The sequence below is a fragment of the Pseudomonas sp. genome (assembly GCF_030698175.1).
Taxonomy (GTDB): domain Bacteria; phylum Pseudomonadota; class Gammaproteobacteria; order Pseudomonadales; family Pseudomonadaceae; genus Aquipseudomonas.
Map to the genome: position 1 here is coordinate 57,672 of NZ_JAUYNT010000026.1, position 55,959 is coordinate 113,630.

Genomic DNA, 55,959 nt, shown 5'->3' on the forward strand with positions numbered 1-55,959 from the left:
TCAACTCAGCGTCCTCGACGAAAGCGGCCAGACCGCGCGGCTGGAGTTTAGTCTGGTGGAGTGATGGCTAAGCCCTGGCGCTGTTGCGGCGCTCTAGTCTGGCCGCTAACGCTTGCCTTGGTGGTTGTCGCTGGTTTAGTGACGCCATTTGGGAGCATTTAGGTCTATACCTTTGCATAGCGGTTACAGCGTGCGCTGAGCAATGGCATGCGGATTGTCTCGGCATCTCATGGGTTATATTCTGACTTTGCTGTCAGTTTATTTAACGGTTCGCTAAAGCTCTGCATGTTGCTGGCCGATAGCCCGTTACCGGGATAGCCGCAGCGCGCTTTGCGACCCAACAATAAATATAAGAGGCCTTTCATGAACTTCTGGCAACGCAGTATTCAGTGGCAGTTGATCATCAGCATGGGTGCGGCGATTTTAGTCAGCGTGCTGGTGGTGATTGGCATCTACTCACGGGTGGCTAATCAGCAGGCGGAGCAGTATCTGCTGGGTGAGGCGTTGCCGGCGCGGGTTGAGGCGGTGCGCAATGACCTGGAGCGGGTGCTGACCGAGCCGCTCACTGCGGCCAGTGCGCTGGCGGGCAACAGCTTGGTGGTGGACTGGCTGGCCGGTGGTGAAGACCCGGCGCAGCAGCCGGGCTTTGTCCGTTATCTAAGTGGGGTGCAGGCGCAGAACAAGGCGCTGACCACCTTTATCGTGCCGCTGGAATCGGGCCATTATTTTACCGCCAAGGGACTCGATCGCACCCTGACGCGCGGTCCTGAGACTGCCTGGTTTTATGATTTTGTCGACGGCGGCAAGCAACGCTCGCTGGATATTGATATCGACGCGACCACCGGCGTGCCGACCTTGTTTATCAATCAACGCATCGAGTCGGCGGGCAAAGTTTTAGGTGTAGGCGGCATCGGTTTGGGCGTTAGTGCGATGTCCGATCTGATCCGTGACAGTCGTTTTGGCAAGGCCGGTATGGTCTATCTGGTCAGCGCCGATGGTCAGGTGAAGATTCATCCGCAGGCGCAGTTCAGCAATAAAAGTGATCTGACCCAGCTGCTCGGTCGCGAGGCGGCTCAGCAGTTGATGCGCAATGACGGCAAGGTGTTGCATTTTGAGCGCCAGGGCGAAGCCTATTTGGCCATGGCCATGCCGCTGAAAACCCTCGGCTGGCTGTTGGTGGCCGAGGTGCCTGAGGCGGAAATTTATGCCGAGGCGCGGCAGGCCTTATTGACCACCGCGCTGATCAGCCTGGCGGTAGCGTTGTGCTGTTTGGGTTTGGTGGTGCTGTTGGCGCGTGGTCTGGTACGGCCGCTGCGGCGAGTGACTGCGGCGCTGGTGGAAATCGGTGGCGGCGGTGGCGATCTGACGCGCCGGCTGGACGAATCGCGGGCCGATGAACTGGGCGATTTGGCCCGTGGCTTTAACCGCTTTCTGGAAAGCCTGCGCGGCATGATCGGCGGGGTGCTGACCACCAGTGAGCAACTGCGCAACTCGGTCACTCAGGTGGCGAAAGTGGTGGAAAACACCGCCGGGCGCGCCGGCCAGCAGCAGGAAATGACCGACATGGTGGCCACCGCCGTGCACGAGATGGGTCTCACCGTGCAGGAGATCGCACGTAACGCCAACGATGCCGCCGGGGCCTCGCAGCGGGCGCTGGATGAAGCCCAGCAGGCGCGCACCGTGGTCAGCCAGTCGATCGAGAATGTCGAGCGGATGTCCGGCGACATCGGCCATGCCGCCGGTGCGGTGACCGAGTTGGCCGAACAAGTGGCCTCGATTGATCAGGTGTTGGCGGTGATCCGCGGTATTTCTGAGCAGACCAATTTGCTCGCCCTGAACGCAGCCATCGAAGCGGCGCGGGCCGGTGAGTTGGGCCGTGGTTTTGCCGTGGTGGCCGATGAGGTGCGTACCCTGGCCAGTCGCACGCAGTCATCGACCGGCGAAATCCAGCAGATGATTTTGCGTCTCAAGCAGGGCGCCGGTACCGCCGTGACCTCGATGCAGGCCAGTCAATCGGCAACCAGTGCCGGGGTTGAGTCGAGCCAGCGCACGGGCGGCTCACTGGGAGCCATCACCGATCAGGTCGAGCGCATCAGCGACATGAATCACCAGATCGCCACTGCCACCGAGGAGCAATCTTCGGTAACCGAAGAGATCAATCGCAACGTTCAGGGCATCGCTGACTTGGCCCACGCCACCGCCGATGAAGTGCATCGCGGTCGGCAAGATTGCCAGACCCTGCGGAGCTTGGCCGAAGACCTAACTCGGCAGATGGGCAGCTTTCGGCTGTGACGGCCGCCCGATCAGCGTCGGGCGTTTGATAGCAGTAAGCGTGCTGCGCGGCTTAACGCCGGGTAGCACGGGAGGGGTTACTCAAGCGTGAGCAGACGGATCGCGACATCGGCGGCATGCCGTTCGATCATCAGCGGAGTCAGGTTGTTTTTGTAGTCGAGCAGGCGGCCATAGATAAACTGCCAGCGAACCTGAATTTGCTTGAGCTTGGCTTGGTCGTCGGCGTCAGTCAGCAGGCTCTGCAGTGTCAGCAAATCGGTGTTGACGCTCTTGGCCAGTTGGTCGATATCCTGGGCGATATAGAGATGCTGTTGCTCGGTCGGGGTTTCGATGTCGCCGATATAGGCGCGGGCCACGTAGCGGGTCGCCAGCGACTGGACTTCACCGGGCAGTTTGAGCAACAGCTTATCGGCGGCATTCAGCTTGCTGCCGTGGGTCTGTTGAAGGGCGCCGGCAACATCTTGCAGGGCCATCCACAGCGCATATTGCGCCTTGCTGTATTCGAAATTGGCTTCCCAGGGTAAATCAGCTTCGCTCGGCGCGTAGGCCAGGGTTTGTCGTACCTGGCTGTCGAAATTGGCCAAGAGCGGTTGGGTCGCAGCCATGGCTTGTTGCGCCAGCGGCGACAAGGGCAACTGCTGCAGATCGCTCAGGTGCTGATTAAGCGCCTTGAGATCGCTATCCACCTGGCTGGCCTGCTCTTGGGTGCGGCCCTCACCGCGATGCATAAACAGGTCGGTACCGGCGCGGAATAAGGCCACCTCGCTCTGCTGCAAGTGTTGCAGGGAGATATCGATGGCTGCCGAGCTCTGGCTGCTGAATAGGCCAAGCGCTAGCGCTGACAGTGTCGCCCTGATCTTGCTCTGCATACCGATACCCTGTTTACCAATGGAAGGACTTGAGTGTAATTGGTCTAGTCCAATGCTGGCCAGCAACCAAAGATGGGGGTTATGCGCGCAGCGGCCGCATTTAAGCCTGCTGCTTCAGGTGCTCGTCGCCACGCGCGGGCTGGGGCGGTTCAGGGGGCTAGGCTGGTGCTGTAACCGGTACTCAATTGCTCTATCACCCCCTCGCGTTCAAGCTCGACCAGCGCGGCATTGAGGCTGCGGATAAAGTCGGCCTTGTAGCCGAATTTGCCTTGGTCGCGGTTGGTGAAACCGAGGTAGCCGTGTTCAATCGAGAGGGTCGGGCCTTCGACCAGCACTGCGCTCGCATGCGGCTTGATCTCACCGCTGCGTAGTAATTGCTGCCAGGTCCAGAGCGCGGACAAGCGGTCGTTGACGTAGGCGTCGATCCGCCCAAGGCTGAATTTGAGCAGGTTGCTGCGGTTGTCTTTGCCTGACTCCAGGCTGAGTTGGCCGTGCTCAAGCATCTGCTGAAACAGTGGGTTATGGATGACGCTAAAACCGGCATTCTGGCCGATGCGCAGCCCGGCGTAGGCTGCGGGGAAGTCTGCCAGGGCGCGGCCACCGGTGGTCGTTGGATTGACAAAAATAACCACTTTTTCTTCCAGAATAGCTCTGGAGTAATCCATCCAGGGGCGCTCTTGCTGTCGCAGATAAGGCGGGTAGAGGGCGAAGGCCGAGCCACGCTCCAACAGCAATAAACCACGTTTCCAAGGCACGGGGCGGATGCTGACCTGATACGCCGGCATGCGGGCGAAGGCGGCGCGCAGAATATCGCTGTAGAGGCCCAGAGCCTGGCCGTTTTCGCCGTAGCTGTAAGGCGGATAACCCTCGTCGCAAAGAATGCTCACGGGTATCGGTGTTGCCGCGAAACCGACCGCTGCCCAGTACAGGCAAAACCCCAAACCGATGTTTAGCAATTTGCGCATAGGGTGTCCTTGGCGCCTGGCGTGCCGCACGCGACGGCGGCCAGACGGTTCGCGGTTGGTGGTTCTCTAGACCTTGAAGCGTCCGAGCAAACGGTCTTGGTTGCCGACCTGGTCCGCCATCAACGCGCATTGCTCGACTTGGTTCTCGGCGCCGGTGGCGACCTCATGACTGATGTCACGGATATTGGTGGTGTTGCGGTTGATCTCTTCGGTAGTCGCGCTTTGCTCTTCGGCGGCGGTGGCAATTTGCAGGTTCATATCGTTGATGCGGGTGATGGCATCGCGAATGCGTCCGAGCATCTCGTTGGCGGCACTGGCTTCTTCGGCGGTTTGCGCGGCGGTATTGCTGCTTTGCTGGATGCGTGCTTCGGCCTGCTTTACCCCTGTCTGTAACTGGTCGATCATTTCGCGAATTTCACGGGTGGATTGCTGGGTTCGTGAGGCGAGGGAGCGCACTTCGTCGGCGACCACGGCGAAGCCTCGGCCGGTCTCGCCGGCACGGGCGGCTTCGATTGCGGCGTTGAGGGCCAGCAGATTGGTCTGCTCGGCAATACTGGTGATCACCGACAGAATCGACTCGATGTTGTGGCTGAGCTTGGCCAGTTCGTTGATGGCGTGGCTGGTGTCGTTCATCTCACTGGCCAGACGCTTGATCGCCTCGGTTGAGCGTGACACCACGGCCACGCCATTCTCGGTTTCTTGGTTCGCGGCAATTGCCGCCTGCGCCGCCGCCTGGGCGTTACGTGCAACTTCCTCGGCGGTCGAGGCCATTTCCTGCATGGCGGTGGCCAGCTGATCCAGCTCTTGCAACTGCTCTTGCAAGCGGTTGGATGCCTGATTGGCTTCATTGGAGGTGCTGGTGGAACTGGCGCGGACCAGCTGTGAGCTGCTCTTGACGTCGCTGATCAGGGTTTGCAGGTTCTGCAGGAAACGATTGAATTCTTGGGAAACGGCGGCAATTTCATCATTGCCATCGGCCGGCAAGCGGCGGGTCAGGTCGCCTTCGCCCTGATTGATCTCGTGCAGTGAATCGTTCAACAGCGCCAGCGGTTTGAGCAAGCGATTCATCAGCACCCCAAGGACCAGCAGGCTGAGCAACACGCCAACGACAGTGCCGATCACCGCGCGCCAGCTCAAGGCATTGGCCTCGGCCATCACCAAGTTCTCATCCAGCACCACGCCGATATACCAGTCCATGCCCTTGAGGTTGCTTAGCGGGGTGAAGGACACCAGCAGGTTCTTGCCGTCGGCCTGCACTGGCGTCAAGGTTTTATCCAGGGCCGGGCTCTTGCCATCGAAGAGTTCGCTGTAGGCTTTGCTGTTCAGCTTAGCGTCGGGGTGGGAAATAATGCTGCCGTTGCGGCTGAGCAAGAAGGCGTAACCGGCGCCGTTGAAGTCCAGGGTGTTGACTGCCTCGGCGACTGTCTGCAGGGGAATGTCGCCGCCCAGCACACCTTGAAAAACGCCGCCGTTGGTGAGCTTGGTCACTGCCGAAATGAGGATTTCGCCGGTGGTGGAATCCACGTAGGGGTCGGTCAGAACTGCCCGCGTTGAGGCTTTGCCGGTGCCGTACCACGGCCGCTGGCGACCATCCCAATCCGGTTTTGGTTGCCAGTTAGGATCATTTTTGATCGGCTTGCCATCGGCTTCCAGGCTGCCAAATACCAGAATGAATTCGTCCTTGAGGATCGCTCGTTGAAACAAGCGCTGGATGTCTTCTGGGTTGAATTGGCTGTCGATGCTTTGCCCGAGCATATCGATCAGCTTGAGCTTGGCGTTCAGCCAGTTTTCGATCTGCCGGGCCAGCGCGTTACTGGACTCGGAAATGCTGGCTTCCGCCTGGTTACGTAGAGTGTCGCGCACCTGACTGACCTGCGCGAGGGAGAGCAGGCTGGTGGTGATAAACAGTACGGCGGCGGCGGCGAGGCCGACTTTGTGGCTGATCTTCATGGGGGCTGGACTCCTGGCGTGGGCATATCTGCGCAAGCTGGCGACAACCACAGTCCCTGTTCTGGCCGTCCGGTTTTAACTCTGAATAGCCCATGCCAAGCCTGCGGCCGGCATGGCCGAGCGGTGTTTAGCGCGTCGACTTGAGCCGAAAGCGACCGGTCATGCTGAGTAATTGCACGACGATGTGCGCCAGCGAATGGCTGCTTTTATCGATATGGCTGACCGCTTGCTGGGTGGTCACGGCGACGTCGTGGATGGCCACCAGGTTGCGGTTGATCTCATGAGCGACGGCGGTTTGTTCTTCTGTGGCGCTGGCGATTTGGGTGTTCATTGCCATGATGGTGTCTACCGCGTGGCGGATATTGTGCAGCGCCTGATCCGCCTGGTTGGCCTCGGTGACCGTTTGCCGGGCTTTGTTTTGACCGTTGTGCATGGCTTGCACGGCATCGTGAGAGCCGCGCTGCAGGCGCAGGATCATGCTGTCGATTTCGGCGGTCGACTCTTGGGTGCGCTTGGCCAGGTTGCGCACCTCGTCGGCCACTACCGCAAAACCGCGGCCTTGGTCGCCGGCACGCGCCGCTTCGATGGCGGCGTTCAGGGCCAGCAAGTTGGTTTGCTCGGCAATGCTGCGGATCACTTCGAGCACGCCGCCAATGGAGTTGCTGGCACTTTCGACCTCGTTGATCAGCAGGGCGGTGTTCTCCAGCTCGCTCGACAAACTCGAGACTGCCTGCAATGTGTGGCTGACGATTTGCTCGCCGTTTTCGGCTTCGTGGTCGGCGCTTTGCGCCGCTTGGGCGGCGCTGGCGGCATTGCGTGCGACCTCCTGAATGGTTTCGGCCATCTCAGTGGTGGCCGTGGCGACTTGGTCGGTTTCGTGTTGCTGGCGCTCAACGTCCTTATGGGTTTGCTGGGTTACCGCGCTCATTTCCTCGCTCTGGGTGGCGATCTGTGCGGTCAGTCCTTGCAGTGCCTCGATCACCGCGCTGAAGCGTTGCAACATGCCGTTGTAGGCGGTAGCCACTTCGCTGATTTCATTGCGTCCGAGAATCTCGACCTCGGCGCTGAGGTCGGCGTCTTGATCGGCGCGACGCAGCGCTTTAAGCAGGATGTCCATCGGCCGGCTGATGCTGCCCGCCACCCACCAACCGCCGAGCAGGCTGGCGGCAGCAAACAACAGCACCACGCTAATCATCAGGTTGCGCACCGTGTGAAATACCGCCGAGGCCTCATCGCGAAGAACTTTGCTTTCGTCTAGCTGCAGTTGAATCAGCTCGCCAATGCTGGTGCTGATCGGATCGATGCTGGTGTACAGCGGGCCGTTGAAGGCCGACATTTTGCCCTTGAGATCGCTGTCGGCGCCTTGCAGAAAACTGGTCAGGCGCTGCAAGTCTTGGTTGGCGGGGATGAAGTTTAGCCGCGCTTGTTCAGCCAGTTGGCTTTCGCGCTCGGTTAGCTTGGTGGCCATATAGGCTTTCCAATATTTATCGATCTCGTCTTGGGCGGTCTTGATGTTTTGCAGCGCTTGATCGCGGGTGAAAAGGCCCTTATCGGCCTTGTTCACCGCATCGATGATATTTACTGCGTAGTAGTCGCTGATCATCTTGAGTTGCTGCAAGGGCACCACGCGGTCGTTATACAAACTGCCAACGCCAGCGTCGATGCGGCTAAAACCGCTGATGGCTAGCAGCAATACACCGAGCAGTGCGAGCAGCGGAATAACGATCAAAATAAATAACCGATGAGCCACTTTCAGGTTGTGCATGTTCATTACTCCCGCCAGCCACGCAAAGATTAAGCTTTATAAGCAGTGTGGTCGGAGTGAGCGGTGGGCTAAGACTATTTCGCGATAAGCGATGGCTGCTGAGGATCTATCGGCACCGCGTGTCGAGATGGGCTTTAGCTCGCCAGCATTGTGGCGCTGGAAAAACACCGCGCGCCTCCCGAAGACATTGGCCGGTAAGCTGTTAGCAATCCTCCTTCTCGAAGGGCCTGAAGGCAGTCATTGCGCGAAGCGCCTTAACGCGATGCAGGCGCTAATGCCAGTCTTGTTGTGTAAACAACTCCACCAGCCAGTCGACGAACACCCGCACGCGGCGTGACAGTTGCCGCTGCGCAGGGTAGAGCGCGGTCAAGGGCAATGAGGGCGGGGGACAGTTCGCCAGCACCTCGACCAAGCTACCAGCTTTGAGTTGCGCGGCAACATGGTAGTAGGGCACCTGGATCAGTCCGAGCCCGGCCTCGCAGGCGGCCACATAGGCATCGGCGTTATTCACGGCGAGCGGACCGTGCAGGCTGTGGCGGAGCAGTTCGCCGCCGGATTGAAACTCCAAATCAAAGCGCCGCCCAGTCAGGGCCGAGAAGTAATTCACCGCCTGATGGCTGTGCAACTGGCTCAGGTCTGTCGGTACGCCATGGGCCTGCAAATAGGCCGGGCTGGCGCAGGTTAGTTGCCGCAGTTGCACCAGTGGCCGCGCCACCAGGCTGCTGTCATGCAGCTCGCCGGCGCGCAGCACACAATCGATGCCTTCACGAATCAACTCTACCGGCCGATCGCTGACGCCGACCTCCAGCTCGATGCGTGGATAACGGGCGCAAAACTGCGGTAAGGCCGGCACCACTATCAGTCGCGCTAATGAACTGGGCAGGTCGACGCGCAGCTTGCCTTGCGGGTTCTGGCGCCCCTCGCGAAAGCACGCCTCGGCGTCCTCTAGATCGGCCAACAGTTGCACGCAGCGTTGATAGTAGGCCGCCCCGTCGAGGGTGGTTTGCACGTGGCGAGTGGTGCGCTGCAGCAGTTGCACGCCCAGCTGGGCTTCGAGCTGTTTGATCAGGATGGTGACCGATGCGCGCGGCACTTGCAGGCTGTCGGCGGCCTTGCCGAAAGCACCCAGTTCGACGATGCGGGTAAACACGCGCATGGCCTGAAATTTGTCCATGGCGGGCTCATTGTTTGGAATGGATGAATAGTTAATGCGTTTTTAGCCTGTTTATCTTTGTTGGCGCAACAAGAACACTGGGTCGAGTGTTTATTGATCTGCGCTCTAAGGAGTAACTGTTATGCAAATGCGTCGACTCGGCCGTAACGGCCCCGAGGTTTCCGCCATAGGTTTGGGCTGCATGGGCATGAGCGATTTTTATGGCGCCGAGCACAATTCGGCACAAGCCATTGCGACTATTCAGCGTGCCCTTGAACTGGGCCTGACATTGCTCGATACCGCCGACATGTATGGCCCATTTAGCAATGAAGAGTTGATCGGTACGGCCATTCGCGGCAATCGTGAGCAGGTGTTTTTGGCCAGTAAGTTCGGCATTTTGCGTGACCCTGCGGACCCCTCGGTGCGTGGTGTGAATGGCCGTCCGGAATACGTGCGGCAGGCCATCGAGGGCAGTTTGCAGCGCTTGGGGGTCGAGTGTCTGGACCTCTATTACCTGCATCGAATGGACCCCCAGGTGCCGATCGAGGACAGCGTTGGCGCCATGGCCGAGCTGGTGCAGGCCGGTAAGGTGCGTTACCTGGGGTTGAGCGAGGCCTCGGCGGCAACCCTGGAGCGAGCGCATCGGGTGCATCCGATCAGCGCCTTGCAAAGCGAGTATTCGCTCTGGAGCCGCGAGCCAGAAAGTAATGGCAGTCTGCAAGCTTGCCGGCGCCTAGGCATCGCCTTCGTCCCTTACAGCCCGTTGGGGCGCGGATTTTTAACCGGCGCGATCAGTTCCGTCGATGACTTTGCTGCGGATGATTTTCGCCGTACTAACCCGCGTTTTCAGGGCGCTAACTTTGCCAAAAACCTTGCCCTGGTGGCCCAGGTAAAGCGTCTGGCGGCGGCCAAAGGGGTGCTGCCGGCGCAGCTGGCGTTGGCCTGGGTGTTGGCGCAAGGCGAGGACATTATTCCGATTCCCGGCACCACGCAGCGCAAGAACCTCGAACAAAATATTGCCGCGCTGGATGTGCAGCTGAGCCCTGCCGAGCTTGCCGAGATCGATGCGCTGTTTCCGTTGGATGTCGCCGCCGGTACCCGTTACGGCGCCGAGAGCATGCGCATGCTTAATCGCTGAGTGCGCCGCCTTACAACTCCGCATCCAGGGCGCTCACCCGTTTACGCTCCAGCTCATTGAAGCTGGCGGCTTGCAGATCGGCGATGGCGCTTTGCTGGTCGGTGGCACTCAGACCCGATTGGCGCAGGCTGTTGCGCGCCTGGGCATAGGCTTGCAGGCGGGCTTGCCAGTCGCGGCGTTGGGCGTCGAGTTTTTGCAGTTCGCCGGCGGCTTGCGGGTCGAGGGTTTTGGCCCGTAACTGGTAAATCTCTTCTTCGCTGGCGCCGGCCTGGCGCATGGCTTCGGTGGCCTCATACAGCTCGCCATCACGGCTGACCTGTTGGCGCACGGCGCGCTGCTCAGGCGGCAGCTGGGCTTCCAGCATAGCCAGTTGCGCACGGTGTTCATCGAGGCTCAAGGCGCGTTCATTGAGGTTCAGTTGGGCGAGCATAAACTGGTCTTGGCTGACATCACTGCTGAAGAAAGCTTGGTTTTCGTCCGCGCTAAAATACTGTTCGCGCAGTTGCGCCAAGCCTTGCAGGTGCTGGCCAAACGCGGCGGCGGTGGGCTCCAGACTGCCCTTGGATAGGTCAAACATGGCCAGCCGGTAGTCGAGGTAGCGCTTGAGCAGGTCGCGGGCTTGCGCCAGTGCTTGGCCTTGCACCTGGCTGGCCAGGTCGTTGTGAATGCGCAGCAAAATTTTCGCCACCGGCTCCTCGTCGATGGCATTGAAGTAGAAGTCGAATAACTGCAGCAGTTGCGGGTCCAGCAGCAGTTTGCCGTTGCCGTCGACCTGCAAGCGGATGCCATGGCTGGCGCCTTGCAATGACGGCGGCAGCGCGCCGGGGGTGGTCAGTTGGGCGGCGGGTTGTTGGCTAAGTTGGCGATTAATGCGGCGCACTTGTTCGGCCTTCTCGGCGGTTGCCGTCAGGCTGGGAGGCGGGTTAATACCAGCGGGGATAAAAAATCCTATGCCGATGGCAAGCAGGGCCAAGCAGCAGGTCACTGCGGCCAGTCGGGAAAAACTGATGGGCATTGATGTTCTCCAGCAAAGACAGTGCGACCAGGCTGGGGGAGCTCTTGCGGGTTTCCCCCAGCCTGGGTTGCCAAACCTTTTACAGGCTGAGGTTCTTTAGGCGGTTAGCGTGGTTCTGGAACAGGGTCTTGGGATTGGTTTCAAACCACGATACCAGGCCGAGAATCTGATTGTTGATGTCGATGTGGTTCATCCGGTAATTGTCCTTGAGCACCTTGCCGAAGTGGCTGGAGCAGCGTCCGGTGACGCCGTCATTGGCCTCATTGAAGGCCAGGCTGGTGATGCCGAACAGCGGGTCGGAGAGGTCAAACAGGTTGGTCATCGGCGAGGTGCCGCTCCAGGAATACAGGCGAATGCTGTTGCCGGAGATGCTGACAGTCTCGGGGCCTTCACCGCAGGCGGTAGTTGGCACGCCGAGCGGGAATCTCTGGTTGCTCGCCGCCGCGCCGCTCTGGTTGAACTCGGCCAGCATGGCGCGGATATCCGAGGGGCTCTTCTTGTTGTTCGACAGCAGATTGACCAGGTTACCAACCGTATTGGCAAACAGATCGAAGGCTACCCCTTGCAGGGTGCCTGCGGGCGCTATGCCGGTGACCAGATCGGCCACCGGCGAGCCTTTGTGCGGGCTGTGCATGGTGGTGATGGAGGCGACCAGATCGGGGCGCACATTCATCACGTAGCGCGCGGTCACGCCGCCCTGGCTATGGCCCATCAGGTTGAACTTAGTGATCCTACCGCCAGAGCTGGCACGGATATTATCCAGCTGGGCGATCAAGGTTTCGCCGCGTTTGGCCGAACTGTCGAAGGCGTTGATCTTAGGTACAAAAACGGTGGCGCCTTGGCTTTGCAGCGCCGCCGGAATTTTGTACCAGTAATCGATACCGGCGATGCTGTCGAAGGCAAAAATGCCTGGCACCAGCACGATCGGATTTTTGGTCTGCGCCTGGGTATTGCTGAACAGGCTAGAGAACAGTCCGGCTTGGCTGGCTTGGCTAAGCCCCATACCGAGGCTCAGCAGAGAGACGGCAAATAGCTTCTTCATGTTGGCATTCCTATCATTATTTTTATTGTTAAGGCCTCGTACTGCCGACGCGAGGTGACCGCTATCAGAGCACGTCGGTAGCGGGCTGACTTGTACGAATCGATGACTTAGCCCGTTGCGAGTTGGTCTTGGTGACAGACCTATGAGGTGCTGGAGTCGCGGGCAATCGCGGCCCGCCAAGCGCTAAGTAAAACTACAACAAGGCTGAATCTTGCGCGGATTGGCGTGCGGATGACTCAGCGCTAGCTGTTCGGCAAAGGTCCACAGCCCGTTGAGTCAAGGTGCCGGTCATGGTGACCGGGCGGGGCGAATTGATACGCACTTTGGCGTCGGTCACTAAGCAGGCCAGAGCAGCGCCGCAGCCAACTGAGTTGCGCCGCGGTGCTGCTGGTTGTTGGCTTTTACAGACTGAGGCCTTTCAAGCGGCTGGCGTGGCTTTGAAACAGAGTTTTCGGGTTGGTTTCAAACAGCGAAACCAAGCCGAAAATCTGATTGGTCACGTCCAGATGGTTCATAAAGTAATTGTCTTTAAGCACCGTGCCAAAGTGGCTTGAGCACTTGCCGGTGACCCCGTCATTGGCTTCGCTGAAGGCGAAGCGGGTGATGCCGAAGAGCACGTCGGAAGCATCCAGTACATGGGTGAGTGGTGCCGTGCCGCTCCATGAATACAGGCGAACGCTGTTGCCGCCGATGCTGGCTGTTGCCGGGCCTGCGCCACAGGCGGTGGTCGGTATGCCGATCGGGTAGGTCTTGTTGTTGGCGGCCGCCCCGGGCACGGTGAACTCGGCGAGCATGGCGCGGATATCTGCCTGGCTCTTTTTGTTATTCGACATCAGGTTGACCAGGTTGCCGACGGCGTTGGCAAACACATCAAAGGCCACCCCTTGCAGGCTGCCAGGCGGCGCTACACCGGTGGCCAGGTCGGCCAGTGGCGAGCCTTTGTGCGGTGTGTTCATGGTGGTGACTGAAGCAACCAGATCAGGTCGGGTATTCATCACGTAGCGCACGGTGATGCCGCCTTGACTGTGGCCCATCAGGTTGAACTTGGTGATTTTGCCGGCGGAAGTGGCGCGGATATTATCCAGCTGAGCGATCAAGGCTTCGCCGCGTTTGACCGAGCTGTCGAAGGCGTTGATTTTCGGCACGTAGACGGTGGCGCCTTGGCTTTGCAGTGCCGCCGGGATTTTGTACCAGTAGTCGATGGCGGCGATGCTGTCGAAGGCAAAAATACCCGGCACCAGCACGATTGGGTTTTTGGTTTGGGCCTCGGTGGTGGCGGCCTGGCTGGCTTGGCTAAAACCCAAACCGAGCCCGAGGGTGAGCAGCGAAACAGCAAATAGCTTTTTCATGTTGGCATTCCTATCATTATTTTTATTGTTAAGGCCTCGTACTGCCGACGCGAGGTGGCCGCTATCAGAGCACGGCTGTTGCTGGCTGACTTGTAGGAACCGATGACGTTGGCGCTCGCCGGTCGGTTATGGGTAACGGCGCACAACGTGCTTTACTGGCCGTGCGGCAGCGCCTGTTGCGCAGGCTGTGGGCAAGCACCATAAGAACAACAATAAGGCGAGCACCAGCAGGTGATTCGCCACGCAGGGCTCTCCACCATGACGCTAACCGGCGACGCTGCACTGCTCTATCTATGGGACAGACGCACTCTCTATCTCGGGCCTCTGGCGGAATCGCTGGAGGTCACGCAGGCGGCCGCCACCTTGGTGCTGGGGATCGATCAGGACTTTGCCCTGGAGGTGGCCGGCGAGCTGATCTGTTGTCGCAGTGCCTTGTTACCAGCCGGCAGTTCAGTGCGCCTGCAGGTGCCGAAAACGCGTTTGGCGGTGTGCTATCTCGACCCTTTCGGTGAGGATTTTCGCAAGCTGTGCGGGCAAATGAACGCACAGCATGGCGGCGTATATTTGCAGCTTGAGCAAGAGGCCAGCTGGATTGCCTGTCTGCTGGAATTGCTGCATACCGAGGCGTCGCCGGTGCAGGCCTATGCCTTGCTGGAGCAGCTGGTTGGCCCGGACGCGGCGGATGCGCCGGTGCTGAAAATTGATCCGCGGATTCTCGTGGTGGTTGAACTGATCAAGCGCGACATTGCCGATAACCTCAGCGCCCAGTATCTGGCCGCGCAAGTGGGTTTGTCTGAGCCGCGCTTGTTGCAGTTATTCAAAGAAACCATCGGCGTGCCGATCCGCCGTTATCGGCAATGGCATCGCCTGTTCGTCACCGCCGCTGGCGTTACCCAGGGGTTGTCGCTGACCACTGCGGCGCTGGAAGCGGGCTTTGCCGACTCGGCGCATTTTAGTCACACCTTTCACAGCATCCTAGGCATGAAACCCTCGGCGATACTCTCGTCGCGGCTGAAGATCCGTATGCACCTCACCTGAGGTGCATACGTTAGCCGCGAGCACCGGCACCAACCACTGCTCACCGGGCTTGGGCGCGCGAAACTGCGCCGCCGGCACTTGCCGGTCGAGCAGGGCCTGAGTCAGCTCTTGCGGTGGGGCGAACTGGTCTTCGTCACTGAGGTTGAAAGTGCCGAAATGAATCGCCATGCTGCACTGCGAGGCCAGTTGCTGGTGCGCCTGCACGGCGTCATCCGGGTTCATATGGTTGTCGCGCATAAACCAGCGCGGCGCATAGGCGCCAATGGGCAGGGCGGCAAAGCGCAGGGGGCCAAAACGCTGCTGAATCAGGCCAAACTCGGGGCCCAAGCCGCTGTCGCCGGGGAACAGTACTGGGCCTTCGGCGGATTCCAGCACAAAGCCCAGCCACAGGCTGCGGTTGGTGTCGTGACGGGCGCGAGCCGACCAGTGCTGCGCCGGCACCGCGTGCAGGGTCAGGGCGTCGTTCAACGGCAAACTTTGCCACCAGTCCAGCTCGGTGATGCGGCTAAGCCCGCACTCCCTGATCAGCCCGGCATTGCCCAACCCGGTGACCACCTGGGCCTGGGGGAAGCGCTCGGCCAGTTGCCGCAGGCTGTAGAGGTCGAGGTGGTCGTAGTGGTTGTGGCTGACCAGAATCAGGTCGATGGGCGGCAGCTGGTCGAGGCTCAGCCCCGGTGGATGGTGGCGGCGCGGGCCGATAAATTCGAAGGGGCTGGCGCGCTGCGACCACAGCGGGTCGGTGAGGATATTCAAGCCGTGTTGCTGGATCAGCAGGGTGGCGTGATTGATATAGGTGACCCGCAGCTCATCGCCCAGCACTCGCTGCGGTACCTCGGGCGCGACGGCTGGTCCGGCTTGGGCGACCCACTTCTGTTGGGGCGGGCGATTGAGCTGCCACTTGAGCACGCTGCGCAGGCTTTTGTGGGCTTTGGGATGAATATTGTGAAAGCGCTGGCCATCAAAATGGGCGCTGACCGGGCCGCGATGGGGGCGGCCATGGCGGCCGAGTAAATTGAGCAGGGCGATCAACCAGGTGGGGCGTAGCACTCGCGACATTGCCGTTGCACTCTTGCGGTGTGGATGCCGCTCAACCTAGCATGCCGCTCCTGCCGCCTGCCTAGCCCAAGTCGTTGCCACTTATGTCGCGTCCTCCTCGTTCAAATCCGCCTCGTCCCGTGTCCAGTCCGCGCGTCGTTGCCAGCGCGCCACGGCGGGTGGCCAAACAGCCACCGGCCGAGCCACGGCTGATTCTGTTTAACAAACCCTTCGATGTGCTGACCCAATTCAGCGACGAAGGCGGCCGCGCCACCCTCAAAGACTACCTGCAGATTCCCGGCGTGTACCCGGCCGGGCGCCTGGATCGCGACAGCGAAGGCCTGTTGCTGCTGACCAACGACGGCGGCCTGCAGGCCCGGATTAGCGATCCCAAGCACAAACTGGCCAAGACCTACTGGGTGCAGGTCGACGGCCTGCCGAGCGAGGAGCAGTTGCAGTTGCTGCGTGCCGGTGTGCAACTCAATGACGGCCTGACCCTGCCCGCCGAGGCGCGCCTGCTGGAGGAGCCCGAGCTGTGGCCGCGCACGCCGCCGGTACGCTTTCGCAAAAGCTTGCCGACCAGTTGGCTGGAGTTAGTGATTCGCGAGGGGCGTAACCGCCAGGTGCGGCGGATGACGGCGGCGGTCGGTTTGCCGACCTTGCGCCTGGTGCGGGTGCGCATCGGCCCCTGGAGTCTGGATGGGCTGGCGCCGGGAGAGTGGCGTGAAGTGCCGGCGCAACTCGACTAATTCCCCTCTCTTACTTCCCACTTCCCACTTCCCACTCCCCACTATCTACTCATCTACTGGCCTTCGAGGCCAGCAATCACCACCGTCTTGATGACGAAGCCGAGCACGCCCAGGCCCAGGGCTAAGAACAGAATCATGGTGCCGAAGCGCCCGGCTTTGGATTTTTTCGCCAGGTCCCAGACGATAAAGGCCATAAACAAAATCAGACCGCCGACCAGGATGTACATCATCCAGTCTTCGAATACTTGCGGGTCCATCGACTGCTCCACTGCGGCTTAATGACTGCCGGGGTCGGCAAGCTAAGGCCGGCGATTATACGCGGGCAGGACTGGCGTGTCAGAGCGCTTGGCAGTTGGTCACAGTGTCTGGCGCAGGGCTTTTTAGCTGCGCAGATGGTTGAGCGGCAACTCCGTGCTGCTGAGCACCTGATTGAGCACAAAGCTGGAGCGCACGCTGGTGACGCCTTCGATGCGGGTCAGTTGGCCGAGCAGAAATTTCTGGTAGTGGTCCATGTCGGCGACCACCACTTTCAGCTGATAGTCGGCCTCCATGCCGGTCACCAAGCTGCATTCGAGCACTTCCGGGCATTGGCGGATGGCCGCCTCGAAACGCTCGAAACGCTCCGGGGTGTGCCTATCCATGCCGACCATCACATAGGCGGTGAGGCTTAAGCCGAGCTTCTTGCGATCCAGCAAGGCCACCTGACGCAGGATAAAACCGTCGTCTTCCAGTTGCTTGACCCGCCGCGAGCAAGGCGAGGGCGACAGGCCGATGCGCTCGGCGAGGTCTTGGTTGGAGATGCGCGAATCGCGCTGCAGCTCGCTGAGGATATTCAGGTCGTAGCGGTCGAGTCTATTCATCTTGGTGGTGATTTCGTGATTGGATTGCGATAGATGATGCCTTGTTGGATTGTTATTGCGCAACTAGTGGTTTGTTGCGCAATTTTCGCAATCTTTGGTCGCGCCCACAGGTTTAAGCTTTATCTCAGTTTCAAGGCCCGGACACATACGTCCACGCGCCGCGCCCAATCAGGCTGCAGCGCCGCCACTGGTCTTACCCGACCAGCTGGCCACCGGGTCCGCAAGCCCAATCAGGCTGGCGATAACAGCGGCGACAGAATTGCCGAAAACGGACGAATAGATGCCAAAAGGGCGATCAATTGATCGCCCTTTTGGCATTTTGCGCTGGTTGTTTAGTGAGCGATCAGAGCAGGCCGCTTAGGCGCAGCAACCACCAGACCAGAATCAACACCTGCACCAGATAGCTGGCAAAGCGCAGCCAGACAAACAGTGCCGAGGTGCTTAGCATGTGCACGCAAGACTGCAGCAGGCGCGCGCCGAGTAGGCAGTACGCCAGCGGGTCGGTGATCGTCGTTTGCCCTGCAAGCATGGCATAGAGCAGCACGGCCGCTTGGGCGGGGAGGTTCTCCAGGCAGTTGGCGTAGGCGCGGGTCAGGCGCTGGCCGAAGCCGGGTACGTCGCTGCCATCGGCGGCAAAGGCGTTTACCGCTTTGTGCCCGCTGAGGATTTTCACTCCGCGCATGCAGGCCAGCAGAAACACCAAGAGCAGGCTCCAGCCGACCAGACTCAGCAGAACGGCGGCGCTGGGGGAGAGTGACATGAGCATGGCGGTACCTCAGAGGCTGGGGATGAACGGCTCGGCGCAGTCTAAATTTATTCGCGCAATTGCACTATGGTTGCGTCGCTGATCGCTGAGTGGCCACGCTTTAGTGCGGCACTATGCCCTGCGGATCGGGGTGTACCAGCACTTCGGCCTGGGGGAATTCGGCATGAATAGCGGCTTCGACCTGATCGCACAGCCGATGTACCTGTGACAACGGCATCTCGTCCGGCAACTCCAGATGCAGTTGCACGAACCAGCGGGTGCCAGAGATGCGCGTGCGCAAATCATGGGCGCCCAGTACGCCGGGCACCGCGCAGGCGAGCTGGTGCATGCGCTCGCTGATCTCCACCGACAGCTCGGTATCCATCAGCACGGCAACGGCTTCGCGGGCAATGCTCCAGGCACTCCAGAGGATGTAAAAGGCGATGCCGATGCCGAACAACGGGTCCAGTCGATGCCAGCCGAAACTGGCCAGCACCAGGGCCAGCAAAATGCTGCTGTTGAGCAGCAAGTCGGAGCGATAGTGCAGCGAGTCGGCGCGAATGGCGGTGGAGCCGGTGACCTTGACCACATGCTGCTGGAACACCAGCAAGGCGGCGGTCAGCCCCAGCGACAACAGCATCACGGCAATGCCCAAGGCCTGGGCGCCCAGGGGTTCTGGATGCAGCAGGCGGTTAACCCCTTGGGCGCCGACTAACAGCGCGCTGACGCCGATAAACAGCGATTGCCCCAAGCCTGCCAGTGCTTCGGCTTTGCCGTGACCATAGCGATGGTCGTCATCGGCCGGGCGCAGGGCGTAGTGCACGGCCAGCAGGTTAAGCAGTGAGGCGGCGCTGTCCAGCAGTGAGTCGGTCAGCCCCGCCAGCAGGCTGACCGAGCCGCTCAGCCACCAGGCAATCGCCTTGGCCAGTGCCAAACCGAGGGCAATGCTCAGGGCTGCGGCACTGGCCAAACGCATCAGGCGGGCGTGTTGCAAGCTAACGCTCATAGGTCGTCCTGGCTAAAGCTCTGTCACCGATGCCAATTGCGGCCGGTCAGGCGGCGTTCGGCGCCAGACCAAGCGCGGCCAACTGCTGCAGATTACCGCGCTGCTGGATCAGCTGGGGATTGTCCAGCGGCAGGTTGAGGCCGGTTTCGTGTTGGATAATCGCCTTGAGTTTGGCGTTATCGACTTTGCCATCGCTGCCAATCGCGTCCTGCAGCCGCTGCGGCGCGATGGAGTACTTGGCATCTGGCAGGTAGATAGCGCCGGTGGCGAAGTCGATGCCAAAGGCGATCAGCCCCGGCAGCACATAGAAAAGAATGCCGATGGCATTCAGGCCGGCGACCACCGGATCGACCTTGCCTTCGATCTGGCCGCGCCGATCAGGGAAAAACAAGGTGCCGCAGGCGGCCAGCTGGGTGAACAAACTGATCGCCAGAACGGCCCCAATAACTCGGAATTGTGAGCGCATAAGCACCTCCGCAAAAGACGGTCGCCACTATAGCAAGCCAGCTTCTACAGGTCGCGCAAGCCTTGCTAAGCCGCAGGGTTATAATCGCCGCCTTGCCGCTGGCCCTGTGAAGTACCGATGACGCCCTTACCTATAGATGCCGTACTGCCCGCCTTGTGCGCCGCCCTGCTGGCGCGTCACGAGGCGGTGCTGGAAGCGCCGCCCGGCGCCGGTAAAACCACCCGCGTGCCGCTGGCCTTGCTGAACGAACCGTGGCTGGCGGGGCGGCGCATCCTGATGCTCGAACCGCGGCGCTTAGCCGCGCGGGCGGCGGCCGAGCGGCTGGCCAGCGAGTTGGGCGAGGCGGTGGGCGAAACCGTCGGTTATCGCATCCGGCTGGAGTCCAAGGTCGGCCCGCGCACCCGTATCGAGGTGGTCACCGAAGGTATTCTCGCCCGCCGTCTGCAGGACGATCCGGCGCTGGAAGGCGTTGGTCTGGTGATTTTTGACGAGTTTCACGAGCGCAGCCTGGATGCCGACCTGGCTCTGGCGCTGTGTCTGAATGGCCGTGAGCTGTTTGCCGACGACAGCGCCGGCGAGGCGCCGCTGAAGATTCTGTTGATGTCGGCCACCCTCGAAGGCGAGCGGCTGTCGGCCTTGCTCGGTCAGGCACCGGTGGTCAGCAGCGCCGGGCGGATGTTTCCGGTCGAGATGCGTTGGGGCCGGCCCTTGCAGCCGGGTGACTATATCGAGCCGCGCGCCGTGACCACGGTGTTGCAAGCGCTGGCGGATGAGACCGGCAGCGTGCTGGTGTTTCTGCCCGGGCAGGCGGAAATCCGTCGGGTGCATGAACAGTTGCAAGAGGCGCTCAGCGGGCGGGTGGATATCTTGCTCTGTCCATTGCATGGCGAGCTGGATCTGGCCGCCCAGCGCGCGGCCATCGAGCCGGCGCCGACGGGGCGGCGCAAGGTGGTGTTGGCCACCAATATCGCCGAAACCAGCCTGACCATCGACGGCGTGCGGGTGGTGGTGGATGCCGGTTTGGAGCGAGTGCCGCGTTTCGATCCGGCCAGCGGCATGACCCGCCTGGATACCCAGCGCATCTCTCGCGCCTCGGCCACCCAGCGCGCCGGTCGGGCCGGTCGCCTAGAGCCTGGAGTCTGTTACCGGCTGTGGTCCGAGGCCCAGCATCAACAGGCGGCGGCCTACAGCAGCGCCGAAATCCTCCAGGCCGATCTGGCCGGATTGGCCTTGCAACTGGCCCGTTGGGGCGTTCAGCCTGGCGAGCTGGCTTGGCTGGATGCGCCGCCCAGCGCCGCCTTTGCCCAGGCCCGCGACCTGCTCGGGCGGCTGGGGGCGCTGAACCCGGCGGGCGGTTTGACCGCCCATGGCCAGGCCATGAGCGAACTGCCGGCGCATCCGCGGATCGCGCATTTGCTGCTGCGCGGCCATGCCTTGGGGCTGGGCGCGTTGGCCTGCGATTTGGCCGCACTGTTGGGCGAGCGGGATATTTTGCGCAGTGGCGGCGCCGACCTGCACCGCCGCATCGGCCTGCTCAGCGGCGCCGAGGCCGGCAGCCGTGGCAGCCAGGGCGGGGTGCAGCGGGCGCGGCAATTGGCTCGGCAGTTTCGCGGCTATTTAAACGGGCGTGGCGCTGGCCGTGATGCGGTGGCGGAACCGAGCCATGAACGCTGGCTCGGTTGTTTGCTGGCCTTTGCCTACCCCGACCGCATCGCCCGGCAACGCCGTAGCGGTGGCGCCGAGTATCGCCTGGCCAATGGCCGGGCGGCGCTGTTCGGCGAGACCGACGGGCTGATGAAGCACGAATGGCTGGTGATCGCCGATCTCGGCAGCCGTCAGGGCCAGCGCGAGGAACGCATCTATTTGGCCGCCGACCTCGACCCCGAGTTGTTTGCTGGCCCCCTGGCCGAACAGGTCAGCAGTATCGAGGTGCTCGATTGGGATGAGCGCGAAGGTGTGCTGCGCGCCGAGCGGCAACGCAAGGTCGGTGAACTGCTGCTCGACAGCCAACCACTGAGCAATCTGGATGAGGGCGCACGGGGCCGCGCCTTGCTCGCCCTGGTGCGGCGCAAGGGTTTGGAGCTGCTGGCCTGGACCCCCGAGCTGCGCCAATGGCAGGCGCGCTTGGCTTTGATGCGCCGGCTGGAGCTGGAGTCCGCCGAGGTCAGCCAATGGCCGGACGTCAGCGATGGGGTGCTGCTGGCCAGTTTGGAGGACTGGCTGCTGCCCTATCTGGCCAAGGTCAGCCGGCTCAGCCATTTCAGCAGCCTCGACTTGCCGGCCATGCTCGCCAGCTTGCTGCCTTGGCCACTGCCGCAACGCCTCGATGAGCTGGCGCCGAAGAGCCTGGAGGTGCCCTCGGGTTCGCGTATCGGCATCGACTACCACGAGCAGCCACCGGTGCTGGCGGTGCGTCTGCAAGAGCTGTTTGGCTTGACCAGCACCCCACGGATCGCCGGCGGTTGCCAAGTGCTCAAACTGCACCTGCTGTCGCCGGGTCGTCGCCCGGTGCAGGTGACCCAGGATCTGGCCAGCTTTTGGGCCAACACCTACGCCGAGGTCAAAAAAGACCTTAAGGGCCGCTACCCCAAACACTACTGGCCAGATGATCCGCTGATCGCCGAACCCACCGCGCGGGCCAAGCCAAGGCGCTAGGTTTGGTTGAGCTATGCGTGTGGCGCCAGGCGCATGTCGCGTTTGCGCCAGTCGCTGTCGGCCACGGCTTGGGTGACTCGGCTATGCTGATGACTCAGTGGGCTGCGGCCCGTTAATTTGCTCTTAGGAGTTGATCATGACTGAGCCGCTAATCGCGCAAACAAGCCCCTATGCCGTCGAGCTGGTGGCCGGTAAAGATTATTTCTGGTGCCGTTGTGGGCACAGCGCCAAGCAGCCGTTTTGCGACGGCTCCCATAAGGGTAGCGAGTTCACCCCGCTGAAATTTACTGCGCAGAAAGCCGAAACTGTCTGGCTGTGCGGCTGTAAACACACGCAGTCGCCGCCGCGCTGCGATGGCAGCCATAAGCGTTTGTAAGGTCAATAAAGGGGGCAAGCATGCAGCGCAAGGTTTTCACCAGTAAGGTTTATGAGCACAAGGTGGTGTTGGTGACCGGTGGTTGCGCCGGCATCGGCCGGGCGTTGGTGCTGCGTTTTGCCCAGGCCGGGGCGCGTTTGGTCATTCTCGATTTGCAGCAGGCCGAGCTGGATAGCCTGCTGCAACTGGTGCGCGATCAGCACAATGTCGAAGCCCTCGGGCTGTGCTGCGATGTGGCCGATCCGCTGGCGGTGCAGCAGGCCGTCGCCCGGGTGCTGGAGCAATTTGGCGGCATCGATGTGCTGGTCAATAACGCCGGCATCAGCCATCGCAGCAGCTTTGCCGAAACCGAGTTGGGGGTGTTTGAACGGGTTATGGCGGTCAACTACTTTGGCGCGCTGCACTGCACCAAGGCCGCGCTGGAGAGCCTGATCACCCGCCGTGGGCAGATCATCGTGCTGAGCTCCTTGTCGGTGTATGCGCCGCTGCTCTATCGCAGTGCCTACAACGCCAGCAAGCATGCGCTGCATGGTTTGTTTGAAACCCTGCGTTACGAGCTCAATGGTTCGGGGGTCAATGTGATGCTGGTGTGCCCGGGCTTTACCGCCACCGACCTGCGCAAAAACGCCTTGGTGGGTAGCGTTACCTTGGCCAACCAGCCGCCCCTGGCGATGCGTAAATTGGCCTCGGCGCGGGATGTGGCCGAGTCGATTTACCGTGGCGCGCTGAAGCGTAAGTCCTTGCTGGTGCTGGATAACGTCGATTGGCGTGCACGCCTGCTGGCGCGTTACTTCCCGCGCTTGTTTGAGCGGGTATTGCTGCCCCGCATGTCGCGCCTCAAGGCCCGCCGGCCTTAACAGGCCGTTGAGAAACTACCTACGTTGCCGATACGGCGTTAAAAACAGGCTCAAAATGCTCATTTACAACACGTAAACTCCGCTTTTTCGCCTGTTTTTGCCTTGTCTCGGCTGCCTCGCCTACATTTCTCAACGGCCTGTTAGTCGCGCAAGCGGCTAGTCGTCAGCGCTCGCCGGCAGGCTGCTGAGCTGCATGTAAAAGCGAAACAGCAGCACGGTGGCGCTCAGTTGCGCAAAGCCGTTGGCGCTATCGAGCAGCACCGCCAGCCATTCATTGGGCTGTTCGCCCAGCTGCTGATAGGTCCACCAGTCCAGCAGCCACAGCGGTGCCAGTACCGCCAACAGGCAAGCCGCAATCGGCCAGAAGTAACCATTGGTCAGGCGCATGCTTTCCCGTATGGCCGCCAGTGGCGACAGGCCACGCAGCACCAGCAAGTACTCGGCGAAGGCCAGCTTGACCATCACCCACAACGCCGGCAACACCAGCAGCGAAGCGCCGAGCACGATCAGCAGCGTGCTCAGCACCGCCAGCAGCGCAAAACTTGGCCACAACTGCAAGGCTGCAGCGAGTAGATCACGCACTCTTGGCTGTAGGCCGCGGCTACGGGCATCGATAAACAAGATCAAGGCGGCGCTATACAGCGGGTAAAACAGCAAACCGGCGAGCAGGCTGTAACCCATGCCCTCCGCGCTGCCGAGCCAGGCGTTGATGGCGTGCTGGGCGAGGTTTTCCAGCACCACCCAGGGCAGGCACAGCAGGGCGATGGTCGGCAGGTTGCGACTAAAGAAAAACCAGGTGTCGCGAAGCAGGCTGAGCGGGGTCATCAAGGGTTATCGCTGCAAAAAACAGGTTGCCACTGTAGCCGATGGACGCAGACGCTCCAAATGCCGGGAGTCGGCGAGCATGGCTCAAACAAGCTCAGGCAAGAGGCTTTTCAGCAGCTCGGTGCTGTTCAGTATTGTGGCGTACTCGCCCTGCAAGTTGGCCATCGCCATGGCATGCACCTCTTCGGCGCTGCGGGGGCGGCCGTCGAAGTCGGCTTTGGCGAAGGTGAAGCAAGCGTCGTTCAGCACCACGGTGTGAAAGCCCAGATTGCCGGCAGTGCGAGCCGTGGACTCAACTGAGTTCTCGCTGGCAACACCGACTATGACCACCCGTTCGATACTCCGTACCCGCAGCCAGCGCTCCAATGCACTCTGGATAAAAGCATCGGGCACGTTCTTCTCGAACACCTGTTCGTTGGCGAGTGGCTCGAATTCTGGCTGGAACAATACCTCGGCTTGGCCGGGGGCAAACACCGAGGTCGGTGAGCGCGAGATATGCCGAATATGCACCAGCGGCCAGTGCTGCGCTCGCCAATGGTCGAGCAGTGCGGCGCAGCGGCTTTCGGCATCGGGGTTGTTGCGTTGGCGCAGCTGAGGCCCGCGCATCGCTTGCTGCAGGTCGATGATTAGCAGCGCCGGCGCATTGTGTCGGGGCACTGCGGCGAGGGGCGGTGGCATAGTGGCTGTCCTTTCCTGGGTGCAGGCATACTAGCGCGCGACTTTAACTTTAAAACCTAATGGTCAGCCAGTGGCGATCCGTGCCAGAGAGTTGCTGGTGGAACATGCCAATGTTCCGGTTATATGTTCAAGTTCGTAAGCTTTAGTCGCGGCGCTATTGGCCCCCCATGCAGGCACGCAGCGGACTCAATCACAGCGTTAGGAGTATTTCTTTGAGCATTCATATCCGTGAGGCCGCGTTGACCGACGCCGCGCAGATTCTGGCCTTTATCACCGAGCTGGCGATTTACGAGAAGGCTGAGCACGCAGTGGTCGCCAGCGTGGGCGATATCGAGCAGAGCCTGTTTGCCGCCGACTCGCCGGCGCGAGCACTAATTTGCAGCCGTGACGATCAGCCGATTGGCTACGCCGTGTATTTTTTCAGTTATTCGACCTGGCTCGGCCGCAAGTGCCTGTACCTTGAGGATCTGTATATCTCGCCCAGCCAGCGCGGTGCAGGTGCCGGCAAACAACTGCTGCGGCATTTGGCCAAAGTCGCCTGCGACAGTGGCTGTGGTCGGCTCGAATGGAGCGTACTGGACTGGAACACACCTGCGATCAAGTTCTATCAGTCGCTTGGTGCTGCGCCGCAAGATGAATGGGTTCGCTACCGCATGGACGGCGACACCTTACAGGCGTTCGCTCACGGTGATTGTTGAGGTCGTGCAGTTGTGCGGGCCGTGCGCTGCAAGTTGCTCGCCGGTGCGCGTGGATGGGTGCGCGCGGCGGCGGCTTCGCCCATACTGCCGCGCAGTCTTTACCCCCAGGAGTTGCTGGTGAAAAAAATCGCCGTGTTCGCCGATGTCCAGAACCTCTACTACACGGTGCGCCAAGCCCATGGCTGTCACTTTAATTATGCCGCGCTGTGGGCTGACATCAGCCAGCGTGGGCAGATAGTGACGGCGTACGCCTATGCCATCGACCGTGGCGATGCCAAGCAGCAGCAGTTCCAGCAGATCCTGCGCAACTTGGGTTTTGTGGTGAAGCTCAAGCCCTATATCCAGCGCAGCGATGGCTCGGCCAAGGGTGACTGGGACGTGGGCATTTGCATCGATATTCTCGAGGTGGCGCCGCAGGTTGATGAGGTGGTGTTGGCCTCCGGCGATGGCGATTTTGATCTGCTATTGGATAAAATCCGCATCCGCGATGGCGTCGAAGCCACCGCCTATGGCGTGCCGGGCCTGACCGCGCAATCGCTGATCCGCGCCGCCAGCCGCTATGTGCCGATTGAAGGCGCTCTGCTGCTCAAAACATAGGGCGGTCAACGCGCAGCTTGGCCGCCAGCTTTACCCGCCATTGGCCCCAAACACCTCTGTGTCGGGCATAAATTGACCGGCAACCCGCACGGTGGCCAACGCTTCGCTGTTGTTCATCCCCACTCCCTACTTACCACTTACCACTTACTGGATTAATCGTGGAACGCATCGCAGTCATCGACTTTGAAACCACCGGCATGTCACCCGGACAAAATTGCCGCGCCACCGAAATTGCCGTGGCCCTAGTGGAAGACGGTCGCATCGTCGCGCGCTATCAAAGCCTGATGAACAGCGGCGCCTATGTGCCGCCTTTTATCGAAAGCCTGACCGGCATCAGCAACGCCATGTTGCGCAGTGCGCCACCGGCTGCCCAGGTGATGGCCGAGGTGGCCGAGTTCGTCGGTGCAACGCCTTTGGTTGCGCATAACGCCTCGTTTGACCAGAAGTTCTGGGACGCCGAGTTGGCGCTGATTAGGCGTCAGCGGGTGCAAAACTTTGCCTGCTCGATGCTGCTGGCGCGGCGCTTATTGCCCCAGGCGCCCAATCACAAGCTCGGCACCCTGAACAACTGGGCCAAATTGCCCAATACCGGCAAGGCCCACCGGGCCATGGCCGATACGGAAATGGCCGCCAACCTGATGCTGTTTATGGCTGAGCTGCTGCGCCAGCGGCACGGCATAGCGACTATTTCCCATCAGCTGCTGTGCAACTTGCAGAAGGTGCCGGCGGCAAAAATCGCTGAGGCGCTGAGCCGGGCGCGCGACAGCCGTTAGGCCGCAAAGCGGCAGACAGTCGCTTGCCGTGGGGGCGGACAGGGTAAACTGCCGGCATTCCCGTAAATGCCCTGGTTATTCCCATGACTTTCGCCGCCCTTGGCCTGATCGAACCCCTGCAGCGCACCCTCGACGAGCTCGACTACAAAACCCCCACGCCGGTGCAGGCCGCGGCCATTCCCGCCGTGCTGGCTGGCCGTGACCTGATGGCCGCGGCGCAAACCGGCACCGGCAAGACCGCCGGTTTTGCCCTGCCGCTGCTGCAACGGCTGATGCTGGAAGGCCCGGTGGTGGCCAGTAACTCGGTGCGCGCCTTGGTGCTGGTGCCGACCCGTGAGTTGGCCGAGCAAGTCCACGAGAGCTTTCGTACCTACGGCCAGCACCTGCCGCTGAGCACCTTTGCCGCCTACGGCGGGGTTAGCATCAACCCGCAGATGATGAAGCTGCGTAAGGGCGTCGACGTGTTGGTGGCCACCCCCGGCCGGCTGCTGGATTTGTTCCGGCAGAAAGCCCTGAAGTTTTCGCAGCTGCAAACCCTGGTGCTGGATGAGGCCGACCGCATGCTCGACTTGGGCTTTGCCGATGAGCTGCGTTCGATCTACGCGGCCTTGCCGAAAAAGCGCCAGACCCTGCTGTTTTCGGCGACCTTCTCCGATGCCATTCGAGTGCTGGCCGAGCAGATGCTGGATAACCCGCTGACCATCGAAGTCAGCCCGCGCAACGTCACCGCCAGCAACGTCAAGCAGTGCGTGATCACCGTGGACAAGAAGCGCAAAACCGAGCTGTTTTGCCATCTGCTGAAAAAACACAGCTGGAGCCATGCACTGGTGTTCGTGAAAACCCGCAAGGGCGTCGATGAACTGACCGAGCTGCTGCAAAAACAAGGCCTCAACGTCGACGGCATTCACGGCGACAAGCCGCAAGCCACCCGTCAGCGGGCGCTGGACCGCTTCAAGGCCCGCGAAGTACAGATTCTATTTGCCACCGACGTGGCGGCGCGCGGCTTGGATATCGACGACCTGCCGCTGGTGGTCAACTTCGACCTGCCGATTGTGGCCGAAGACTACGTGCATCGCATCGGTCGCACCGGCCGTGCCGGCAACAGCGGTCAGGCGATTTCCTTGGTGTGCGCCGATGAGGTCAACCTGCTGGCGGCCATCGAGGTGCTCAGTGGGCAGAGCTTGAAGCGCGTCGAAGAAGCCGACTTTATCCCCGAGCATCGGGTGCCGCTGATCGATGCCACGGGTCAGGTGCTGAAGAAGTCCAAGAAACCGAAAAAGCCGAAAGTGGTCGGTGGTGGCGGCAAGAAGAACCTCGGCAAATGGCTGGAGAGCAACGAACCGGCCGAGCCGCAAGTGAAAATAGTGCGCAAGATTCCGGTATTTAACACCGGACCGAAAAAGAAGAAGTAGGCGGTGCAAGGATTGTGCAGCGGGGCGTAGGGTGGGTTAGGCGTGCGCGGTGCTGGATTGATTGCGATCTGCGTACGCCGTAACCCACCATTGTCGGTGGCACTGCAGGCTGCCGGCGCTGTGCCCAATCTACGGCTGATGGGTATCGCTGCGCTCAACCCATCCTACGGTTTCGGATGATTTAAGGCGCTGTGCTCAGCGCATCCAATTGACGTTTGTGCATGGCCGCTTGGGTGGCGTCGTAGATCACCACGCAAATATGCTCGATCACGCCTGTGGCTCCCGCCAACGGCAGCAGCGTGACGTTCTGGTACATGTAATCGGCTTGTCCGGTGATGGGCTGGTAGTTCTTGAAGTGCACCAAATACGGATGTTGCTCCCACAGGCTAAAGGCGCGGGTGCCCAGTTGCAGCACGGTGTCGACTTTGCGCCGAAACCAGGGTTCGTCGATCTCGCTAAACAGGCTAAACAGCGATTGGCCATGGACCTGATCCGGGCCCATGCCTGAATGGTTTTCCATAAAGCTGTTCCACACTTCGATCTGATAGTTGCGGTCGAGGACTATCACGCCGACGTCGATGCACTGGACTATATCCAGCAGCCAGTGGACTTCATTGATGTCGATTTGGGCGGCCATGGCGGTTTCTCGCTGCTAGTTGAGCAGGTAATTGATCTTGTGACTGAGGCGCTGAATCGAGTCTTCGGTAAATAGCAGCAGCAGGTCAAAATGTACGTTGTGGCCTTCCAGGCTGTAGCTGATTTCCACCGCCAGGGTTTTGCGCCAGCGTCTTTGGTTGACGTGAATCAGGCTGTCGATCGAGCTGTGCAGCCCCAGCAGTTGTGGATGACCTTGGGAGAAGCGCACATCAATCTGCTCGGAGATGCCGCTCAGGCAGGCACCTATTAGAATGCTGGCCAAATCAAGCAGCATCTCCGAGGTTTCCACATCGTTGCGTGGCTGCCAGTTGAACAGTCGGCCGATGTCGGAAATTTCCGAGTCGTGAAACAGCAGCAGCGCCTCGCCGGCAATCCCGTCGCCAATAAAACCCTGGCACAAGGCGCTGCAACGCTCGCCGCGCTGGGCATCGGCGAGGGTCATGTGCAGCTCGCTGACTTCAAAGATATTCACCGCCGGCACCGGCAGCTCGACAAACACCCCCAGTACCTTGGCCAGTAAGGCGGCGGCGCGACCCATGGCGACGTTGCTGATCTCGCGCAGGGCATCGCGGAAATTGATTTTCAGTTCAAAGTTTGGCCGTGGCGGTATCGGCTCGAGGCTGGCGACGGCGTTATCGGCTGGGCTGAGCAGGCCGAGGCGTTCGAGGGTCTGACGCAGCTCCTCGGGTTCCGCCGGTTTCTTGATAAAGGCCAGGGCGCCCAGCTCAGTCACCCGGCGGATGGCTTCTTCCTGCACGTCGCCGGACACCACTATGACTTTTGGCGTCAGGCCTTCGCTGCGCAGCGCCGCGAGCACTTCATAGCCATCCATCACCGGCATGGTCAGGTCGAGCAACACCACTGTCGCCAGTCCTTGGCGAATCATCTGCAGGCCTTCTTCGCCGTGACAGGCTTGGCTGATGCTCACCGGCCATTCGGGCGGCAGTGCGCGAATCAGCTGCTTGCGCGCCATCATGGAGTCATCGCAGACCAGTAGCCCAATTACCATTGCGCTCACACCGTCATCAAAAAAATGCCGGGATGCTTGCCGGCTTAGCTGCAAGCATAGCCGGCAACGCTGGGCAGCGCGATCAGTGCCGGTGTGCGCGTGGCCGGCTAGAGCGGACGCTGCAGGTAACGGTGGGCGGCGATGCCCGGCAAGTGCGAGGCGTTTTCCCGTTGTACGGCAAAACCCAGCCGCTCATACAGGGCTTGGGCGCGCGGGTTACTGGTGGCCACATCCAGCGCACAACGGCTAAAACCGGCGGCGCGGCCCTGTTGCAGAAGAAAGTCGATCAGGTGGCTGCCGATGCCTTGGCCGGTGACCGCACTGCTGACGCCCAGGTGTGCCAGGTAGAAGGTTCGTTTGGGTGGCGGGGCGATGATGCGTTCCAGTTGCACGCCGCGCCAGAGCACTTTCCAGCAATGCAGCGGGCCATAGAAGCGCATGATCTGGCTGGCGGCCAGCAGCAGGTTGCCCACGTTGGCCTCGCCACTTTGGGCGGTGCCGCTGGCCACCACCTGACCGCCCTGTGTGCCGACCCAATGCTGGCGGTAACCGAACTGACCGCGGCCACGAGCAAACACCCAGCGCAAAAAGTCTTGGGCGTCGCCCTTGGCCGTGCAGGCAAAGGCGTAGTCAAAGGCTGCCGGTCCTGAGCTGTATATCAGCGCAACGGCGGCGGCAACGTCATCCGGCAGGGCGCGGCGAAAGGCTAGAGGCATGGCGGGTCTCGGGCTGATTGGGGGCAAGTAAATCTAGCACGATGGTTCCATTTTGTCCGCTGCGCTGTGGCCGGTCAGTCCGCTGCGCGTTGTTGCAACCACGCCAGCATGCCGAGGCCCGCCGCGCGGCCGGAGGCGAAGCAGGCGCTGAGTAGATAGCCTCCAGTGGGTGCTTCCCAGTCGAGCATCTCGCCGGCGCAGAACACTCCGGGCAATTGGCGCAGCATCAACTCGGCAGTGAGCGCCTCGAAGGGCACGCCGCCGGCCGTGCTGATCGCCTCGTCCAGCGGGCGGGTTTTGACCAAGGTCAGCGGCAGCGCCTTGATCGCGCCGGCCAGCAGGCCTAAGTCGGCAAAGCTGGCGGCGTCGGTTAGTTCGCGCAGCAAACCGGCGCGCACGCCCTCCAGCCCGAGCTGGCTGCGCAGGTGATTACTGAGTGATTTGCTGCCGCGCGGTTTGCGCAGCAAGGCCTCGATTTGCGCTGAGCTTTTGTGCGGCAGCAGGTCGAGATAAACAGTCGCCGAGCCGTGGCTGTTGATTTGCTCCCTGATCTGCGCCGACAGCGCATAGATCAAGCTGCCCTCGACGCCGGTGGTGGTGAGCACAAATTCGCCAAGGCGTGGCGTTTGCTGGTTGATGGTGATGGCGGTGGATTTGACCGGCGCGCCGGCGAACTTATCGGCAAATAACGAGCTCCAGCCGGCCACGTCGAAGCCACAATTGCTCGGCTGCAGTGGCGTCAATGCTACGCCGCGTTCGGCCAGCAGCGGCAGCCAGGCACCATCTGAACCCAGCCGCGCCCAGCTGCCGCCGCCGAGTGCCAGCAGCACGGCGTCGGCATGCACGGCGCGTTCGCCTTCGGCACCGGCGATGCGCAGGCTGCCATCGCGATTCCAGCCCAGCCAGCGACTGCGGGTGTGCAGGCTGACGCCGTGCTCGCGCAGGCGCTTGAGCCAGGCACGCAACAAGGGCGCGGCTTTCATGTCGGTGGGGAAGACCCGCCCGGAGCTGCCGACAAAGGTCTGGATGCCCAGGCCATGAATCCATTCGCGCAACTGCGTGGCGCCGAACTCGCTCAATAATGCGGTCAGCTCGGGGCGGCGGGCGCCGTAGCGCGACAGAAAAGCGGCCTGAGGCTCGGCGTGGGTGATATTCATGCCGCCGACCCCGGCCAGCAAAAACTTGCGCCCAACCGAGGGCATGGCATCAAACAACTCGACCTTGACCCCGGCCAGTGCCAACACCTCGGCCGCCATCAAGCCGGCCGGGCCGCCGCCAATAATGACGACGTGCGAAGTGGGGCGGGGGGCTGAGTCAGTCATGGTCGGGGCGCTGGCGTTGGCAGAGACGGCGCATTCTACCCGAGCACCAGCCTGCGGGGGGGGGGGGGATGGCCGGGTGATGGGTATGAGCGCGGGCTCGGTCGCGGTTTAGTGCTATTTAGCCAGCTTCATACACAAGAGAGCTGCGCTGTGTTCGGAAACGGACAGAACTCTTGAGCATTTCTCGCCATGATGGTGCCTATAGCCGGCAATAACTGTTCCATTAATCAAGAGATGCTAATGCTTAGCTCTAGCGACCCCTGCCAAAACAAACTGCTCGCGGCCTTGCCGGCTGGGGAGCTGCAGCGTTTATTACCTTTTCTCGAGCTGGTTCCGATGTTATCTGACGCGGTGCTTTACGAGTCGGGTGAGCAGATGCGTCATCTGTATTTCCCCACCGACGCCATAGTGTCGCTGTTCTACACCATGGAAGATGGTGCTTCGGTGGAAATCGCCGTGGTCGGTAATGAGGGCATTGTTGGTCTGTCGCTGTTTATGGGCGGCGAAACCACGCCCAGCCGGGCCATGGTGCAAAGTCCGGGCTATGCCTACCGGATGAAGGGGCAACTGCTCAAGGATGAGTTCGAGCGCGCCGGGCCTTTGCAGCAATTGCTCTTGCGCTATACCCAGGCGTTGCTGACGCAGATGGCCCAGCGGCTGGTGTGCAATCGCCTGCATTCGCTGGACCAGCAGTTTTGTCGCTGGCTGTTGCAATGTTTCGATCACCTGCCGAGTAACCGGCTGAGAATGACCCAAGAGTTGATCGCCAACGTGCTGGGTGTGCGCCGCGGTGGGGTTTCTGAAGTGGCGAGCAATCTGCAGCGGGCCGGCTTGATCAGCTATCGCCGCGGCAGCATCACCTTGCTCGACCGGGCAGGCATGGAGGAGCGTGTCTGCGAATGTTATGCGGTGGTCAGGGATGAGTTCGAACGGCTGTTCCCGACCCAGCTGAGGACGCAAGTAACTACTAGTCTCAGCGAGGCTTAACCTTCGATGATGGCGCGGTTGCGGCCGGCATCCTTAGCTTGATAGAGGCACTGCTTGATGACGCGATGCGGGTCGTTAGTGGGCTGCTGTGGTGGCGTCGATCACGGCGCGATTGCGGCCGGCATCCTTGGCTTGATAGAGGCACAGATCGGCGCGTTGCAGGGTACTTTCCCAGTGCTCGCCGCGTTGCAAGACGGCGCCGCCGCTGGACATAGTCACCGGTCCGCCAGGGCCTTTCAGCTGCTCGGCGACCCGGGCCTGCAGGTGCTCGGCGGCGATGCGCAAGCTGGCCAAATCGGTATTGGGCAACAACAGCAAAAACTCCTCGCCGCCGAAGCGAAACAAGCGATCTTCTTTGCGTGAGCAGCGCTTGATTAGCTCGACAAAGTCCATCAGCACCTGGTCGCCGGCCAAGTGGCCGTGACTGTCGTTAATCTGTTTGAAGTGATCCAGGTCCATCACCAGTACGGCATAGTGGTCGCCGTGGCGGCGCTGCACCGAGGCGGCGATTTTTAGCTCTTCATTCATGGCCCGGCGGTTGCGCGCGCCCGTCAGCGGGTCGAGCACCGACAATAGCTGCAACTGGTCGCGCTGGTTATGGGTGCGATAGGCGAAGATAAAGCTCATAAAGCTGGCCATCAGGCTGGTGACCAGAAATGACACCATCTGATAGTGGCTTTCGAACACCGTGCCGGGCACGCTCAAGGCGTAGCCCACCAAGGTGCTCAGCACCAGCAGCATGGCCAGCAGCGCCTTGCTCGGTGAGACCATAAAGAAGTTGAACAGAATCAGCGGGTAGATCCAGAACAGCCCATTGATCCCCAGCTTGATGGCGATCAGGGTCGAGGCCGCCGAGAAAATAACCGCCACCGCGATGCCCGGTTTGACCGTGTCGCCGCTGCGCCAGGCATAAAGCACCGCGGCAATGGTCGAGCAGACGATGATGACGTCGGCCACCCCCACCACATAATTGCCTTCCAGCAGTCGGTAGACCGCATAGGGTGAAATGCCGAAGACGCCGAGCGCGCCCATCAGGGTCAGGATGGACAACTGGAAATCGGTGCGCAGACGCCTAAGCAGTCGCGAATTTCGCATAGTTATTAGCGCTTCTTATGATTGTTATGGCCTGCTAAGCATGCAGAGCATAGCCCCGCGCTGGCAAGCATAAAGCTTGAGTGAACTGTCAGCTAATCCGCCGGTGGAGTGGCGCATTGAGACTTTGCCGATATTTTTGCCGCAGTCGCTGCGTTTATAATGACCGGCTGACACCTTTGACATGGGCTCAAGCGGCTCCCTTGGGTGTTATTCTGCGCTGCGCGCGGGTTGCGTGGCCAAGTGCTGGTTTGTCAGCCCGCCCCACCAGACTGTGTGAAAACTACTGCGCTCGGCTATGCGGCGTTAAAAACAGGCTCAAAATGCTCATTTACAACTCGTAAACTGCGCTTTTTCGCCTGTTTTTGCCTTGCCTAACCTTCACTCGCTACGTTTTCACGCAGCCTGTAATTTCCCCATCATCATTTGAGTTTTGTTATGAAAAAATCAGTAGGGATTGCTGTTGGCTTAGCTGTGGTTGCCGGCGTTGCCAGTACCGCAGGCGCTTGGTACACCGGTCAGCAACTGGAGTCGAGCTTGACCAGTTCCATTGCCCAGGCCAACCAGGAGCTTAAAAACCTGACGCCGGGCCTGGGTCTGGATGTCACGGTTGAGCTGGTATCGCTGGAGCGCGGCTTGTTAAGCAGTACCGCCCACTACCGGGTTAAAGCCAAGGGCGATCTGACCACCACCGGCGATGAAAGCAAAGCCATCGATGATGAGCTGTTGTTTGTTGATCGCATCGAGCACGGGCCTTTCCCGCTGTCGCGGCTGATGGGCTTGAAGCTAATGCCGGTGCTGGTCAAAAACAACTTTGAACTGGAAAACAGCCCGCTGGTGGCCAAGTGGTTCACTGCCAGCAAAGGCCTCTCGCCATTCACTGGCCACTCCAGCATTGGCTATACCGGCAACGTGAACAGCAGCCTGAAGCTGCAACCGCTGGAATTCAGTGAAGATGGCATGAGCCTGAAGTTCTCTGGCCTGAACATCAATGCGCTGGTATCTGATGGACAAAAAAACTTCAAAGTTGACGGCGATATGGACAGCCTGGCGCTGGTCGGCCCCGACAATACCCGCATCGAGCTGCAAGGCTTGAGCCTGCGCAATGATTCGAACATGGGCGCGTCCGGCCTGTACCTGGGTACCAGCGAAAGCAAGCTGAAGCAGGTACAGGTGCTGATCGCCGAGCAACCGCCACTGTTGATCAATGACATGTTGCAAACCGGCAAACTCGACGAAGACAAAACCGGCGTGTTCGGCAGCTTCACCTACGGCATTGGCATGGTTAACTTTGCCGGTAAAGACCTCGGCGCCCTGGACTTGGCCGGTAGCGTGAAAAATCTCGATACCTTGGCGATCAAAGATCTGTCCGAGATGTACAAGCAGCTCATCAGTAACCTGGACGCCAGCCACTACGACGCCAGCAACCCGGACTTCAACCTGAGTGCCGAGCAGAAAACCAAACTGGAAGCGGATATCGGCCAATTGCTGGCCGCCAAGCCAGTGCTGGCGCTGGACAAGTTCGCGTTCAAAACCGCCAATGGTCAAAGCAGCTTTAACCTCAGCGTCGGTCTGAACAAGCCAAGCTCCTTCGACTTGCCACCTGATGCCCTGGCGATGCAAAGCATTGCCAGTCTGGATGCGCGGTTGCAGGTGTCCAAGCCGATGATCAAGGACGTGGTCCTCAGCCAAGCGGCCCTCGATCCAAGCGCCGACCCAGAAGCCGCCAAGCAGCAAGCCGAACAAATGTCGGAGATGGCCGGGATGATGGCCGTGGGTACGCAGATGGCGGTGGTGGACGGTGACAATATCGTTGCCAGCCTTAAATACGCCGACGGCCAAGTCGACCTCAACGGGCGCAAAATGCCGCTCGAAGAGTTTATGGCCATGAGCATGGGCATGGCCGGTGGTATGGGTGGCGGCATGCCGCAAGCCAGCGACGATGATGCCGGCGTGCAAGATTACGCCGACGACTCGGCTGCCGCCGGTGAAGGCGAGATCCCCGCCGAATAAAACCAATGGTTTAACGGTTGCCAGTAGCAACGACGGCCCAGCGTGGATTCATCTCCCGCTGGGCCGTTGGCGTTTAAGCGGGCGTGACCAACGCCAGCCGCACCGCCCGCAACCGCTCAAACCTTGGCGCGCGCAAACTGCTCGAACTGCTCGGCGGACAGGGGCTTGCAATAGTAGTAGCCCTGCACTTCATCGCACGCCTGCTCGCGCAGGAACGCCAGTTGTCCGGCCGTTTCCACGCCCTCGGCGATGGTTTGCAGGCCCAGGCTCTTGGCCAGGTTGATGATGGCGCAGACGATGGCCCGGTCTTCCGCATCGGTGCTGATGTCGCGCACAAAAGACTGATCGATCTTGAGTTTGTACACCTTGAACTTCTTCAGCAGGCTGAGGGAGGAATAGCCGGTGCCGAAATCATCGATCGACATGCGCACGCCGCGCCCGTGCAGCTGGTTCATCACGGCGATGGCGCCTTGCGGGTCGTACATGGCGACGCCCTCGGTGAGTTCCAGTTCCAGGTATTCCGGCGGCAAATCTTCTTCCTCGAGGATGCGACTGACCAGATTGGGCAGGTCGGGATGGCGGAACTGCACGGCCGAGAGGTTGACCGCCATGATCAGTGGCGCCAGACCCGCCTGCTGCCAGGCTTTGGCCTGACGCACCGCCTGGCGCAACACCCACTCGCCGATGGGCAGAATCAGCCCGCTGTCTTCGGCCGTGGGGATGAATTCGGCGGGCGATACCGCGCCCAGCTCGGGATGGGTCCAACGCAGCAAGGCTTCGGCGCCGACGATGCGGCCATCGGCGATGGCCAACTGTGGTTGGTAGTGCACCTGCAGCTGATCGCGCTCCAAGGCCTGGCGCAACGCATTGGCCAGTTGTAAATGGCGCGTCGAATGCACCTGCATCTGCGCGGTAAAGAAGCGGTAGCCGTGCCGGCCGGCTTGCTTGGCGTGATACATGGCGGCATCGGCATTTTTCGACAGGGTTTCCAGGTCGGTGCCGTCAGTTGGGTACAGGGCGATGCCGATCGAGGCGCTGACGTTCAGATCATGCTGCTCTATCTGGCAGGGGGCCGCGATGACCGCCAACAGCTTCTGCGCGACATGGGCGGCGCCGTCGGCATCCATGCCATTCAACAGCAAGATGAACTCATCACCGCCCAGGCGCGATACCGTGTCTTCCTTGCGCAAGGCCGCGCGCAGCCGTTGCGCCAGCTCAATCAGCAAGGCATCGCCAATGCTGTGACCGAGGGTGTCGTTGATGTCCTTGAAGTGGTCGATGTCGAGGAACATCAAAGCCACCGGCCCTTGGCTGAGCTGCGCCAGCGCGATAGCCGAGGTGGCCCGTTCATCCAGGTGGACGCGGTTAGGCAGCCCGGTGAGGGCATCGAAATGCGCCAGGTGTTGAATGCGTAACTCGGCCTGCTTGCGCACCGTGATGTCGCGGGTGACGGCCAACAACATCGAGATCTTGCCGCGCCCATCGGGCAGGGGCGCGGCATGGGTTTCCAGCCAGCGCCGGGTGCCCCTGAGGCCCTGGACCTGGAACTCCAGGGTGCCACTTGCACCGCTGAGTACGCGTGCATGCAGGGCGTTAAAGGCCTCGCGATAGTCGGCCACAATAAGGTCGAGCAGATCGAGCTGTTGCAACTGCTCGAGAGAATCGGCTTCCAGCATGCCCAGCCCCGCCGCGTTCATCTCCAGCAGTTCGCCCTTGTGGTTAATGATCTTGATGCATTCCGGATCGGTCTCGATCACGGTGCGCAAGCGCTGCTCGCTCTCGCGCAAGGCTGCCTCCGCCCGCCGGCGCTGTGCCTCATGCTCGAAGCCGTGCAGGGCGTAGTCGATGTCCGTGGCCATTTCCAGCAGCAGGCTGCGCGCGCCCTCGTCGAAGGCGTTGACCGGCGCGGCATACAGGGCCAAAACCCCGTAGACCTCGCCGTTCTTATGCAGCGGCAGCGCGGCGCAAGCGCCCCAGCCGAACTGCACCGCGCAGGCGCTCCAAGCGCTGCTGGTGGGGTCATGCTGGAAATCCTGGCACCAGACCGGTCGGTTCTCGCGCAGCGCCGTGGCGCTCGGGCCGCGTCCGTAAGGGCCGTCGACGGCCAGCGAGATCTGCAATCCTTGCAGATGCTCTATGCCGCTGCCAAAGGCGGCCAGCGGTGTGATCTGTTGGCGCTGCGCGTCCAGCCCGCCGATCCAGGCCATCTTCGCCGCGCCGAAGTCGACCACCACGCGGCAGACTTGCGCCAACAGTTGCGCCTCGTCGGTGCTGCGCACGATGGCCTGATTGCATTGGCTCAAGGCGGCATACAGCTCGGTCAGGCGCTGGTTTCTTGCTTCGCTGTCCTGGTGTTGCGCGTCAATCTCGGCCAGCTTGCCCTGGGTGGCGGCCAGCCAGCCCAGTACGCTATCGTCCCGGCCCGTGGCGAGCGTCATCGCGCTGGAAAAATCCCCGCTGCCGAGGCGCACGATACGCCTGTGCAGCTCATCCACCGAACCACCCAGAATCCCATGCAGGTTATGCCGCGCTGCCCAGAGCAGGCCGATCAGGAGTGCGCCAAACAGCGCGAACACCAGGCGCATGCGGGCGGCCTCGGTTTGCGCCACCTGCACCGCCGCCAGGGTGCGTTGGTCGACCATCTGCTGGAACTGCTTGATCGGCCGCATGATGGCGGCTTTGGCGTGCTGGAAGGTCGTGTCATGCAGCATGCCGATGGCTGTCGCGCGGTTGGCCGCGGTCGGCGGATTACTGGCGTCGAGCAACGCCATGGCGGCGAATTCGGTGCGCGTGAGTGCGTCCGAGTCCGCCTTGGCCGTCGTCAGCAGGGCGAGTTCTGCGGGCGTCAAACCGGCTTGGCGCAGCAACTCCAGCAAGGCGACCGCCTCTCCCCGGGGACTCGCACCTGGCGCGTTGCCCGGCAGCAGTTCCCAGTGCTGGTAGTCGAGCGGACGCGCCTGCTTGCCCTCGCGGATGTCGAGGATTGCCTGAAAATGCTGCTTGTAGGCCGGCTCGCCAGTCACCACGTAGGTGCGCGCCATGCGGGTCAGGTCATCGGATGACTGGCGCAATTCGTCCGCCAGCAGCAACGACTGCAGGCGCGCCTCATTGGCGCGCTGGATGTGCTGCTCGGCGCGTACATACACCACAAAGCTGGCGACTATGACGACGAACATGCCCAGCGCCAACCAGAGGTGGCGCGTGAACCAGGCTAAGTTGCTCTTCGACGTGGTCATGGCGTCCATTGACTCCGAGTGCTGTGTCGAGCGGGATGAAACGTCAAACGCGGTGCAGAAATTATCTTGGTTAAATGCAGTTTCGCGACGCCACCTGGGGGCAGTCGCGCTTGACCTGCGGGCGAGGTAACCGACGTGGAAGCCGCCGGCTAACTGCCGATGCACCCGTTAGGGCAGTCTAGCCGTCAGCCGGTCAGAGCGCCCGCAGGCCGTCAGAAACTGGCTGGCAGCTTGGTGTGGGCGTGGCCTTGGCAACGCCGGTAGGCGCAAGCCACGCCAGAAATTTCGCGACCAAGGCGCCCCTACGGGGCTGCGCCATCAGCCTTGTGCCGCGCCTGGAGCCGCAACGATTAGCGCCATGGGCTTACAATAGCGCGCATGGTTTGCCGGCAGTCGGCAGGCCGCTATTTACCCGCGAGCGAGTAGTGTTTATGGCTTGGATCGAACTGCACAGCGAGCGCTTATTGCTGCGCACTTGGCGAGCCGAGGACTTGCGCGGTTTTGCCGCGCTGAATGGCGACCCGCAAGTGATGCGGCATTTCCCCAGTGTGCTGAGCCGCGCCCAGAGCGATGCCATGGCGCGGCGTATGCAAGCGCACTTTGCCGAGCATGGCTTTGGTTATTGGGTGCTGGAGCGCCGCGACCAGCCAGGGCTGATCGGCGTACTGGGTCTGCAGCGGGTGAATTTCGAGGCGGCCTTTACCCCGGCGGTGGAGATTGGCTGGCGGCTGCAGCAGGCCCATTGGCGTCAGGGCTATGCGCTGGAGGCGGCTGCTGCGGTGCTGGCCTGCGCCTTCGCGCAGGTGCAGTTGCCCGAGGTGCTGGCTTTTACCGTGCCATCCAATCTGCCCTCGCAAGCCTTGATGCAGCGCCTGGGCATGCAGCGCAATCCGCACGATGATTTTGACCATCCGCTGCTGCCTGAAGGGCATCCGCTGCGCCGCCATTTACTGTATCGATTAAGCCGTGACAGCTGGCTGGAGCAACACCATGACGGTTGAACAGCAGGTCCGCGCCTATCACCAGCTGAGCATGCATCAGCCGGAAAACTTTGCCCCCGGCCCCGGTCAGTTGCACTGGGCGACCCAGCCGGCGGCGTTTCGCCGTTATGCCGGGGCACGGCTGATCGAGCTGCAGCGCCGCCCGTTTGCGCAGTCCGTCGACTATGACGCGGTGTTTGCCGCGCCTGTGGCGGTGCCAGCGTCACTCGATCACGCCAGCGTCGCGCAACTGCTGTACGACAGTCTGGCGCTGTCGGCCTGGAAGGAGTCCGGCGGCAGCCGCTGGGCGCTGCGGGTCAATCCATCCTCGGGCAATCTGCACCCGACCGAAGCCTATTTGTTGCTGCCCGCCGGGGCGGTGGACGAGGCCGCGCTGCTGGTGCATTACGCCCCGGATAAGCACGGCCTGGAGGTGCGGGCCGAGTTGCCGCCCGCCTTGGCCGCGCAATTGAGCGCGAGTCTGCCTGTCGGTGGCGTGCTGCTGGCGCTGAGCAGCATCGGCTGGCGTGAAGCCTGGAAGTACGGCGAGCGAAGTTACCGTTACTGTCAGCATGACCTGGGCCACGCCCAGGCCGCGCTGGCGATTGCCGCCAGTGCCCTGGGCTGGCAGGTGCGTTTGTTGAATGGCGTGGCGGCGGCGCAGTTGGATGGCATGTTCGGGCTGGATCGCGACGGCTTTAGCGAGGCCGAACAGATCGATTGTCTGCTGTGGATAGGCCCAGCCCAAGCCGCCGAATTTGCCTTGCCGCCGTCGCTGCTCAAAAGCCTGGCGGCGCTGGAGTTGGCCGGCCAGCCCAATCAATTGTCGACCCAGCAACGCCACTGGCCGGAGCTTGCACGGGTGCAGCAACTCTGTCGCGCCCCGGCATTGGCATCCCGCCCTTGGTTGGCGCCGGCGGGGCGGCAGGCGGCAGATAATCCCGCGTTGCTACTGCGCCCGCTGCTGCATCAAAGACGCAGCGCTCAGGCCTTCGATGGTCGCTGCGGGATTCACGCCGAGTTGCTGCTGGCCTGGCTGCAACGTCTGCTGCCGGCCAATTCGCCGGTGCCCTTGGCGCTGTTGGGCGCGCCGCCGCAGGTGGATTTGCTGCTATTTGTGCATAGAGTCGAGGGTTTGCCCGCCGGCCTGTATTGGCTGGATCGCAGCGGCAGCGGCACGGTCTCTGGCTGGCGCGCGGACTTTGTCTGGCAACGGGTCAATCCTGAACTGCCCTTGTATTTGTTGCTGGAGGGCGATGCCCGGGGTTTGGCTGGGTTTCTCTCCTGCGGGCAGAACATCGCCCGCGATGGCTGCGTGGCCCTGGCCATGTTGGCGCGTTTCGATGGGGCGCTGGCACAAGGGCCGTGGCAGTATCCGCGGCTGTTCTGGGAGTGCGGGCAGATCGGCCAGTTGCTCTACCTGGAGGCCGAGGCGGCGGGCTTGGCTGGCACCGGAATTGGCTGTTATTTCGACCCGCAGGTGCATGAGCTGCTCGAGATGGCCGACAGCCGCTGGCAAAGCCTTTACCATTTCACTATTGGCCGGGCGCTGGTGGATGAGCGCGTTAGCAGTCTGCCGGCGTATCCAGAGTAAGGCTATGTACCCGCTATGGGTTGAAGCGTGCGGCCGGTTAGACGATGCCTGGGGCGCGGTAATTCGTAGGGTGGGTTAGGCGCATGACCGCGGGCTATCTGCTGATGCTTATGCCGTTGCGCCGTAACCCACCAGATGGGAGCGGCCGATCACCGTTTGGTGGGTTACGTGGCGCACACATTGCGCAGTTGATGCTCTGACCCTGCTCTGCGCCACTAACCCACCCTACAAAGGCTAGAATCTGGCTCAACAGTCAACGGATATATGGCCAATATTAATCGCTGCCACCGCAATGAGTGGCAGCATGCCTTGCGTAGAGGAGATTTTGTATGACCCAGGTACTGGATAATTTGGTAGCGCTGCTGAGCCTCGAAGCCATCGAGGAAGACCTCTATCGCGGCAACAGTCAGGACCTTGGTTTTCGCCAGTTGTTCGGCGGCCAGGTGCTCGGTCAGTGTGTGTCGGCGGCCAGTCGCACCGTGGAAGAAAGCCGCCATGTGCATTCCATGCACGGCTATTTTTTGCGCCCAGGCGACGTCAGCGTGCCGGTGGTTTATCAGGTCGACCGCATCCGCGATGGCGGCAGCTTCAGCACCCGGCGGATCACGGCGATCCAGAAGGGCAAGCCGATCTTCACCTGCGCGGCGTCGTTTCAGTACGATGAGGAAGGCTTCAATCATCAGTTGCCGATGCCCGATGTGCCGGGGCCGGAAAACTTCAAATCGGAAACCGAGTTGGCGCGGCTGATTGCGCCGATGATCCCCGAGCGCATGCGCGAGCGGGCGATCAGCGACAAGCCGATTGAAATCCGCCCGGTGACGCGTATCAATCCCTTCGACCCCAAGCCTTGCGAGCCGGTCAAGTACGTCTGGTTTCGCGCCGACGGCGATTTGCCGGATGACCCGCAGCTGCACAAATACCTGCTGGCCTACGCCTCGGATTTCAACCTGCTGACCACCTCGATGCAGCCCCATGGCGTGTCGGTATTCCAGAAGTTTATGCAGGTCGCCAGTCTCGACCATTCGCTGTGGTTTCACGCCAACCTGCGCATGGACGACTGGCTGCTGTACGCCATGGACAGCCCTTGGGCCGGCAATGCCCGCGGTTTCTCCCGTGGCAGCATCTTCAACCGCGCCGGCCAGTTGGTCGCCTCGGTGGCGCAAGAGGGTCTGACCCGTCAGCGCGAGGACTGGAAGTAACATGGGCGTTGTAGCAGCATGCCCCGGCGTCTGTGCGAGGACCGGAAATAACATGGGCGTTGCAGCGGCCTGCAGCTTGCCCCGGCTGCGTCTGTGCGCGGAGGAGAACTAATGTGGCGACAGAGCCGCCATTGGGTGTTCGACATGGACGGCACCCTGACGGTGGCTGTGCATGATTTCGAGGCCATCAAGCGGGCCTTGGACATTCCACTGAGCGACGACATTCTCCAGCACCTGGCCGCCTTGCCGAGCGCTGAGGCGGCGGCCAAACATGCCTGGCTGCTGAGCCATGAACGGGAACTGGCCGAGGCTGCGCAAGCGGCGCCTGGCGCCCTCGAACTGGTGCGTGAACTGCGGCGGCGCGGCTGCCAGCTGGGCATTCTGACCCGTAATGCCCATGCCCTGGCACTGCTGACCCTGCAAGCGATTGGTTTGGCTGAGTGCTTTGCCAGCATCGACGTGATCGGTCGCGATGAAGCGCCGCCCAAACCCGATCCCGGTGGCTTGCTGCACCTGGCGCAGCGGTGGCAGGTGGCGCCGCAGGCATTGGTGATGGTCGGCGACTATCGCTTCGATCTGGAATGCGCCCGCGCCGTGGGCGCCCAGGCGCTGCTGGTCAATCTGCCGGAAAATCCCTGGCCCGAGCTTTGCGACGGCTACGCCCAGGATTGCGCCGAGTTGCTGCGCCAGTTGCGTTAAGCACCGTAGTCATTCGGTATGGCCTGGAATGCAGGCCGTAGGATGGTGTGGAGCGTAGCGATACCCATCACGGGTTTGATCGCCACCGCTACTCGATGGGTATCGCCAGCTCAACCCATCCTACGCTGTGCTACGCCGCTACAGCGTGCGGGCCTTGAAGGTGTCGCACAGGCCAACCTTGCCTTGCTCGAAGCCCGTTTTGAACCAGCGTACCCGCTGCGCCGAGGTGCCGTGGGTGAAGGCATCCGGTATCACCTGGCCTTGGCTTTGCTGCTGTAGGCGATCATCGCCGATGGCGTTGGCGGCGTTCAGTGCCTCTTCCAAGTCGCCGGCTTCCAGCCATTGCAAGCGTTGCTGGGCGCTATGGGCCCAAACGCCGGCCAGACAGTCGGCCTGCAACTCCTGACGCACCAATAAGCCGTTGTCACCTTCCAGCCTCTCGCCACGCTGGCGAGCCGCCTGCACCTTGGCCGACACGCCGAGCAGGGTCTGCACGTGGTGCCCGACTTCATGGGCGATCACATAGGCCTGGGCAAAATCTCCGGCGGCGCCAAAGCGTTGCTCAAGCTCACGGAAGAAACTCAGGTCCAGATACACCTGGCGGTCGCCGGGGCAATAAAACGGCCCGCTCGCCGCGCTGGCCATGCCGCAGGCCGAGCGCACGCTGGCGTTGAATAACACCAGGGTCGGGTCCTGATACTGCCGGCCAGCTTGTTGAAAAATCTGCCGCCAGGTGTCTTCGGTATCACCCAGTACGGCGCGAACAAAGTCGGTCTGTTGGTTATTGGTCGGGCTCTTGGCGCTCGGCTGCTGGACGCTGGAACCGCTAATGCCGGCTTGCCCCGCGAGCTGGCCAAGGATCTGCAGCGGGTCTTGGCCGGTGAGCAGCCCGAACCCCACGATCAGCACCACGGCGCCCAGGCTCAAGCCTTTGCCGCCGGGGCGAAAACCGCCGCCACTGCCGCCGTCCACTACGTTGTCGCTGCGCCGCGCGCGTTTCCACTGCATGTTCAACTCCTGATTATGGGGGGGCTTGGCCGTCGTGCTCTAGGGTCGATTCGGCCTACTAGCCCAGCTGTTTTGGATCGATCAGCAGTTCGGCACGGGCCAGCAACTGTACATGGCCGCCGACTGTGACGCGGCCATCGACAGCCACGCACACATCCAGCCGGCTTGGGCGTTGCAGGAAGCGCCCTTGATTGAGGCTAAACGCCTGCCCTGGCCCACGTACGCCCTGTTGCACCAAGTAAGCAGCCACCGGCCCGGCGGCGCTGCCGGTGGCGATGTCCTCCACCTGCCCGGCCGGGTCCCAGGTGCGACCCTCAAGGCCATCGACATCCAGCAAGTAAACAAAGGCCGCGCCGCAGTTCAACAGTTCGACATCCAGCAACCGGCATTGTTTGGCCTTGGCCAGGCCGGCCGCAATGACCGGCAGCAATACATAGGGCAGCCCGGTGCTGACCACAGTGGCGGGGTAGCGCGGATCCAACTCAGTGCTGGGCAAACCAAAGGCGCTGGCAAACTCGGCGGCTTCAGCCTGGCTGAGCACCTGGCCAAATTTGGCCTGGCCCTGATCCATCTCGGCGTAAAAGCCCTGACCATGGCGGCGGCTGGTTATTTGCACGCTTTTGCTCAGCAAGTGCAGGGTCCACTGGGCCTGCTCGGCCGGGCTGTGCAAGTGATGCAGCAAGGCCGCCGCGCCAATGATCGGGTGACCGGCGAAGGGCAGCTCCTCTTCCATGGTGAAGATCCGCGCGTGGTATTCCTGGGCGCTGGCGCCGGGCAGCAGGAAGATCGATTCGAACTGGCGCAGCTCAATGGTCAGCGCCTGCATGGCCGCACTCGACAGCCCACGGGCATCGGCAAAGGCACTCAAACCATTGCCGCTCAGCGGCCGTTCAGCGAATACATCCAGTTGCCAGTACTGCATGGTGGGCGCTCCTGCGCTGTGCTTGGACGTTGGAGTTTACTGCGCGGGCCAGGTCAATGCAGCCGCAAGACTTGGGTGTTTGCGGATGCTCAGCGAGGCCCTATGCTCGAAGCCTACTTTGGGGAGTTAAACATGCGCACTACGCAGATTTTTTTGTGGCTGCAGGCCTTGGGGCTGATCGGCTTGGGGCTGGCCTATTTTATCCGCCCCCATGAGATGACCAATCTCAGTGGCATGTTGCTGATGGCTCAGGCGGCGATCACCGACGTGCGCGCCTACTACGGTGGCTTGCAGATGGGCTTGGGGGTTTTTCTGTTGCTGGCCTGCCGGCAAACCGAACTGACGCGGGCGGCGTTGATTCTGCTGGTGCTGCTTAACAGCGCCTTGGCCTTGGCGCGGATCGGCGGCCTGTGGCTGGACGGCGGCTTTGAGCAGACCTTCAACCTGACCGCGTTGCTGATTGAAGTGGTGTCGGCGGGGCTGGCCCTGTGGTTGCTGCGCCGCTTGCCGAATTAAGGCTTGCTGGGGAAGTCGGCCAGCAGCTTGGCCACGGCCTGGTTGATGACTTCCTGGCTGGCGTTTGGGTCGCGAATTTGCTTATTAATCAGCGCCTGAAACAGCAGGCTGTCGTGGTTGTGGTTGTCGAGAATTCGCAGCGCCAGGCGCGCTCGCTGCTCGGGGCTGAAGTTGACGTCGCTGTAAGTGGCGCCACCCACGGCCACCGGCTTGATCTCGACCGCCGTGTTGTTGTCCACGCCCAACAGGTAGATCACCCGCAAGTCGGCGTTTTGCGCCTGCTCGGTATAACCCTTGGCCGTCAGCGCCGCGCGCAGGGCGATATTGAAGCGCTCTTCGAGATCGACGCGGTGGCCCGGACTGTTAATCGGTTTGATCACAAAGCTGCTGAAGTGGCCCTCGCGGGCCGCGTCCGTCACCAGGATGTCCGGGGTGGCCGGCGGCGCACCGGCGCAGGCGCCGAGCAGGCTGAACAGGGCGGATAACAACAGGCGCGAGTAAGGCATGGGAACTCCGGCTTTTTATTGTGCCCCGAGCCTAATAGTCACTGCCGCCGTTGTCGCCAACCCTTGGTTGGGGCGGCTGTTTCACGCTTAACGGCGCTCCAGCAATACGCCGCTTTCCATATGGTGAGTGAAGGGGAACTGGTCGAACAGCGCGCAGCGGCTGATTTTATGGCTGTCGTGTAACTGGGCGATGTTGGCCGCCAGGGTCTCGGGGTTGCAGGAGATATACAGAATCCGCTGGAAACGCCGGGTCAGCTCGCAGGTGTCCGGGTCCATGCCGGCCCGTGGCGGGTCGACGAACACGGTGCCGAAGTCGTAGCTGGGCAGGTCGATACCCTGCAGACGGCGGAATGGTCGCACTTCATTCAGGGCCTGGGTCAGCTCTTCGGCGGACAGGCGCACCAAAGTGACGTTGTCCACGCCGTTGTCGGCCAGGTTGGCCAGCGCCGCATTCACCGAGGACTTGCTGATTTCGGTGGCCAGCACCTTGCGCACCCGAGTGGCCAGCGGCAGGGTGAAGTTGCCGTTGCCGCAATACAGCTCCAGCAGGTCATCGTCGCGCTGGCCGATGGCGTCATAGGCCCAACTGAGCATCTTCTGATTGACCGTGCCGTTGGGCTGGGTGAAGGCCCCTTCCGGTTGGCGATAGCTAAATTCGCGTCCTGCAACTTGCAGACGTTCGACCACGTGATCTTTGCCGATCACCAAGCGCTGGCCGCGCGAGCGACCGATCAGGCTGACGCCAAGCTCGGCGGCCAGTGTTTCTGCGGCGGCCTGCCAGTGCGCATCCAGCGGGCGGTGGTAGCACAGGGTAATCAGCCCATCGCCGGCCAGGGTGGTGAGAAACTCCACCTGAAACAGCTTGAACGACAGCGCCGAACTGGCTTGCCAGGCAGCCTTGAGCTTGGGCATCAAGGCATTGATGGCCACGCTGGCAATCGGCAAGTTGTCGAGCAAAATCGGCGTGTGTTTGTCGCCGGCGGCAAACATCGCATAGAAGCGCTCCTCGTTCTCGCGCCACAGGCGAAACTCGGCGCGCAGCCGGTAGTGCTCGGGTGGCGAGTCGAATACCGTCGGCTGCGGGGCGTCAAAGGGCGCTAATAGCGCAGTCAGGCGCGCCTGTTTTTCCGCCAGTTGGGTGGCGTAGGCGGCAGGATCGAATGTTGTGGCGGTCATGGGGCAGCTCTTTTGGTCGGGCGGGTGTTAACCCGCCGCTAGCAAGGAAGTAAGGGGTATCAGGCCGTTGAAAAACGTAGCGAGCGACGGCTAGGCAAGGCGAAATCAGCCGAAAAAGCGCAGTGTACGAGCTGTACATGAGCATTTTGAGGCTGATTTCAACGCGGCATAGCCGAGCGCAGTAGTTTTTCAGCGGCCTGGTAATTAGGCGTTGAAGAAGGCGAACTTAAGCACGAATAGCGTGGCCAGCAGCGCCAGTGCCGGGTTGATGTCTCTCCAGCGGCCGGCCAGGGCCTTGACCAGCACCCAGGTGATAAAGCCAAAGGCGATGCCGTTGGCGATCGAGAAGGTCAGCGGCATGGCCAGGGCGGTGACCACCGCAGGCGCTGCAACTGTGATGTCGCTCCAGTCGATTTCGGCCAGGCTGGCGGTCATCAATACCGCGACGAACAGCAGCGCCGGCGCGGTGGCGAAGGCCGGTACTGTGCCGGCCAGGGGTGCGAAAAACAGGCTGAGCAAAAACAGTAGGGCGACCACGCAGGCGGTCAGCCCGGTGCGCCCGCCGGCCGCCACACCGGCGGCCGATTCGATATAGCTGGTGGTGGTCGAGGTGCCCAGCAAGGAGCCGCCCATGGCGGCGGTGCTGTCGGCAATCAGCGCGCGGCCCATCTTCGGCAGATAGCCGTCGGCGCGCATCAATCCGGCGCGTTTGGCCACGCCGATCAGGGTGCCGGTGTTGTCGAACAGGTCGACAAACAGGAAGGCGAAAATCACGCTGAGCATGCCGACATCCAGGGCGCCGAGGATGTCCAGCTGCAGAAAGGTCGGTGCCAGCGACGGCGGCATCGACAGGATGCCGCCAAAGGGGGTGACGCCGATGGCGATGGCCAACGCGGTGACGGTCAGAATGCCGATCATCACGGCGCCGGCAACCCGGCGTGCCTCGAGGGCGACGATCAGCACAAAACCGAGAATGGCCAGCAGCGGGCCGGGTGCAGTGAGGTCGCCGAGACCGACCAGGGTGGCCGGATTGGCGACCACCAGACCGGCTTCTTTCAAGGCAATGATCGCCAGAAACAGGCCGATGCCGGCGCTAATCGCCGAGCGCAGCGCCAGAGGAATGCTGTTGATGATCCATTCGCGAATGCGAAAAATCGACAGTAAAAAGAAGATCGTCGCCGAGATAAATACCGCGCCCAATGCCACCTGCCAGGTGTGGCCCATGTGCAGCACCACGGTGTAGGTGAAGAAGGCGTTCAGGCCCATGCCGGGAGCGAGGGCAATCGGGTAATTGGCGATCAGCCCCATCAGCGCCGAGCCAATGGCCGCCGCCAGGCAGGTGGCAACAAACACCGCGCCTTTGTCCATGCCGGTTTCGCCGAGGATGGCCGGGTTGACGAAGAGGATATAGGCCATGGTCAGAAAGGTGGTCAGCCCTGCCAGCATCTCAGTGCGCACCGTGGTCTGGTGCGCCTGCAGTTGGAACAGTTTTTCCAGCATGGTCGGGCTCTCCGTGGCGCATCGGGCGCCGCAATGGTGTTGATTAAGGCATACCGCTCGCCAACGGCAACGCCGCGCGGGTGGGGCTGCGCAGGTTTACTGGGCGGTAATGCGCCATGATAGCAGTTCAACTATTGGCTGCGAATTTGCCCCGCTCCGCCAGCCCAGGCTGCTAGCCTTAATGGACTATCAATTGCGCTTTATTTGAGGATGCCCACATGTCAAAACGTGCCCTGATCGCCGTCGCCGATGGCGTTGAAGACATAGAAACAGTGACTTTGCTCGATGTGCTGCGTCGCGCCGAAATTGAGGTGGTGCTGGCCAGTATTGAAACCCGGCGGATGATTAACTGTGCCCATGGCACCCGCTTAACCGCCGATGCGATGCTGGTCGATGTGCTGGCCCAGGACTTTGACTTGATCGTGCTGCCCGGCGGCATGCCCGGCGCCCTGCGCTTGGCCGAGCATCAGCCGCTGGCAGAACGGGTCCGCCAGCAGGCCGCCGCGGGCAAGCTGTTTGCCGCCATTTGCGCTGCTCCCGCCCTGGCGCTGCAAGCCTATGGGGTGCTCAAGCAACGCAAGATGACCTGTTATCCGGCGTTCAGCGAACGCTTGTCGGGTTGCACCTTTGTCGATCAGCCGGTGGTGGTGGATGGCAATTGCATCACCAGCCAAGGCCCCGGCACGGCGTTGGAATTTGCCTTGACGCTGGTTGAGCAGGTGCTGGGTAAGTCTGCTCGGGCTAGTGTGGCCAGCGATATGCTGCTGTAGCCCGGCGCGTGGTTAGTCCCCGGTGGATGCGCTGTCGTGACTGGGTACGAGCCCCTCGTGAGCCTGGGCCAAACACTCTTGCAGCTGCTCGCGCTTGGTCTTGATGATCGAAACAGGTATTATCTTGACCTATAAGTCAGCTTTATCTGGCTGCGTTTGCCTGCGGTTCGACTTTGTGTCGATCACGGCAGAAATATTCAACAGGTTCAGCGACAGGGCAACGCGGCCCTGAGGAGCAGGCATGTCCAAGCGTGAATTATCCCGCCGCGCGTTTTTGCAAGGCAGCGTCATCGCCGGTATCAGCATCAGCTTGGCGCCGCTGGGCAGTAAAGCCTTTGCGGCCTTGTTCGAAGCCCAGGTAACCGCCGCACCGCAGCCCTGGTACGGCCAGAATGGCAAGGCGCGCGGGCGTATCGATGGGGTCTCGAAGGCCTGCGGGGCCAAGGTGTTCGCCCGCGATATCCGCGCCAAGGACATGCCCGGTTGGCCGCAACAGCAAGGCCATGCGCTGTTGCTCAAGGCCACTGACATCGACCGGCTGTATGAGGGCCTGGATCTGTCGATGCTGAGTAGCGAGTTGCAACCGGATCGCATCGTGACCGCCGCCGATCTGAAGAAAGACGGCATCCGTTTTCCCCAGGGGCATGATCTCGATCCCTTCCTGCCTGAAGGGCAGGTGCCGATGTTTCTCGGCCATCCGGTAGCGCTGCTGATATGGAAGGATTACGAGCGCTTTCGGGCCGCTAAAGGCCTGCTCAAACACAATCAGCAAGTCTTGCGCTATGGCGCTCAGGCGCCGCGCTACCAGGCCGATCCCTATGGCAGCTTCCGTTACGTTCGGGTGGGCGGCGCCGATGCCTATGCCCCGGACACCTTCTCCAGCCTGAAAGACAGCATGCTGTTTCCCATGATCCGTGAGCGCAAACCGGTCTGGAGTCAGCAGGCGAAGATCAATGGCGACCTCACCGAGCAAGGTTTGTATTACGCCGGACAGATGCAGCAGCAGTTGGAAAACCCTCCGGCCGATTGGCTGGTGTTCGATGAGCAGTACAAGACCCAGTCGGTCGAGCCCGCAGCGTTAGAGGCCGACAACGGCAACGGCTGGTATGACCCGGCCACTAAGACTCTGCATTTTGTGGTTGCCACCCAGTGCCCGTTCGAGGTGGCGGAGCAGTGCGCACATATGCTGGCGCCGTCGCGCTTTACGGTGGACAAACTCAGCATGCATCCGGGCTACACCGTCGGTTACGGCTCGAAAGACAACAACATCTTCGTCTTCTACGCGGCGCTGGCGGCCATGTATGGCGACGGCACGCCGATCCGCCTGGCCAATGATCGCTACGAGCAGTTTCAAAGCGGCATCAAACGGCATGCCTTCGACATGCACTATCAGTTGGCGGTAAATAAGACCGATCAGCGCTTTCAGATCTTCCGTACCAACATGAACCTGGACGGTGGTGGCCGGGCCAACTACAGCTCCTCGGTGGCGGCGGTTGGCGCCACGGCGGCGCAGTCGATTTACTACCTGCCGCAAAGCGATATGGCCGCCACCGCCTACCATTCCTGCGGCGTTGAGGCCGGCTCGATGCGTGGCTACGGCACCCTGCAAAGCATGGCCGCCACCGAGATGATGGTCGACGAGGTGGCCGAGCGCCTCGGCGTGGATGCCATCGAACTACGCCGCAAAAACATGCTGCAAACCGGCATGAAGAACACCCAGGGCGCGATTCCCGCCGGTGCCCTGCGTCTCGATGAATTGCTCGATAAGGCCGCCGCCCACGAACTGTGGAAGGACCGCGTGGCACGCAAAGCGCGCCTAGACAAGGCCGACCCTGACCACCTCTACGGCGTAGGTTTTGCCATAGTGCAAAAAGACTTTGGCACCGGCTCCGAGTCGCCGATGGCCAGTGTCGAGTTCAGCGCCGATGGCCGGGTTAAATTGCGTCAGCTGGCGATTGATATGGGCACCGGCATGGCCACTTCGCAAGCCTTGCTGGTGGCGGACTATCTCGGCTTGCCGGCCGATGAAATCAAAACCGGCGAGACCGAGTGGGCCGAACTGGGGCTGATTACCAGCGGCAATCCTTACATCGTGAGTCAGGCCGATCAGGACGCCAATCTGCGTAACCCACGCTGGGTCGGCAAGCTGGCTTCGGCCTCGTCGGCGACCAATTCTGCGTACTACTCCGGCCATGCCACCCGAGAGGCGGCGCGCATTCTGTTCAATCACGGGCTGTGGCCGGCGGCGCTGTCGATCTGGGGCCAGGGGATTTATGGCGGCGCGGCCAGCCCCTATGTGGTGCGCCGCGAAAACGCCCACTGGGTCAAAGGCAAGCTGACCGCCGATGGCATGCAGCCGTTGCCGTTCGCCCTGCTGGCGAAAAAAGCCCATGAGCTGGGACTGGTGACTGGCGCCAGTGTGCACGGTTTCAACCGCTGGGCCTGGGCTGAGGCGGAGTTTGAGATTGACGGCGTGCGCGACAGCGTGCCGCTGGATGCCCTGGCGCTGAAATATGGCGATGGCGCCCCGGCGGCTAAGCGCGCGCTGATGACCGCAGCCGGTTACCACCGTCTCGACCGCAGCAGCGTCAAATACCCGGACACCCAGTTAAACAACGCCATGGTCACCTACTACAGTCCGGTGGCGACTCTGCTGGAGGTCAAGGTCAATAAAGGCTCGGGCGCGGTGCAGGTGCTTAGCCATCACTCCTGGCTGGAATGTGGCCGGGTGATAGTGCCGGAGCTGGTGCTCGGCCAACTGGAAGGCGGTATCGCCATGGGCATCGGCCATGCGTTGCTGGAGGAGTTGCCGCTGCACGAAGGCGGTCCGGGGGATGGCACCTGGAACTTCAACCGCTACCAACTGCCACGGGCCAAGGATGTCGCGATCTGGCAGCAGAGCGCCGAGATTCTGCCGCCGCTGTCGCCCAGCGATCCGGCCAAAGGCATCGCCGAAGTGGTGATGATTCCGGTGGTCGGCGCCATCGTCAATGCGGTGGCCCACGCAACCGGCAAACGCCTGCGCGAACTCCCACTTTCACCCGCTCGCATCAAGGAGGCCCTGAATGGCTAAGCGTCCGCTCACTCTGCAGATCAACGGACAAATGGTCGGCCCCCTCGAGGTGCCGGACGATTTGTTGATGGTTGAGTTCTTGCACGAATACCAGAACCTCACCGGCTCGCGTCTCGGCTGCGGCCAGGGCATTTGCCACGCCTGCGTGCTGATCTTGGACAAGCCCGACGGCACCAGCGAGGAGGTGCGTACCTGCATCACCGGCGCGCACTTCTTCAATGGCAAGCGCGTGCGCACCATTGAAGGCCTGGCCAAGCGCGATTCCAGCGGCGCGGTCACCGAGCTGAATCCGATCCAGCAAAAGTTCGTCGATCATTTCAGTTTTCAGTGCAGTTATTGCACGCCGGGCTACGTCAATGCGGCCACCATCATGGTCGAGAAACTGCAGCGCCAACCAGTCAAGCGCAGCGAACTGGAGCAGGAAATCGAGACCGCTCTCGGCCAGCATATCTGTCGCTGCACCGGCTACGTTCGCTACTACCAGGCAGCGAAACTGGTGCTCGAAGATCTCGGTCTGGTCAGGGAGGGTTGAGCATGCAGCGTTTTCTAATCCGCGCCGCGCTGTGCTTACCGCTGGCGGTGCAAGCCGCCGAGCAAACGCAGATCGAACGTGGCCAGTACCTGGCCCGCGCCGCCGACTGCGTGGCCTGTCACAGCACCGAGGGCAGCGCGCCCTATGCCGGCGGGCTGCCGTTGCAGTCGCCATTCGGCACCATCTACGGCACCAACATCACCCCGGACAAGCAGTACGGCATCGGCAACTACAGCAGCGACGACTTCTACAACGCCGTGGCCAAGGGCAAGCGTGCCGATGGCAGCAACCTCTATCCGGCCATGCCTTACACCTCTTATCACCTGATCAAGCGGGAAGATTCCGACGCCATCTACGCCTACCTGATGAGCATCGAGCCGATTGCCCGGCCTGCGCCAACCACTAGCCTGAGCTTCCCGTTTAATCTGCGCTTTGGTTTGAGTGTGTGGAATCAGCTGTACGCCAGCGACCTGCAGTTGGCGCCAGCCACCGATAAGAGTGCGCAGTGGCAGCAAGGCCAGTATCTGGTCGAGGTGCTCGGTCATTGCGGCGAGTGCCATACCCCGCGCAACAGCCTCGGCGCGCTGCAGCAAGAGCAAGCCATGCAGGGCGGCGTGCTGCTCGGTTATCTGGCGCCCAGTTTGAAAACTGAGGACATGCTGGCGCGCGGCTGGAACAGCAGCGATCTCTCGACCTTCTTGCGTCATGGCATCAGTGCCCAGGGCAGCATGTTTAACGAGATGTATCCGGTGCTGCACAACAGCAGCCAATACCTGAGCGACGCCGACCATAAGGCCATGGCCACTTACCTGTTGGGTGAGCAACCCGGGCCGGCGGCGGTGATTGCGACCCAAGCGCTGGCGCAATTGAGTGACAGCGCCCAGCAGGGCCGTCAGGATTATTTGAATGTCTGCGCCGGCTGTCATGGCAACGACGGTCAGGGCGTACCCCATGTGGCCGTGGCCATGGCGGGCAATACCACACTGCGCCAAGCCGATTCACGCAACCTGTTGCGGGTGATCGAGGATGGCATTGCCGAGCAGCAGTTCACCGGCTTTGAACGCATGCAGCCGATGCCCGGTTTTGCCAAGCAACTCAGCGATGAGCAATTGCGCAACCTGCTCAATTACCTGCGGCAAACTTGGGGTGGCTTGCCGGCGGACATGAGCGCCGCGCAGGTGAGCGAGTTGCGCAGCCAGGTGGGGCACTAAGCGTAGAGCTGGCGCCGTAAACCTTGTAGGAGGGGCTTTAGCCGCGATGCCTTTGCTTTTTCAGCCTTTTCGCGGCTAAAGCCCCTCCCACAGAATGTGCATTGCTTGTGGATTGAGCAAACACGCCGAAATCCCGGAGTCCCGTAGGGTGTAACCCGCTCTACGCCTGCTCTACGTCCGGCTTCGTCTTTTGGCTTTTTGTTGCGATATCTGGCCCTTGTTTTAGCGGTGATGAATTAAATGCAGCAACTTGATTTACAGGTCATCCGCCAAGCGCTGGAGTGGTCCCAGGCCGGCCAGCGCTTGTGGCTGTGCACCGTGCTCGGCACCTATGGCTCGGCGCCACGGGCACCGGGTGCCTTAATGGTGGCCAATGCAGCCGGGCAGTGGCTGGGCTCCTTGTCCGGCGGCTGCGTCGAAGAGGACTTTCTCGAACAGTTGTTGGCCGGCGCTTTCGCCGAACCGCTTAACCTGATTCGTTACGGTGCCGGCGATGAGCCGCGTTCGGGCATTCGTCTGCCCTGCGGCGGAGTGCTGGAAGTGCTGGTGGAAAACCTGCCGGCCGACTGCGCCGTGCAAGAGCACTTGCGCCAGTTGCAAGCGGCGCTACAGGGCCAGCGCCGGCTGATTCGCGAGATCGATCTGGCCAGCGGCAGCCGTCAGTTGTTCGATGATCAAACCCAAGGCGCGCGGGTTGAGCGCACGGCCGACAAGTTGCGCCTGCGGGTCGGCGCGGCGCAACGGTTGCTGCTGGCCGGTTACTCCAGCGTCAGTCACTTCTGCGCCCAGTTCGGCACGGCCCTGGGTTTTGAGGTGCTGCTCTGCGAGCCGCGCGAGGAAGTGCTGGCGGGCGTGGAGCTGGGCGGTATCGAGCTGATCCGGCAATTGCCCTCCCGGGTGATCGCCGAAGGCGGTTGCCACAGCGACACCGCC

The 55,959-nt window shown here is 61.5% G+C and carries 51 protein-coding genes and 3 pseudogenes (2 of these 54 running past the window's edge); 25 read left to right on the forward strand and 29 right to left on the reverse strand.

The genetic code is table 11. The annotated features are described in order from the left end of the window. The 3 genes and pseudogenes from pbpC to Q8R10_RS20890 all read left to right on the forward strand — a co-directional run. A protein-coding gene (gene pbpC / locus Q8R10_RS13845; protein ID WP_371133339.1) for a peptidoglycan glycosyltransferase PbpC crosses the window boundary here: on the forward strand, window positions 1-64 show its final stretch. Its footprint begins 2,312 nt before the window's first position; 64 of the gene's 2,376 nt are visible here — the last part of the coding sequence; its start codon lies off the left edge, out of view; its stop codon occupies window positions 62-64. 344 nt (window positions 65-408) lie between these two features. Next, a pseudogene (locus Q8R10_RS20885) lies at window positions 409-1,434 on the forward strand (cache domain-containing protein); the annotation flags it as partial. Window positions 1,435-1,563: 129 nt separating this feature from the next. Further along, the gene (locus Q8R10_RS20890; protein ID WP_371133340.1) at window positions 1,564-2,292 is read left to right on the forward strand and encodes a methyl-accepting chemotaxis protein; all 729 of its coding nucleotides are present in this window, start codon (window positions 1,564-1,566) and stop codon (window positions 2,290-2,292) included. Window positions 2,293-2,369: 77 nt separating this feature from the next. Here Q8R10_RS20890 and Q8R10_RS13855 read toward each other — a convergent pair whose 3' ends face one another. The 7 genes and pseudogenes from Q8R10_RS13855 to Q8R10_RS13875 all read right to left on the reverse strand — a co-directional run bounded on the left by Q8R10_RS13855 (window position 2,370) and on the right by Q8R10_RS13875 (window position 9,015). Beyond that, entirely contained in the window at window positions 2,370-3,161 is a 792-nt protein-coding gene (locus Q8R10_RS13855; RefSeq protein WP_305654421.1) for a hypothetical protein, read from the reverse strand. Window positions 3,162-3,310: 149 nt separating this feature from the next. After that, complete coding sequence (locus Q8R10_RS13860) at window positions 3,311-4,126, reverse strand: ABC transporter substrate-binding protein (RefSeq protein WP_305654422.1); 816 nt, start codon at window positions 4,124-4,126, stop codon at window positions 3,311-3,313. A 66-nt stretch (window positions 4,127-4,192) separates the two neighbouring features. Next, window positions 4,193-4,906, reverse strand: a complete 714-nt coding sequence (locus Q8R10_RS20895) for a methyl-accepting chemotaxis protein (RefSeq protein WP_371133341.1) — start codon at window positions 4,904-4,906, stop codon at window positions 4,193-4,195. A 144-nt stretch (window positions 4,907-5,050) separates the two neighbouring features. Then, window positions 5,051-6,076: pseudogene (locus Q8R10_RS20900) on the reverse strand (cache domain-containing protein); the annotation flags it as partial. Window positions 6,077-6,203: 127 nt separating this feature from the next. Continuing rightward, on the reverse strand, window positions 6,204-7,079 hold the full coding sequence (locus tag Q8R10_RS20905) for a methyl-accepting chemotaxis protein (RefSeq protein WP_371133342.1): 876 nt from the start codon (window positions 7,077-7,079) through the stop codon (window positions 6,204-6,206). Then, window positions 7,080-7,847, reverse strand: a pseudogene (locus tag Q8R10_RS20910) (MCP four helix bundle domain-containing protein); the annotation flags it as partial. 265 nt (window positions 7,848-8,112) lie between these two features. Further along, window positions 8,113-9,015, reverse strand: a complete 903-nt coding sequence (locus Q8R10_RS13875) for a LysR family transcriptional regulator (protein ID WP_305654425.1) — start codon at window positions 9,013-9,015, stop codon at window positions 8,113-8,115. 121 nt (window positions 9,016-9,136) lie between these two features. Between Q8R10_RS13875 and Q8R10_RS13880 the strand changes: the two genes are divergently transcribed. Then, window positions 9,137-10,132 carry an aldo/keto reductase gene (locus tag Q8R10_RS13880; protein WP_305654426.1) on the forward strand — a complete coding sequence of 332 codons (996 nt, stop codon included), beginning with the start codon at window positions 9,137-9,139 and terminating at the stop codon, window positions 10,130-10,132. Window positions 10,133-10,142: 10 nt separating this feature from the next. On the opposite strand, the gene Q8R10_RS13885 is transcribed toward Q8R10_RS13880, so the two are convergent. The 3 genes from Q8R10_RS13885 to Q8R10_RS13895 all read right to left on the reverse strand — a co-directional run bounded on the left by Q8R10_RS13885 (window position 10,143) and on the right by Q8R10_RS13895 (window position 13,538). Next, window positions 10,143-11,147, reverse strand: a complete 1,005-nt coding sequence (locus Q8R10_RS13885; protein ID WP_305654427.1) for a lipase secretion chaperone — start codon at window positions 11,145-11,147, stop codon at window positions 10,143-10,145. Window positions 11,148-11,226: 79 nt separating this feature from the next. Continuing rightward, a complete protein-coding gene (locus Q8R10_RS13890) occupies window positions 11,227-12,189 on the reverse strand; it encodes a triacylglycerol lipase (RefSeq protein WP_305654428.1) in 963 nt (320 codons plus the stop codon). 401 nt (window positions 12,190-12,590) lie between these two features. Then, window positions 12,591-13,538 (reverse strand): triacylglycerol lipase, encoded by a 948-nt coding sequence (locus tag Q8R10_RS13895; RefSeq protein ID WP_305654429.1) that lies wholly within the window; start codon window positions 13,536-13,538, stop codon window positions 12,591-12,593. A gap of 258 nt (window positions 13,539-13,796) precedes the next feature. On the opposite strand from Q8R10_RS13895, the gene Q8R10_RS13900 reads away from it, so the two are divergent. Beyond that, window positions 13,797-14,576 (forward strand): AraC family transcriptional regulator, encoded by a 780-nt coding sequence (locus Q8R10_RS13900; protein ID WP_305654430.1) that lies wholly within the window; start codon window positions 13,797-13,799, stop codon window positions 14,574-14,576. Here Q8R10_RS13900 and Q8R10_RS13905 read toward each other — a convergent pair. After that, window positions 14,514-15,632 (reverse strand): MBL fold metallo-hydrolase, encoded by a 1,119-nt coding sequence (locus Q8R10_RS13905; protein ID WP_305654431.1) that lies wholly within the window; start codon window positions 15,630-15,632, stop codon window positions 14,514-14,516. The genes Q8R10_RS13900 and Q8R10_RS13905 overlap by 63 nt on opposite strands. Window positions 15,633-15,790: 158 nt before the next feature. Between Q8R10_RS13905 and Q8R10_RS13910 the strand changes: the two genes are divergently transcribed. Continuing rightward, window positions 15,791-16,360 carry a pseudouridine synthase gene (locus tag Q8R10_RS13910; RefSeq protein WP_305654493.1) on the forward strand — a complete coding sequence of 190 codons (570 nt, stop codon included), beginning with the start codon at window positions 15,791-15,793 and terminating at the stop codon, window positions 16,358-16,360. A gap of 53 nt (window positions 16,361-16,413) precedes the next feature. Here Q8R10_RS13910 and Q8R10_RS13915 read toward each other — a convergent pair whose 3' ends face one another. The 5 genes from Q8R10_RS13915 to Q8R10_RS13935 form a co-directional block, all read right to left on the reverse strand. Beyond that, complete coding sequence (locus tag Q8R10_RS13915; protein ID WP_305654432.1) at window positions 16,414-16,617, reverse strand: DUF2788 domain-containing protein; 204 nt, start codon at window positions 16,615-16,617, stop codon at window positions 16,414-16,416. A 123-nt stretch (window positions 16,618-16,740) separates the two neighbouring features. Further along, on the reverse strand, window positions 16,741-17,220 hold the full coding sequence (locus tag Q8R10_RS13920; RefSeq protein ID WP_305654433.1) for an Lrp/AsnC family transcriptional regulator: 480 nt from the start codon (window positions 17,218-17,220) through the stop codon (window positions 16,741-16,743). Between the two features lie 343 nt (window positions 17,221-17,563). After that, entirely contained in the window at window positions 17,564-17,980 is a 417-nt protein-coding gene (locus Q8R10_RS13925; protein WP_305654494.1) for an MAPEG family protein, read from the reverse strand. Between the two features lie 106 nt (window positions 17,981-18,086). Next, window positions 18,087-18,971, reverse strand: a complete 885-nt coding sequence (locus tag Q8R10_RS13930; RefSeq protein WP_305654434.1) for a cation diffusion facilitator family transporter — start codon at window positions 18,969-18,971, stop codon at window positions 18,087-18,089. A 46-nt stretch (window positions 18,972-19,017) separates the two neighbouring features. After that, complete coding sequence (locus Q8R10_RS13935; RefSeq protein ID WP_305654435.1) at window positions 19,018-19,437, reverse strand: polyribonucleotide nucleotidyltransferase; 420 nt, start codon at window positions 19,435-19,437, stop codon at window positions 19,018-19,020. A 117-nt stretch (window positions 19,438-19,554) separates the two neighbouring features. Here Q8R10_RS13935 and hrpB point away from each other — a divergent pair, with 117 nt between their 5' ends. The 3 genes from hrpB (at window position 19,555) to Q8R10_RS13950 (ending at window position 23,325) form a co-directional block, all read left to right on the forward strand. Further along, entirely contained in the window at window positions 19,555-22,092 is a 2,538-nt protein-coding gene (hrpB, locus tag Q8R10_RS13940; protein WP_305654436.1) for an ATP-dependent helicase HrpB, read from the forward strand. Between the two features lie 136 nt (window positions 22,093-22,228). After that, on the forward strand, window positions 22,229-22,468 hold the full coding sequence (locus tag Q8R10_RS13945; RefSeq protein ID WP_305654437.1) for a CDGSH iron-sulfur domain-containing protein: 240 nt from the start codon (window positions 22,229-22,231) through the stop codon (window positions 22,466-22,468). Between the two features lie 20 nt (window positions 22,469-22,488). After that, complete coding sequence (locus Q8R10_RS13950) at window positions 22,489-23,325, forward strand: SDR family oxidoreductase (protein ID WP_305654438.1); 837 nt, start codon at window positions 22,489-22,491, stop codon at window positions 23,323-23,325. A gap of 156 nt (window positions 23,326-23,481) precedes the next feature. Here the strand turns inward: Q8R10_RS13950 and Q8R10_RS13955 are convergent, their stop codons facing one another. Together Q8R10_RS13955 and Q8R10_RS13960 are read right to left on the reverse strand one after the other, a co-directional pair. After that, window positions 23,482-24,150, reverse strand: a complete 669-nt coding sequence (locus tag Q8R10_RS13955) for a YciC family protein (protein ID WP_305654439.1) — start codon at window positions 24,148-24,150, stop codon at window positions 23,482-23,484. An 84-nt stretch (window positions 24,151-24,234) separates the two neighbouring features. After that, window positions 24,235-24,828, reverse strand: a complete 594-nt coding sequence (locus Q8R10_RS13960; RefSeq protein ID WP_305654440.1) for a cysteine hydrolase family protein — start codon at window positions 24,826-24,828, stop codon at window positions 24,235-24,237. Between the two features lie 212 nt (window positions 24,829-25,040). On the opposite strand from Q8R10_RS13960, the gene Q8R10_RS13965 reads away from it, so the two are divergent. The 4 genes from Q8R10_RS13965 (at window position 25,041) to Q8R10_RS13980 (ending at window position 28,308) form a co-directional block, all read left to right on the forward strand. Next, window positions 25,041-25,526, forward strand: coding sequence for a GNAT family N-acetyltransferase (locus tag Q8R10_RS13965; RefSeq protein ID WP_305654441.1), 486 nt, complete (start codon window positions 25,041-25,043; stop codon window positions 25,524-25,526). A gap of 117 nt (window positions 25,527-25,643) precedes the next feature. Further along, complete coding sequence (locus tag Q8R10_RS13970; protein ID WP_305654442.1) at window positions 25,644-26,123, forward strand: NYN domain-containing protein; 480 nt, start codon at window positions 25,644-25,646, stop codon at window positions 26,121-26,123. Between the two features lie 158 nt (window positions 26,124-26,281). Next, window positions 26,282-26,896 (forward strand): PolC-type DNA polymerase III, encoded by a 615-nt coding sequence (locus Q8R10_RS13975; protein ID WP_305654443.1) that lies wholly within the window; start codon window positions 26,282-26,284, stop codon window positions 26,894-26,896. An 83-nt stretch (window positions 26,897-26,979) separates the two neighbouring features. After that, the gene (locus tag Q8R10_RS13980) at window positions 26,980-28,308 is read left to right on the forward strand and encodes a DEAD/DEAH box helicase (protein WP_305654444.1); all 1,329 of its coding nucleotides are present in this window, start codon (window positions 26,980-26,982) and stop codon (window positions 28,306-28,308) included. Between the two features lie 181 nt (window positions 28,309-28,489). On the opposite strand, the gene Q8R10_RS13985 is transcribed toward Q8R10_RS13980, so the two are convergent. The 4 genes from Q8R10_RS13985 to Q8R10_RS14000 all read right to left on the reverse strand — a co-directional run bounded on the left by Q8R10_RS13985 (window position 28,490) and on the right by Q8R10_RS14000 (window position 32,012). Then, on the reverse strand, window positions 28,490-28,945 hold the full coding sequence (locus tag Q8R10_RS13985) for a PAS domain-containing protein (protein WP_305654445.1): 456 nt from the start codon (window positions 28,943-28,945) through the stop codon (window positions 28,490-28,492). Between the two features lie 15 nt (window positions 28,946-28,960). Further along, window positions 28,961-29,974: a response regulator gene (locus tag Q8R10_RS13990; RefSeq protein ID WP_305654446.1), complete on the reverse strand. Its 1,014-nt coding sequence runs from the start codon at window positions 29,972-29,974 to the stop codon at window positions 28,961-28,963. A gap of 107 nt (window positions 29,975-30,081) precedes the next feature. Next, window positions 30,082-30,690 carry an N-acetyltransferase gene (locus Q8R10_RS13995; protein WP_305654447.1) on the reverse strand — a complete coding sequence of 203 codons (609 nt, stop codon included), beginning with the start codon at window positions 30,688-30,690 and terminating at the stop codon, window positions 30,082-30,084. 74 nt (window positions 30,691-30,764) lie between these two features. Beyond that, window positions 30,765-32,012 carry a TIGR03862 family flavoprotein gene (locus tag Q8R10_RS14000; RefSeq protein ID WP_305654448.1) on the reverse strand — a complete coding sequence of 416 codons (1,248 nt, stop codon included), beginning with the start codon at window positions 32,010-32,012 and terminating at the stop codon, window positions 30,765-30,767. Window positions 32,013-32,252: 240 nt separating this feature from the next. Here Q8R10_RS14000 and Q8R10_RS14005 point away from each other — a divergent pair, with 240 nt between their 5' ends. After that, window positions 32,253-32,999 carry a Crp/Fnr family transcriptional regulator gene (locus Q8R10_RS14005; protein WP_305654449.1) on the forward strand — a complete coding sequence of 249 codons (747 nt, stop codon included), beginning with the start codon at window positions 32,253-32,255 and terminating at the stop codon, window positions 32,997-32,999. Window positions 33,000-33,074: 75 nt separating this feature from the next. Here Q8R10_RS14005 and Q8R10_RS14010 read toward each other — a convergent pair whose 3' ends face one another. Further along, a complete protein-coding gene (locus Q8R10_RS14010) occupies window positions 33,075-34,094 on the reverse strand; it encodes a GGDEF domain-containing protein (RefSeq protein WP_305654450.1) in 1,020 nt (339 codons plus the stop codon). A 435-nt stretch (window positions 34,095-34,529) separates the two neighbouring features. Here Q8R10_RS14010 and Q8R10_RS14015 point away from each other — a divergent pair, with 435 nt between their 5' ends. Then, window positions 34,530-36,104, forward strand: coding sequence for a YdgA family protein (locus tag Q8R10_RS14015; RefSeq protein ID WP_305654451.1), 1,575 nt, complete (start codon window positions 34,530-34,532; stop codon window positions 36,102-36,104). Window positions 36,105-36,220: 116 nt separating this feature from the next. Here the strand turns inward: Q8R10_RS14015 and Q8R10_RS14020 are convergent, their stop codons facing one another. Then, window positions 36,221-39,340, reverse strand: coding sequence for an EAL domain-containing protein (locus Q8R10_RS14020; protein ID WP_305654452.1), 3,120 nt, complete (start codon window positions 39,338-39,340; stop codon window positions 36,221-36,223). 431 nt (window positions 39,341-39,771) lie between these two features. On the opposite strand from Q8R10_RS14020, the gene Q8R10_RS14025 reads away from it, so the two are divergent. From Q8R10_RS14025 to Q8R10_RS14040, 4 genes are all read left to right on the forward strand, one after another. Then, entirely contained in the window at window positions 39,772-40,341 is a 570-nt protein-coding gene (locus Q8R10_RS14025) for a GNAT family N-acetyltransferase (protein ID WP_305654453.1), read from the forward strand. Next, window positions 40,331-41,914, forward strand: coding sequence for a nitroreductase family protein (locus tag Q8R10_RS14030; RefSeq protein WP_305654454.1), 1,584 nt, complete (start codon window positions 40,331-40,333; stop codon window positions 41,912-41,914). Before Q8R10_RS14025 ends, Q8R10_RS14030 begins: the two co-directional genes overlap by 11 nt. 329 nt (window positions 41,915-42,243) lie before the next feature. Continuing rightward, complete coding sequence (gene tesB, locus Q8R10_RS14035) at window positions 42,244-43,113, forward strand: acyl-CoA thioesterase II (RefSeq protein ID WP_305654455.1); 870 nt, start codon at window positions 42,244-42,246, stop codon at window positions 43,111-43,113. A gap of 111 nt (window positions 43,114-43,224) precedes the next feature. Continuing rightward, the gene (locus Q8R10_RS14040; RefSeq protein WP_305654456.1) at window positions 43,225-43,812 is read left to right on the forward strand and encodes an HAD family hydrolase; all 588 of its coding nucleotides are present in this window, start codon (window positions 43,225-43,227) and stop codon (window positions 43,810-43,812) included. Between the two features lie 138 nt (window positions 43,813-43,950). Here the strand turns inward: Q8R10_RS14040 and Q8R10_RS14045 are convergent, their stop codons facing one another. Continuing rightward, on the reverse strand, window positions 43,951-44,820 hold the full coding sequence (locus tag Q8R10_RS14045; protein WP_305654457.1) for a neutral zinc metallopeptidase: 870 nt from the start codon (window positions 44,818-44,820) through the stop codon (window positions 43,951-43,953). 58 nt (window positions 44,821-44,878) lie between these two features. Continuing rightward, complete coding sequence (locus tag Q8R10_RS14050) at window positions 44,879-45,742, reverse strand: PhzF family phenazine biosynthesis protein (RefSeq protein ID WP_305654458.1); 864 nt, start codon at window positions 45,740-45,742, stop codon at window positions 44,879-44,881. A 132-nt stretch (window positions 45,743-45,874) separates the two neighbouring features. On the opposite strand from Q8R10_RS14050, the gene Q8R10_RS14055 reads away from it, so the two are divergent. Continuing rightward, window positions 45,875-46,258: a DUF4345 domain-containing protein gene (locus Q8R10_RS14055; RefSeq protein WP_305654459.1), complete on the forward strand. Its 384-nt coding sequence runs from the start codon at window positions 45,875-45,877 to the stop codon at window positions 46,256-46,258. Here Q8R10_RS14055 and Q8R10_RS14060 read toward each other — a convergent pair. The 3 genes from Q8R10_RS14060 to Q8R10_RS14070 all read right to left on the reverse strand — a co-directional run bounded on the left by Q8R10_RS14060 (window position 46,255) and on the right by Q8R10_RS14070 (window position 49,440). Continuing rightward, window positions 46,255-46,764, reverse strand: coding sequence for a DUF4136 domain-containing protein (locus Q8R10_RS14060; RefSeq protein ID WP_305654460.1), 510 nt, complete (start codon window positions 46,762-46,764; stop codon window positions 46,255-46,257). The genes Q8R10_RS14055 and Q8R10_RS14060 overlap by 4 nt on opposite strands. An 87-nt stretch (window positions 46,765-46,851) precedes the next feature. Then, the gene (gene trmA / locus Q8R10_RS14065) at window positions 46,852-47,940 is read right to left on the reverse strand and encodes a tRNA (uridine(54)-C5)-methyltransferase TrmA (protein WP_305654461.1); all 1,089 of its coding nucleotides are present in this window, start codon (window positions 47,938-47,940) and stop codon (window positions 46,852-46,854) included. A 204-nt stretch (window positions 47,941-48,144) separates the two neighbouring features. Further along, window positions 48,145-49,440, reverse strand: a complete 1,296-nt coding sequence (locus tag Q8R10_RS14070) for an NCS2 family permease (protein WP_305654462.1) — start codon at window positions 49,438-49,440, stop codon at window positions 48,145-48,147. Between the two features lie 218 nt (window positions 49,441-49,658). Between Q8R10_RS14070 and Q8R10_RS14075 the strand changes: the two genes are divergently transcribed. From Q8R10_RS14075 to Q8R10_RS14095, 5 genes are all read left to right on the forward strand, one after another. After that, entirely contained in the window at window positions 49,659-50,210 is a 552-nt protein-coding gene (locus tag Q8R10_RS14075; RefSeq protein WP_305654463.1) for a DJ-1 family glyoxalase III, read from the forward strand. Between the two features lie 241 nt (window positions 50,211-50,451). Continuing rightward, a complete protein-coding gene (locus Q8R10_RS14080) occupies window positions 50,452-53,283 on the forward strand; it encodes a xanthine dehydrogenase family protein molybdopterin-binding subunit (protein ID WP_305654464.1) in 2,832 nt (943 codons plus the stop codon). Further along, window positions 53,276-53,815, forward strand: coding sequence for a (2Fe-2S)-binding protein (locus Q8R10_RS14085; RefSeq protein ID WP_305654465.1), 540 nt, complete (start codon window positions 53,276-53,278; stop codon window positions 53,813-53,815). Before Q8R10_RS14080 ends, Q8R10_RS14085 begins: the two co-directional genes overlap by 8 nt. Window positions 53,816-53,817: 2 nt before the next feature. Continuing rightward, entirely contained in the window at window positions 53,818-55,026 is a 1,209-nt protein-coding gene (locus tag Q8R10_RS14090; protein WP_305654466.1) for a cytochrome c, read from the forward strand. A 240-nt stretch (window positions 55,027-55,266) separates the two neighbouring features. Then, window positions 55,267-55,959, forward strand: the 5' portion of a protein-coding gene (locus tag Q8R10_RS14095; protein ID WP_305654467.1) for an XdhC family protein. The gene runs 279 nt beyond the window's last position; the window shows 693 of its 972 coding nt (coding positions 1-693); its start codon is at window positions 55,267-55,269; its stop codon lies off the right edge, out of view.

Coding starts and splice junctions, on each gene's coding strand:
- Q8R10_RS13880 (WP_305654426.1), top strand. CDS start 9,137: ATGCAAATGCGTCGACTCGGCCGTAACGGCCCCGAGGTTTCCGCCATA.
- Q8R10_RS14085 (WP_305654465.1), top strand. CDS start 53,276: ATGGCTAAGCGTCCGCTCACTCTGCAGATCAACGGACAAATGGTCGGC.
- Q8R10_RS13935 (WP_305654435.1), bottom strand. CDS start 19,437: ATGCGCTCACAATTCCGAGTTATTGGGGCCGTTCTGGCGATCAGTTTG.
- Q8R10_RS13955 (WP_305654439.1), bottom strand. CDS start 24,150: ATGACCCCGCTCAGCCTGCTTCGCGACACCTGGTTTTTCTTTAGTCGC.
- trmA (WP_305654461.1), bottom strand. CDS start 47,940: ATGACCGCCACAACATTCGATCCTGCCGCCTACGCCACCCAACTGGCG.
- Q8R10_RS14005 (WP_305654449.1), top strand. CDS start 32,253: ATGCTTAGCTCTAGCGACCCCTGCCAAAACAAACTGCTCGCGGCCTTG.
- Q8R10_RS14050 (WP_305654458.1), bottom strand. CDS start 45,742: ATGCAGTACTGGCAACTGGATGTATTCGCTGAACGGCCGCTGAGCGGC.
- Q8R10_RS13925 (WP_305654494.1), bottom strand. CDS start 17,980: ATGTCACTCTCCCCCAGCGCCGCCGTTCTGCTGAGTCTGGTCGGCTGG.
- Q8R10_RS13875 (WP_305654425.1), bottom strand. CDS start 9,015: ATGGACAAATTTCAGGCCATGCGCGTGTTTACCCGCATCGTCGAACTG.
- Q8R10_RS13960 (WP_305654440.1), bottom strand. CDS start 24,828: ATGCCACCGCCCCTCGCCGCAGTGCCCCGACACAATGCGCCGGCGCTG.
- Q8R10_RS13895 (WP_305654429.1), bottom strand. CDS start 13,538: ATGAAAAAGCTATTTGCTGTTTCGCTGCTCACCCTCGGGCTCGGTTTG.
- tesB (WP_305654455.1), top strand. CDS start 42,244: ATGACCCAGGTACTGGATAATTTGGTAGCGCTGCTGAGCCTCGAAGCC.
- Q8R10_RS14080 (WP_305654464.1), top strand. CDS start 50,452: ATGTCCAAGCGTGAATTATCCCGCCGCGCGTTTTTGCAAGGCAGCGTC.
- Q8R10_RS13980 (WP_305654444.1), top strand. CDS start 26,980: ATGACTTTCGCCGCCCTTGGCCTGATCGAACCCCTGCAGCGCACCCTC.
- Q8R10_RS13950 (WP_305654438.1), top strand. CDS start 22,489: ATGCAGCGCAAGGTTTTCACCAGTAAGGTTTATGAGCACAAGGTGGTG.
- Q8R10_RS20905 (WP_371133342.1), bottom strand. CDS start 7,079: ATGTTGCAACGCTTCAGCGCGGTGATCGAGGCACTGCAAGGACTGACC.
- Q8R10_RS20890 (WP_371133340.1), top strand. CDS start 1,564: ATGGTGGCCACCGCCGTGCACGAGATGGGTCTCACCGTGCAGGAGATC.
- hrpB (WP_305654436.1), top strand. CDS start 19,555: ATGACGCCCTTACCTATAGATGCCGTACTGCCCGCCTTGTGCGCCGCC.
- Q8R10_RS13920 (WP_305654433.1), bottom strand. CDS start 17,220: ATGAATAGACTCGACCGCTACGACCTGAATATCCTCAGCGAGCTGCAG.
- Q8R10_RS14000 (WP_305654448.1), bottom strand. CDS start 32,012: ATGACTGACTCAGCCCCCCGCCCCACTTCGCACGTCGTCATTATTGGC.
- Q8R10_RS14025 (WP_305654453.1), top strand. CDS start 39,772: ATGGCTTGGATCGAACTGCACAGCGAGCGCTTATTGCTGCGCACTTGG.
- Q8R10_RS13905 (WP_305654431.1), bottom strand. CDS start 15,632: ATGTCGCGAGTGCTACGCCCCACCTGGTTGATCGCCCTGCTCAATTTA.
- Q8R10_RS14030 (WP_305654454.1), top strand. CDS start 40,331: ATGACGGTTGAACAGCAGGTCCGCGCCTATCACCAGCTGAGCATGCAT.
- Q8R10_RS13995 (WP_305654447.1), bottom strand. CDS start 30,690: ATGCCTCTAGCCTTTCGCCGCGCCCTGCCGGATGACGTTGCCGCCGCC.
- Q8R10_RS13945 (WP_305654437.1), top strand. CDS start 22,229: ATGACTGAGCCGCTAATCGCGCAAACAAGCCCCTATGCCGTCGAGCTG.
- Q8R10_RS13985 (WP_305654445.1), bottom strand. CDS start 28,945: ATGGCCGCCCAAATCGACATCAATGAAGTCCACTGGCTGCTGGATATA.
- Q8R10_RS13990 (WP_305654446.1), bottom strand. CDS start 29,974: ATGGTAATTGGGCTACTGGTCTGCGATGACTCCATGATGGCGCGCAAG.
- Q8R10_RS14075 (WP_305654463.1), top strand. CDS start 49,659: ATGTCAAAACGTGCCCTGATCGCCGTCGCCGATGGCGTTGAAGACATA.
- Q8R10_RS13915 (WP_305654432.1), bottom strand. CDS start 16,617: ATGGACCCGCAAGTATTCGAAGACTGGATGATGTACATCCTGGTCGGC.
- Q8R10_RS14070 (WP_305654462.1), bottom strand. CDS start 49,440: ATGCTGGAAAAACTGTTCCAACTGCAGGCGCACCAGACCACGGTGCGC.
- Q8R10_RS13855 (WP_305654421.1), bottom strand. CDS start 3,161: ATGCAGAGCAAGATCAGGGCGACACTGTCAGCGCTAGCGCTTGGCCTA.
- Q8R10_RS13900 (WP_305654430.1), top strand. CDS start 13,797: ATGACGCTAACCGGCGACGCTGCACTGCTCTATCTATGGGACAGACGC.
- Q8R10_RS14045 (WP_305654457.1), bottom strand. CDS start 44,820: ATGCAGTGGAAACGCGCGCGGCGCAGCGACAACGTAGTGGACGGCGGC.
- Q8R10_RS13860 (WP_305654422.1), bottom strand. CDS start 4,126: ATGCGCAAATTGCTAAACATCGGTTTGGGGTTTTGCCTGTACTGGGCA.
- Q8R10_RS13930 (WP_305654434.1), bottom strand. CDS start 18,971: ATGAGCGTTAGCTTGCAACACGCCCGCCTGATGCGTTTGGCCAGTGCC.
- Q8R10_RS13890 (WP_305654428.1), bottom strand. CDS start 12,189: ATGAAGAAGCTATTTGCCGTCTCTCTGCTGAGCCTCGGTATGGGGCTT.
- Q8R10_RS13885 (WP_305654427.1), bottom strand. CDS start 11,147: ATGCCCATCAGTTTTTCCCGACTGGCCGCAGTGACCTGCTGCTTGGCC.
- Q8R10_RS14090 (WP_305654466.1), top strand. CDS start 53,818: ATGCAGCGTTTTCTAATCCGCGCCGCGCTGTGCTTACCGCTGGCGGTG.
- Q8R10_RS14060 (WP_305654460.1), bottom strand. CDS start 46,764: ATGCCTTACTCGCGCCTGTTGTTATCCGCCCTGTTCAGCCTGCTCGGC.
- Q8R10_RS14055 (WP_305654459.1), top strand. CDS start 45,875: ATGCGCACTACGCAGATTTTTTTGTGGCTGCAGGCCTTGGGGCTGATC.
- Q8R10_RS14015 (WP_305654451.1), top strand. CDS start 34,530: ATGAAAAAATCAGTAGGGATTGCTGTTGGCTTAGCTGTGGTTGCCGGC.
- Q8R10_RS14010 (WP_305654450.1), bottom strand. CDS start 34,094: ATGCGAAATTCGCGACTGCTTAGGCGTCTGCGCACCGATTTCCAGTTG.
- Q8R10_RS14020 (WP_305654452.1), bottom strand. CDS start 39,340: ATGACCACGTCGAAGAGCAACTTAGCCTGGTTCACGCGCCACCTCTGG.
- Q8R10_RS20895 (WP_371133341.1), bottom strand. CDS start 4,906: ATGCAGGAAATGGCCTCGACCGCCGAGGAAGTTGCACGTAACGCCCAG.
- Q8R10_RS14040 (WP_305654456.1), top strand. CDS start 43,225: ATGTGGCGACAGAGCCGCCATTGGGTGTTCGACATGGACGGCACCCTG.